At 68.4% G+C, this 56289-nt stretch carries 61 protein-coding genes (1 of these 61 cut by a window edge); 55 read left to right on the top strand and 6 right to left on the bottom strand.

Annotated features, from left to right (window positions below):
• Positions 1–33: 33 nt before the first annotated feature.
• From rpsG to AAD528_RS14195, 53 genes are all read left to right on the top strand, one after another.
• Entirely contained in the window at positions 34–504 is a 471-nt protein-coding gene (gene rpsG / locus AAD528_RS13935) for a 30S ribosomal protein S7 (RefSeq protein WP_345752688.1), read from the top strand.
• 104 nt (positions 505–608) lie between these two features.
• Positions 609–2723, top strand: coding sequence for an elongation factor G (gene fusA, locus AAD528_RS13940; RefSeq protein WP_345752689.1), 2115 nt, complete (start codon positions 609–611; stop codon positions 2721–2723).
• Positions 2724–2879: 156 nt separating this feature from the next.
• The gene (tuf, locus tag AAD528_RS13945) at positions 2880–4070 is read left to right on the top strand and encodes an elongation factor Tu (RefSeq protein ID WP_345752690.1); all 1191 of its coding nucleotides are present in this window, start codon (positions 2880–2882) and stop codon (positions 4068–4070) included.
• Between the two features lie 89 nt (positions 4071–4159).
• Entirely contained in the window at positions 4160–4783 is a 624-nt protein-coding gene (locus AAD528_RS13950; protein ID WP_345752691.1) for a VanZ family protein, read from the top strand.
• 192 nt (positions 4784–4975) lie between these two features.
• The gene (locus tag AAD528_RS13955) at positions 4976–6001 is read left to right on the top strand and encodes an acyltransferase family protein (RefSeq protein ID WP_345752692.1); all 1026 of its coding nucleotides are present in this window, start codon (positions 4976–4978) and stop codon (positions 5999–6001) included.
• Positions 5998–7116, top strand: coding sequence for a hypothetical protein (locus AAD528_RS13960; RefSeq protein ID WP_345752693.1), 1119 nt, complete (start codon positions 5998–6000; stop codon positions 7114–7116). Before AAD528_RS13955 ends, AAD528_RS13960 begins: the two co-directional genes overlap by 4 nt.
• Positions 7086–8009, top strand: a complete 924-nt coding sequence (locus tag AAD528_RS13965) for a glycosyltransferase family 2 protein (protein ID WP_345752694.1) — start codon at positions 7086–7088, stop codon at positions 8007–8009. The genes AAD528_RS13960 and AAD528_RS13965 overlap by 31 nt, the downstream gene beginning before the upstream one ends.
• Positions 8010–8058: 49 nt before the next feature.
• The gene (locus tag AAD528_RS13970) at positions 8059–9159 is read left to right on the top strand and encodes a glycosyltransferase family 4 protein (RefSeq protein ID WP_345752695.1); all 1101 of its coding nucleotides are present in this window, start codon (positions 8059–8061) and stop codon (positions 9157–9159) included.
• 385 nt (positions 9160–9544) lie between these two features.
• Positions 9545–10657 carry a glycosyltransferase gene (locus AAD528_RS13975; protein ID WP_345752696.1) on the top strand — a complete coding sequence of 371 codons (1113 nt, stop codon included), beginning with the start codon at positions 9545–9547 and terminating at the stop codon, positions 10655–10657.
• An 89-nt stretch (positions 10658–10746) separates the two neighbouring features.
• On the top strand, positions 10747–12936 hold the full coding sequence (locus AAD528_RS13980) for a hypothetical protein (RefSeq protein ID WP_345752697.1): 2190 nt from the start codon (positions 10747–10749) through the stop codon (positions 12934–12936).
• Positions 12937–13002: 66 nt separating this feature from the next.
• Positions 13003–14838, top strand: a complete 1836-nt coding sequence (locus AAD528_RS13985; RefSeq protein ID WP_345752698.1) for a DUF4012 domain-containing protein — start codon at positions 13003–13005, stop codon at positions 14836–14838.
• A gap of 107 nt (positions 14839–14945) precedes the next feature.
• Positions 14946–16508 (top strand): sugar transferase, encoded by a 1563-nt coding sequence (locus AAD528_RS13990; protein ID WP_345752699.1) that lies wholly within the window; start codon positions 14946–14948, stop codon positions 16506–16508.
• 119 nt (positions 16509–16627) lie between these two features.
• On the top strand, positions 16628–16843 hold the full coding sequence (locus tag AAD528_RS13995; RefSeq protein ID WP_345752700.1) for an Rv0909 family putative TA system antitoxin: 216 nt from the start codon (positions 16628–16630) through the stop codon (positions 16841–16843).
• A gap of 145 nt (positions 16844–16988) precedes the next feature.
• Positions 16989–19136, top strand: a complete 2148-nt coding sequence (locus AAD528_RS14000; protein ID WP_345752701.1) for an acyltransferase family protein — start codon at positions 16989–16991, stop codon at positions 19134–19136.
• 210 nt (positions 19137–19346) lie between these two features.
• Positions 19347–20138, top strand: a complete 792-nt coding sequence (locus AAD528_RS14005) for an aggregation-promoting factor C-terminal-like domain-containing protein (protein WP_345752702.1) — start codon at positions 19347–19349, stop codon at positions 20136–20138.
• 366 nt (positions 20139–20504) lie between these two features.
• Complete coding sequence (gene rpsJ, locus AAD528_RS14010) at positions 20505–20813, top strand: 30S ribosomal protein S10 (protein ID WP_106816553.1); 309 nt, start codon at positions 20505–20507, stop codon at positions 20811–20813.
• Between the two features lie 14 nt (positions 20814–20827).
• Positions 20828–21487, top strand: coding sequence for a 50S ribosomal protein L3 (gene rplC / locus AAD528_RS14015; RefSeq protein WP_345752703.1), 660 nt, complete (start codon positions 20828–20830; stop codon positions 21485–21487).
• Between the two features lie 5 nt (positions 21488–21492).
• Positions 21493–22152, top strand: a complete 660-nt coding sequence (gene rplD / locus AAD528_RS14020) for a 50S ribosomal protein L4 (protein WP_345752704.1) — start codon at positions 21493–21495, stop codon at positions 22150–22152.
• Entirely contained in the window at positions 22149–22448 is a 300-nt protein-coding gene (rplW, locus tag AAD528_RS14025) for a 50S ribosomal protein L23 (protein ID WP_203136339.1), read from the top strand. Before rplD ends, rplW begins: the two co-directional genes overlap by 4 nt.
• A gap of 22 nt (positions 22449–22470) precedes the next feature.
• On the top strand, positions 22471–23310 hold the full coding sequence (rplB, locus tag AAD528_RS14030) for a 50S ribosomal protein L2 (RefSeq protein WP_345752705.1): 840 nt from the start codon (positions 22471–22473) through the stop codon (positions 23308–23310).
• A gap of 11 nt (positions 23311–23321) precedes the next feature.
• A complete protein-coding gene (rpsS, locus tag AAD528_RS14035; RefSeq protein ID WP_055992152.1) occupies positions 23322–23603 on the top strand; it encodes a 30S ribosomal protein S19 in 282 nt (93 codons plus the stop codon).
• A gap of 22 nt (positions 23604–23625) precedes the next feature.
• Positions 23626–24021, top strand: a complete 396-nt coding sequence (rplV, locus tag AAD528_RS14040; protein ID WP_345752706.1) for a 50S ribosomal protein L22 — start codon at positions 23626–23628, stop codon at positions 24019–24021.
• Positions 24021–24779: a 30S ribosomal protein S3 gene (gene rpsC, locus AAD528_RS14045; RefSeq protein WP_345752707.1), complete on the top strand. Its 759-nt coding sequence runs from the start codon at positions 24021–24023 to the stop codon at positions 24777–24779. The genes rplV and rpsC overlap by 1 nt, the downstream gene beginning before the upstream one ends.
• Positions 24779–25198, top strand: a complete 420-nt coding sequence (gene rplP, locus AAD528_RS14050) for a 50S ribosomal protein L16 (protein WP_055992161.1) — start codon at positions 24779–24781, stop codon at positions 25196–25198. Before rpsC ends, rplP begins: the two co-directional genes overlap by 1 nt.
• Complete coding sequence (rpmC, locus tag AAD528_RS14055) at positions 25198–25503, top strand: 50S ribosomal protein L29 (RefSeq protein ID WP_345752708.1); 306 nt, start codon at positions 25198–25200, stop codon at positions 25501–25503. Before rplP ends, rpmC begins: the two co-directional genes overlap by 1 nt.
• Positions 25503–25811 carry a 30S ribosomal protein S17 gene (gene rpsQ / locus AAD528_RS14060; RefSeq protein ID WP_135114775.1) on the top strand — a complete coding sequence of 103 codons (309 nt, stop codon included), beginning with the start codon at positions 25503–25505 and terminating at the stop codon, positions 25809–25811. Before rpmC ends, rpsQ begins: the two co-directional genes overlap by 1 nt.
• On the top strand, positions 25808–26176 hold the full coding sequence (rplN, locus tag AAD528_RS14065) for a 50S ribosomal protein L14 (RefSeq protein ID WP_345752709.1): 369 nt from the start codon (positions 25808–25810) through the stop codon (positions 26174–26176). The genes rpsQ and rplN overlap by 4 nt, the downstream gene beginning before the upstream one ends.
• A 3-nt stretch (positions 26177–26179) precedes the next feature.
• Positions 26180–26539, top strand: a complete 360-nt coding sequence (gene rplX / locus AAD528_RS14070; RefSeq protein WP_135114773.1) for a 50S ribosomal protein L24 — start codon at positions 26180–26182, stop codon at positions 26537–26539.
• 2 nt (positions 26540–26541) lie between these two features.
• Positions 26542–27129, top strand: coding sequence for a 50S ribosomal protein L5 (rplE, locus tag AAD528_RS14075; protein WP_345752710.1), 588 nt, complete (start codon positions 26542–26544; stop codon positions 27127–27129).
• A gap of 172 nt (positions 27130–27301) precedes the next feature.
• Complete coding sequence (gene rpsH, locus AAD528_RS14080; RefSeq protein WP_345752711.1) at positions 27302–27700, top strand: 30S ribosomal protein S8; 399 nt, start codon at positions 27302–27304, stop codon at positions 27698–27700.
• Between the two features lie 6 nt (positions 27701–27706).
• Positions 27707–28243 (top strand): 50S ribosomal protein L6, encoded by a 537-nt coding sequence (gene rplF / locus AAD528_RS14085; protein WP_345752712.1) that lies wholly within the window; start codon positions 27707–27709, stop codon positions 28241–28243.
• A 2-nt stretch (positions 28244–28245) separates the two neighbouring features.
• Entirely contained in the window at positions 28246–28605 is a 360-nt protein-coding gene (gene rplR / locus AAD528_RS14090) for a 50S ribosomal protein L18 (protein WP_345752713.1), read from the top strand.
• Entirely contained in the window at positions 28602–29294 is a 693-nt protein-coding gene (gene rpsE, locus AAD528_RS14095) for a 30S ribosomal protein S5 (protein WP_375339630.1), read from the top strand. The genes rplR and rpsE overlap by 4 nt, the downstream gene beginning before the upstream one ends.
• Positions 29294–29479 (top strand): 50S ribosomal protein L30, encoded by a 186-nt coding sequence (gene rpmD, locus AAD528_RS14100; protein ID WP_342337646.1) that lies wholly within the window; start codon positions 29294–29296, stop codon positions 29477–29479. Before rpsE ends, rpmD begins: the two co-directional genes overlap by 1 nt.
• A complete protein-coding gene (gene rplO / locus AAD528_RS14105) occupies positions 29479–29979 on the top strand; it encodes a 50S ribosomal protein L15 (protein WP_345752715.1) in 501 nt (166 codons plus the stop codon). The genes rpmD and rplO overlap by 1 nt, the downstream gene beginning before the upstream one ends.
• A gap of 102 nt (positions 29980–30081) precedes the next feature.
• The gene (gene secY / locus AAD528_RS14110) at positions 30082–31401 is read left to right on the top strand and encodes a preprotein translocase subunit SecY (protein ID WP_345752716.1); all 1320 of its coding nucleotides are present in this window, start codon (positions 30082–30084) and stop codon (positions 31399–31401) included.
• Positions 31398–31997: an adenylate kinase gene (locus tag AAD528_RS14115; protein WP_345752717.1), complete on the top strand. Its 600-nt coding sequence runs from the start codon at positions 31398–31400 to the stop codon at positions 31995–31997. The genes secY and AAD528_RS14115 overlap by 4 nt, the downstream gene beginning before the upstream one ends.
• A gap of 4 nt (positions 31998–32001) precedes the next feature.
• Complete coding sequence (gene map, locus AAD528_RS14120; RefSeq protein WP_345752718.1) at positions 32002–32853, top strand: type I methionyl aminopeptidase; 852 nt, start codon at positions 32002–32004, stop codon at positions 32851–32853.
• Between the two features lie 55 nt (positions 32854–32908).
• Entirely contained in the window at positions 32909–33595 is a 687-nt protein-coding gene (locus AAD528_RS14125; RefSeq protein WP_345752719.1) for a DsbA family protein, read from the top strand.
• A 166-nt stretch (positions 33596–33761) separates the two neighbouring features.
• Positions 33762–33983: a translation initiation factor IF-1 gene (gene infA, locus AAD528_RS14130; protein ID WP_055992200.1), complete on the top strand. Its 222-nt coding sequence runs from the start codon at positions 33762–33764 to the stop codon at positions 33981–33983.
• 76 nt (positions 33984–34059) lie between these two features.
• The gene (gene rpmJ, locus AAD528_RS14135; protein WP_005050492.1) at positions 34060–34176 is read left to right on the top strand and encodes a 50S ribosomal protein L36; all 117 of its coding nucleotides are present in this window, start codon (positions 34060–34062) and stop codon (positions 34174–34176) included.
• 115 nt (positions 34177–34291) lie between these two features.
• Complete coding sequence (gene rpsM, locus AAD528_RS14140; protein WP_345752720.1) at positions 34292–34666, top strand: 30S ribosomal protein S13; 375 nt, start codon at positions 34292–34294, stop codon at positions 34664–34666.
• A 22-nt stretch (positions 34667–34688) separates the two neighbouring features.
• Positions 34689–35087: a 30S ribosomal protein S11 gene (gene rpsK, locus AAD528_RS14145; protein WP_135114761.1), complete on the top strand. Its 399-nt coding sequence runs from the start codon at positions 34689–34691 to the stop codon at positions 35085–35087.
• Between the two features lie 148 nt (positions 35088–35235).
• Entirely contained in the window at positions 35236–36225 is a 990-nt protein-coding gene (locus tag AAD528_RS14150; RefSeq protein ID WP_345752721.1) for a DNA-directed RNA polymerase subunit alpha, read from the top strand.
• 36 nt (positions 36226–36261) lie between these two features.
• On the top strand, positions 36262–36810 hold the full coding sequence (rplQ, locus tag AAD528_RS14155; protein WP_345752722.1) for a 50S ribosomal protein L17: 549 nt from the start codon (positions 36262–36264) through the stop codon (positions 36808–36810).
• A gap of 160 nt (positions 36811–36970) precedes the next feature.
• Entirely contained in the window at positions 36971–37441 is a 471-nt protein-coding gene (locus AAD528_RS14160; RefSeq protein WP_345752723.1) for an S-ribosylhomocysteine lyase, read from the top strand.
• Entirely contained in the window at positions 37438–38130 is a 693-nt protein-coding gene (mtnN, locus tag AAD528_RS14165; protein WP_345752724.1) for a 5'-methylthioadenosine/S-adenosylhomocysteine nucleosidase, read from the top strand. The genes AAD528_RS14160 and mtnN overlap by 4 nt, the downstream gene beginning before the upstream one ends.
• 36 nt (positions 38131–38166) lie before the next feature.
• Positions 38167–39021 carry a tRNA pseudouridine(38-40) synthase TruA gene (gene truA, locus AAD528_RS14170; RefSeq protein WP_345752725.1) on the top strand — a complete coding sequence of 285 codons (855 nt, stop codon included), beginning with the start codon at positions 38167–38169 and terminating at the stop codon, positions 39019–39021.
• Positions 39022–39049: 28 nt separating this feature from the next.
• Positions 39050–41095 carry an acyltransferase family protein gene (locus AAD528_RS14175; protein WP_345752726.1) on the top strand — a complete coding sequence of 682 codons (2046 nt, stop codon included), beginning with the start codon at positions 39050–39052 and terminating at the stop codon, positions 41093–41095.
• Between the two features lie 53 nt (positions 41096–41148).
• Positions 41149–41898 (top strand): endonuclease/exonuclease/phosphatase family protein, encoded by a 750-nt coding sequence (locus tag AAD528_RS14180; RefSeq protein WP_345752727.1) that lies wholly within the window; start codon positions 41149–41151, stop codon positions 41896–41898.
• Positions 41899–41938: 40 nt separating this feature from the next.
• Positions 41939–43042, top strand: coding sequence for a polysaccharide pyruvyl transferase family protein (locus AAD528_RS14185; RefSeq protein ID WP_345752728.1), 1104 nt, complete (start codon positions 41939–41941; stop codon positions 43040–43042).
• Positions 43042–43932 carry a hypothetical protein gene (locus AAD528_RS14190; protein WP_345752729.1) on the top strand — a complete coding sequence of 297 codons (891 nt, stop codon included), beginning with the start codon at positions 43042–43044 and terminating at the stop codon, positions 43930–43932. Before AAD528_RS14185 ends, AAD528_RS14190 begins: the two co-directional genes overlap by 1 nt.
• Before the next feature lie 46 nt (positions 43933–43978).
• Positions 43979–45424 (top strand): lipopolysaccharide biosynthesis protein, encoded by a 1446-nt coding sequence (locus tag AAD528_RS14195; RefSeq protein WP_345752730.1) that lies wholly within the window; start codon positions 43979–43981, stop codon positions 45422–45424.
• Between the two features lie 51 nt (positions 45425–45475).
• Here AAD528_RS14195 and AAD528_RS14200 read toward each other — a convergent pair whose 3' ends face one another.
• On the bottom strand, positions 45476–46255 hold the full coding sequence (locus tag AAD528_RS14200; protein WP_345752731.1) for a polysaccharide pyruvyl transferase family protein: 780 nt from the start codon (positions 46253–46255) through the stop codon (positions 45476–45478).
• Between the two features lie 136 nt (positions 46256–46391).
• Between AAD528_RS14200 and AAD528_RS14205 the strand changes: the two genes are divergently transcribed.
• Positions 46392–47411, top strand: coding sequence for a glycosyltransferase (locus AAD528_RS14205; protein WP_345752732.1), 1020 nt, complete (start codon positions 46392–46394; stop codon positions 47409–47411).
• Positions 47408–49519 carry an acyltransferase family protein gene (locus AAD528_RS14210; RefSeq protein WP_345752733.1) on the top strand — a complete coding sequence of 704 codons (2112 nt, stop codon included), beginning with the start codon at positions 47408–47410 and terminating at the stop codon, positions 49517–49519. The genes AAD528_RS14205 and AAD528_RS14210 overlap by 4 nt, the downstream gene beginning before the upstream one ends.
• Positions 49520–49544: 25 nt before the next feature.
• On the opposite strand, the gene AAD528_RS14215 is transcribed toward AAD528_RS14210, so the two are convergent.
• The 5 genes from AAD528_RS14215 to AAD528_RS14235 all read right to left on the bottom strand — a co-directional run.
• Positions 49545–50852: an HNH endonuclease signature motif containing protein gene (locus tag AAD528_RS14215; protein ID WP_345752734.1), complete on the bottom strand. Its 1308-nt coding sequence runs from the start codon at positions 50850–50852 to the stop codon at positions 49545–49547.
• Positions 50853–51007: 155 nt separating this feature from the next.
• On the bottom strand, positions 51008–51562 hold the full coding sequence (locus tag AAD528_RS14220) for a hypothetical protein (RefSeq protein WP_345752735.1): 555 nt from the start codon (positions 51560–51562) through the stop codon (positions 51008–51010).
• A 68-nt stretch (positions 51563–51630) separates the two neighbouring features.
• Entirely contained in the window at positions 51631–53436 is a 1806-nt protein-coding gene (locus tag AAD528_RS14225; RefSeq protein ID WP_345752736.1) for a DUF4012 domain-containing protein, read from the bottom strand.
• A gap of 165 nt (positions 53437–53601) precedes the next feature.
• Positions 53602–54897 carry an O-antigen ligase family protein gene (locus AAD528_RS14230; RefSeq protein ID WP_345752737.1) on the bottom strand — a complete coding sequence of 432 codons (1296 nt, stop codon included), beginning with the start codon at positions 54895–54897 and terminating at the stop codon, positions 53602–53604.
• Positions 54898–55132: 235 nt separating this feature from the next.
• Positions 55133–56289 carry the 3' portion of a hypothetical protein gene (locus AAD528_RS14235; protein ID WP_345752738.1) on the bottom strand. It continues 73 nt past the right edge of the window, so only the last 1157 of its 1230 coding nucleotides appear in the window; the start codon falls outside the window, past its right edge — the gene reads right to left on this strand; it ends in the stop codon at positions 55133–55135.

Raw genomic sequence — 56289 nt, forward strand, 5'->3', positions numbered from 1 at the left:
CAGCCGCTACGGCGCGAAGAAGGGCTGAGTCAGATGCCTCGTAAGGGACCCGCCCCGAAGCGCCCCGTCGTCAACGACCCGGTCTACGGCGCTCCGATCGTCACGCAGCTCGTGAACAAGATCCTCGTCGACGGCAAGAAGTCGATCGCCGAGCACATCGTCTACACCGCGCTCTCGGGCGTGGAGGCGAAGAACGGCCAGGACGCGGTCGCGACGCTCAAGAAGGCGCTCGACAACGTCCGTCCGACCCTCGAGGTCCGCAGCCGCCGCGTCGGCGGCTCGACCTACCAGGTGCCGGTCGAGGTCAAGCCGCACCGCGCGAACACGCTCGCGCTGCGCTGGCTCGTCAGCTACGCCAAGGGCCGTCGTGAGAAGACGATGACCGAGCGTCTGATGAACGAGATCCTCGACGCCTCGAACGGCCTCGGCGCCGCCGTCAAGCGTCGCGAGGACACGCACAAGATGGCCGAGTCGAACAAGGCCTTCGCGCACTACCGCTGGTAAACAGCACCCGCATCCCCGGATGCGACCTGCCGGGCCCGGAGACGGGACCCGTCACCGGGCCCGGCACCCACGCTCTACTCCACACCACACGTTAGGAACCGCAAGTGGCACAGGAAGTGCTCACCGACCTCAAGAAGGTCCGCAACATCGGCATCATGGCGCACATCGATGCCGGTAAGACCACGACGACCGAGCGCATCCTGTTCTACACGGGTGTGAACCACAAGATCGGCGAGACGCACGACGGTGGCGCGACGACCGACTGGATGGAGCAGGAGCAGGAGCGTGGCATCACGATCACGTCCGCTGCTGTGACGTGCTTCTGGGACAAGAACCAGATCAACATCATCGACACCCCCGGCCACGTGGACTTCACGGTCGAGGTCGAGCGGTCGCTGCGCGTCCTCGACGGCGCCGTCGCGGTCTTCGACGGCAAGGAGGGCGTCGAGCCCCAGTCCGAGACGGTGTGGCGTCAGGCCGACAAGTACGACGTGCCCCGCATCTGCTTCGTCAACAAGATGGACAAGCTCGGCGCAGACTTCTACTTCACGGTCGACACGATCGTCAACCGCCTGAAGGCCAAGCCGCTCGTGATCCAGCTGCCGATCGGTGCGGAGAACGACTTCGTGGGCGTCATCGACCTCGTCGAGATGCGCGCGCTGGTGTGGCCCGGCGACGCCAAGGGCGACGTGACCATGGGCGCCAAGTACGAGATCACCGAGATCCCGGCCGACCTGGCCGACAAGGCCGCGGAGTACCGCGAGAAGCTCCTCGAGACGGTCGCCGAGACCGACGACGCGCTGCTCGAGAAGTACTTCGGCGGCGAGGAGCTCACGGTCGCCGAGATCAAGGCCGGCATCCGCAAGCTCACGATCGCCAGCGAGATCTACCCGGTCCTGTGCGGCTCGGCGTTCAAGAACCGCGGCGTGCAGCCGATGCTGGACGCGGTCGTCGACTACCTGCCGGCGCCGATCGACGTGCCCGCCATCGAGGCGCACGACCCGAAGAACGAAGAGACGATCATCGAGCGTCACGCCGACCGCGACGAGCCCTTCACGGCGCTCGCGTTCAAGGTCGTCACGCACCCCTTCTTCGGTCGTCTGACCTACATCCGCGTGTACTCGGGCCACCTGGACTCGGGCTCCGCGGTCGTCAACTCGACCAAGGGCAAGAAGGAGCGCATCGGGAAGATCTTCCAGATGCACGCCAACAAGGAGAACCCGGTCGACTCGGTCACCGCGGGTCACATCTACGCGGTCATCGGCCTCAAGGACACGACCACGGGCGACACCCTCTCGGACTCCGACCACCAGGTCGTGCTCGAGTCGATGACGTTCCCGGAGCCGGTCATCGAGGTCGCGATCGAGCCCAAGACGAAGGCCGACCAGGAGAAGCTGGGTCTCGCGATCCAGAAGCTCGCGGAGGAGGACCCGACGTTCCGCGTCGAGAACAACGCCGAGACCGGTCAGACCGTCGTCAAGGGCATGGGCGAGCTGCACCTCGACATCCTCGTGGACCGCATGAAGCGCGAGTTCAAGGTCGAGGCCAACGTCGGCAAGCCGCAGGTCGCGTACCGCGAGACGATCCGCAAGACCGTCGAGCGTCACGACTACACGCACAAGAAGCAGACCGGTGGCTCGGGCCAGTTCGCGAAGATCCAGTTCGCGCTCGAGCCCCTCGAGCTCACGGCCGACAAGACCTACGAGTTCGTCAACGAGGTCTCGGGCGGTCGCATCCCGCGCGAGTACATCGAGCCGACGAACCAGGGCTTCCAGGACGCCATGAACACGGGTGTCCTCGCGGGCTACCCGATGGTCGGCGTCAAGGCGGTCCTGAAGGACGGCGCGTCGCACGACGTCGACTCCTCGGAGATGGCGTTCAAGATCGCCGGCTCGATGGGCTTCAAGGAGGCCGTCCGCAAGGCGAACCCCGTGCTGCTCGAGCCGCTCATGGCCGTCGAGGTCCGCACGCCCGAGGAGTACATGGGCGACGTCATCGGCGACCTGAACTCCCGTCGTGGCCAGATGCAGTCCATGGAGGACGCGCAGGGCGTGAAGGTCATCAAGGCCCTCGTCCCGCTGTCGGCCATGTTCGGCTACATCGGCGACCTGCGCTCGAAGACCTCGGGCCGCGCGGTCTACTCGATGGAGTTCGACAGCTACTCCGAGGTTCCGAAGGCCGTGGCCGACGAGATCATCCAGAAGGGCAAGGGCGAGTAATCGTCCGACCCTGACGGTCCCGGGCGGGGACGTCTCGTCCCCGCCCGCTCAAAAACTTCACACAGACTCTCTATTAGACTGAGAACCATCCCCGGACAGACCCGGTCGCAATCCAGCGCCCGGCGATGATCCATGAATCGTCCTGAGGAGGACCCAGTGGCTAAGGCCAAGTTCGAGCGCACCAAGCCGCACGTGAACATCGGAACGATCGGTCACGTCGACCACGGTAAGACGACGCTCACCGCGGCGATCTCGAAGGTGCTCGCCGACAAGTACCCGTCGGCTACCAACGTGCAGCGCGACTTCGCGTCGATCGACTCGGCTCCCGAGGAGCGTCAGCGCGGCATCACGATCAACATCTCGCACGTCGAGTACGAGACGCCGAAGCGCCACTACGCTCACGTCGACGCCCCGGGTCACGCCGACTACATCAAGAACATGATCACCGGTGCCGCCCAGATGGACGGCGCGATCCTGGTGGTCGCGGCGACCGACGGCCCGATGGCCCAGACGCGTGAGCACGTGCTGCTCGCCAAGCAGGTCGGCGTGCCCTACCTGCTCGTCGCGCTGAACAAGGCCGACATGGTCGACGACGAGGAGATCCTGGAGCTCGTCGAGCTCGAGGTCTCCGAGCTGCTCGCGTCGCAGGGCTTCGCCGAGGACGCTCCGGTCGTGCGCGTCTCGGGCCTGAAGGCTCTCGAGGGTGACGAGAAGTGGACGCAGTCCATCCTCGACCTCATGGAGGCCGTCGACGAGAACATCCCCGACCCGGTGCGTGACAAGGACAAGCCGTTCCTCATGCCCATCGAGGACGTCTTCACCATCACGGGTCGTGGCACGGTCGTCACGGGCCGCGCCGAGCGTGGCACGCTGGCCATCAACTCCGAGGTCGAGATCGTCGGCATCCGCAACACCCAGAAGACCACGGTCACGGGTATCGAGATGTTCCACAAGCAGCTCGACGAGGCGTGGGCCGGCGAGAACTGCGGTCTCCTGCTCCGTGGCCTCAAGCGCGAGGACGTCGAGCGCGGCCAGGTCGTCGTGAAGCCGGGTTCGGTCACGCCGCACACCGACTTCGAGGGCACCGCGTACATCCTGTCGAAGGACGAGGGTGGCCGTCACAACCCCTTCTACACGAACTACCGCCCGCAGTTCTACTTCCGCACCACGGACGTCACCGGCGTCATCACGCTGCCCGAGGGCACCGAGATGGTCATGCCCGGCGACACCACGGACATGACGGTGGCGCTGATCCAGCCCATCGCCATGGAAGAGGGCCTCGGCTTCGCGATCCGTGAGGGTGGCCGCACCGTCGGCGCCGGCACGGTGACCAAGATCGTCAAGTAAGTTCTTCCCAGAACTCACTACGTCAGTGGGTCGGATCCTCGGATCCGGCCCACTTTCGTTTTTCCGCAGGACCGACGGATGGAGCGCGCATGACCGACATCGCCCTGGGGCCGCGGCCGCCGCGCAGCTACGCGCGGCTGTGGGTGTCCACCGTCCTGCTCGTCATCTATGTCAGCTTCGTCTCCCTGATCACGCTGTGGCCGGACCCGTCGGATCTGGAGTTCGGAAGCCTCGCCGATCGCGTGCTCCCGATCCTGTACCGGTTCGGGGTTCCGCGTCGATTCGGATTCGATGAACTGGAGTTCACCGCCAACGTCGGCATGTTCGTCCCCCTGGGCTTCCTCGTCGGGCTCGCGCTCTCGCGACGTCTGTGGTGGCTCGCGCTGCTGATCCTGCCGGCCTACTCCGGGTTCATCGAGTACACCCAGGGCGCGGCCCTCGAATCCCGCGTGTCGAGCATGACGGACGTGCTCGCCAACACCTCGGGCGGCTACCTCGGGGTGCTGCTGGCGATGATCATGCGCGCGCTGATCTACGCGCGGGATCGGCGCGTCATCGAACGCGCGATCTGGGAGCGGGACGAGGAACGGATCCGCGAGCGTGAGGCATCTCAGGCGAGCAGGAAACCGGCCCGAGATCAGGGTGCGTCCGCCGTGTTCGGCGATGTCTGGCAGGACACGGGTGCCGCCCCGACGCAGCGGCTGCCTTTCTGACGCGGACCCTGTCGAGCCACGCTCGACGAGCGCACGGGCGGCTGTTGATAGCCTGAGGACGCCCCCGAGCTCAGGGCGGTACAGGATGCGGCGGGTTCGCTTCGCGACGCGACGCGCCGCCGGCCCGCCGTCCGCCAAGCGCGCTCATGATGCGCGGCTCCGCGGGACAATGACTGAGATGAACAGAACGCCATGACACGCATCAGCTCCCCCGCCCGCGCGGCCGCGACCTCGCGTCGCGACGTGCCGGTCGACACCCTGCGTGGCATCGCGTGCATCCTGCTGGTCACGATGCACGTGATCGGGTTCGACGACCACTCCGGCATCGCGGTGCCCGACGACTCGGCGTTCCGCTGGTACGCCGAGTCGTTCATCTACCTCCGCATGCCGCTGTTCACGTTCCTCGCGGGCTTCGTCTACGCGTGGCGTCCGGTCGGCCCGGGCACGTACCGGCTGTTCATGGGCAAGAAGATCCGCCGCCTGCTGATCCCGTATGTGATCTTCGTGGCGCTGATCGGCATCATGCAGACCGCGCTCCCGGGCGCGAACAACCCCACCGACCTCGCGCCCTGGCAGTGGTTCGTGTACTCGCTGAGCCCCTACTGGTTCCTGATCTCGACCTTCTGGATCTTCGCGGTCGTCGCACTGCTCGACTCCTACAGGCTGCTCGAGCGCTGGTACGTGCTCGCCGCCGTCGGGATCGCGCTGATCGTCATCAACCTCGCGATCAACCCCGGCGAGAAGACCGTGCTGCAGTGGGGCAACTCGCTCACGCTGGCCCCGTTCTTCATCGTCGGCATCATGGCGCATCGCTTCCAGTGGGCCCGGATGCCGCGGTGGGCGGCGATCGTCGTCAGCGCGGCCGTGGTCGTCCTGTTCGCCTACACGCAGCTGGGCTTCGCCGGCGTCGTCCCCGTCGTGAACTCCCGTCACGACCTGCTCGGGGTCCTTCTCGGAGCGCTGTTCCCGGTCGCATGTCTTTCCTGGCGGCTCGGCTGGAGCCCCCTGGCGCGCCTCGGCGCGTATTCGTCCGGCATCTTCCTGCTGCACCCGTTCGCCGTGGCGGGCACGCGCGAGATCTTCGAGCGGCTGCACGTGACCGACGACGTCGTCTTGTTCGTCATCTGCAGCGTCATCGGCATCCTGCTGGCCGCATGGGGCACTCGCATCCTGAAGCGCTACCGGCCGGGCCGGTTCGTGCTGGGGGAGAAGGTATGACGCCGCGGGCTCGGTGGGCGGATCCGCGTGCCTGGTTCCGTCGCCCCGATGCGCTCCTGTGGATCGCGGTCGTCGTCGGCCTGCTCGGCGGCATCGTGGTCGTCGTCCTGCGGAACTTCTCCTCGGAACAGCTGAGCCCCGATGCCCTGAAGATCTGGCGCATCTCGTCGGGCCAGCGGCCCGACTTCGTGGACCAGTCCTTCACGCCCGTGGCGACGATCTACCGCATGCTCGGCATGGGGGACGCTCCCCTGCTCGCCGGTTTGTTCAGCTTCGCGCTCGCCGCCGCCGTCGTGACGTTCACGATCTTCCGCCTGCGCCCGCACCGGATCGGCTGGCCGGTCGCGCTCTACGTGCTCGCCGCGTACCTCGGATCCGCCTACTACCTCGGCCAGTACTCGAAGGACATCTTCGTGCTGCCGGTGGCGTTCATCCTGCTGATGAGCCGTCGCATCTGGTGGGAGATCCCGATCATCGGCGCGATGATCGCGTACTCGTACTGGTTCCGCGACTACTGGTTCCTGATCACGGTCGGCTACGTGGCGTACCGCGCGGTGACCTGGGTGCAGGTGCGCGTGCGCTATCTGCTGATCATCGGAAGCCTGGCTGCGGTGGCCATCGGGCTCGGCAACTTCCTCGTGCTCGGCAACGACCCGAACTACTTCCGCGAGAAGGTCGTGAGCGTGCTCGAGGCGAATACGCAGCTGCTGACCATCGTGCCGCTTCCGCAGCCGGTCGGCGGCCTGATCGATCTGTTCGTGAACTACTGGCTGATCCTCGTGCCGCTCGCGCTGCCCTTCACGGCCGGCCTCGTCTACGTCGCCGTCTCGGCCGTGCTGATCTTCCTCCGACTCCTGCCGCTGTCGGTGGCGCGATCGGCGCGGCGCTGGCCGTCGGTGCGCACGCTCGACGGCGTGATCGCGCGCCGCGCGCTCTCGCTGCTGTGCGCGTTCGCCGCGGTGCAGGCGGTCTTCGAGCCCGACTACGGATCCGTGCTCCGTCACCTCATGCCGCTGCTGCCGGTCGGTCTGGCGCTGCTGCTCTCGCTCCGCCATGCGCTGCCGCGGACGGGACAGGCGGAGCCGTGGAGCTGGACCGGGCGGGCGCGCGCATGACGTCCCGTCGTCACCTGATCGCGATCGCGACCTATCGTCGCCCGGACGACCTGCGTCGACTGCTGGACAGCCTCGCCGAGAGCGTGGACGACACCGCCGACATCGTGGTGGTGGACAACGACGCCGCCGGATCCGCGCGCCAGGTCGTCGAGGGCCACCCGCTGGCACCCGTGTACGAGATCGAGCCGGAGCCCGGGATCGCGAGCGCCCGGAACCGAGGCCTGACGCACTTCAGGACCGACCACGCCGGCGTCGTCTTCGTCGACGACGACGAGTGGGTCGAGCCCGACTGGTACGCGACGATCACGCGATACGCGCGCGAGTCGGGCGCCGGCGTCGTCCAGGGGCCCGTGGTCACGGTGCTGCCCGAAGACGCCCCCGCCTGGGTCCGCCGCGGTGGGTTCTATCAGCGCCGTCTCGACCAGACCGGCGCCGAGCTTCCGAGCGCCGCGACCAACAACACCCTGCTGACCCGGGAGGCGTGGGAGCGAGCCGGGTCGCCGACGTTCGATCCCGAGTTCTCCAGCACGGGCGGATCCGACTGGGACCTGTTCTGGGGCGTCCGCAAGGCGGGTGCACGCATCCTGTTCTGCGGCGAGGCCGTCGTCTCGGAGGACGTGCCCGCCTCGCGACTGTCCTGGCCGTGGCTGCGGCAGCGCTTCGTCCGGAACGGGATCGTGGAGGCGCGCGTGCAGCGCAAGCACGGCGATCCGATCATCCCGTTCGCTGCCAAGGCGCTGGCGACCCTGGCGATCGGCGTGGCCCAGGTTGCGCTCGACTCGGCGCTTGGCCGCGGTCGTCGGTCGCGCTCGGTGCGGCGTGTGCTGATCCCGGTGGGCAAGCTGGCGGGCCTGTTCGGGTACCGCGTGCACGAATACCGCCGTGAGGGCTGACGCTCGCCGCTCCCGGATCCGAGCGAGCGCGTCGCCTAGCATGGACGCGATGTATGCCGCACAGGCCGGCGCCCCGGAAGGCGTCACGATGCTCTGGATGGAATCGACGCGCGTCGGGTCGGCGGCCCGCACCCACATGGACGGCAGCCGGGCCCGCCTGGACGCCGCCGGCATCCCGGTGCGTGCTCAGATCTTCTCGGAGACCTCCGGCGGCGGCATCGTCGGCAAGGTGCGCCGCCTGCTGTCGCTCGTGCTGCGCGCACGCCGGGCCGCCCACGCCGGCGTCCTCGTGACGCGCTGGCACCCGTTCCTCGCGTTCGTCACGCCGCGGTGGTTCCGCAAGGGCGGCCGCGTGATGCTGCTCGTGCAGGGCAACGACGCGTCGGCGTACGAGACGAACCCGTGGCTGCGGAGGATCCCGGGCATCCGCCGGCTGATGACGAAGAGCCTGGAGGGCGCGTCGAGCATCCTGTGCGTGAACGGCGGTCTCGTCGAGTGGGTGGAGGCCGAGCGGGCGAGTGCCGCGCCGGTGCCGATCGCGGTCATGCCCAGCGGTGTGTCCGATGTCTTCTTCGACGCCTCCCCGATCGATCTCGGGGAGCCGTATGTGCTCTTCTTCGGCGGACTGGCACCTTGGCAGGGGATCGACTACATGCTCGAGGCGCGGCGGTCCGCGGCGTGGCCCGAGGGCCTGAAGCTCCTCGTGATCGGCGACGGCGAGAAGGCGCAGGCCGTGCGGGACGCGGAAGGCCCCGGCGTCAGCTGGCTCGGTCCGAAGCCGCCGGCGGAGCTCGCGCGCTACGTCGCCGGCGCCCTCGTGACGCTGTGCCCGAAGAGCGCCACCGACTCGATGGCCAAGACCACGACGCCGTTCAAGGTGCTCGAGTCGGTCGCGGCGGGCGTGCCGGTCATCGCCACCGACATCCCGGCCCAGGTCGACATGCTGAGCGAGGGATACGGCCTTCTCGTGGACGTGAACGAGCCCCAGGACCTCGCGCGGGCGGTCGCGCGCATCGCGGCGGAGCCCGCCGTGCGCGCCGAGCTCGCCGCGACGGCGCGGGCGTACGCGCCGAAGTGCCGCTGGACGTATGCGGCGCCACAGCTGGCGGGCGCCATCCGCGCGCTTCAGGAGGACATCGAGCGGCGCTGACCGCGGACCATCCGGTTCCATCCGGATTGGCGATGGCGGGCCCGTCGGACGAGTCGGAGAGTGGAGTGAGGCGTGCTGTTTCGGCTCGGGTCGATGCGGCGCAGTACTCACTCGGAACCGCGCTGCTCGGGCCGGCCAAGCGCGTGACGCTGAACGTGAAGGGTGGTCTGCGCCTCCGTCTGGAGACTGGCGTCAGCACCGGCACACAGCACGCAGATGGTGCCGCCGCGTTCGGCAACGCCCGCTTGCTCTGCTCCGGCAAGCCCTGAGCGCACGATTGACGCGTAGCGGACCCGGGGACATCCCCGGGTCCGCCTCGCTTTTTCGCGAGCCGTCGCGCCGCGTCCTGCGAGGCCGCCCGCCGTCGCCACGTTATGGTCGGAGGGTGACTGGGGGGAACGTCGACGCCGCGCCGATGCGCATCCTTCACGTGACCGAGGCCATGGCCAGCGGCATCCTCAGCTTCATCGACAGCATCTCCCGCCGGCAGATCGAGGAGGGCGCCGAGGTCTCGGTGCTCCACACCGTGCGCACGGACACCCCGCCGGCCGACGCGATCGTCGCGCGCCTCGACGAGCGGGTCGCGGTGCTCCCCCCGATCGATCGGGGATCGACCGCCACGAACGTGCTCGGCCTGATCGGCGAGGTGCGGCGCCTGGCGCGCTCGGGACGCTTCGATGTGATCCATCTGCACTCGTCGCTCGCCGGCGGCGCACGTGCAGCGCTCGGAGCCCATGGCGAGTCCGTGTTCTATTCGCCGCATGGCTTCGCATTCCTGCGCGAGAACACGCCGCGGCTCGTGCGGCTCGCCACGCTGTGGGTCGAGCGGCTCCTCGCGCGGCGCAGCACCCTCGTCGTGACGTCGGCCGGCGAGATCGACATCGCCCGGGAGCAGCTGAAGGCGCCGCGCGTCGACTACCTGCAGTCGGGCGTGCCGGCCGCGTCGATCACGCCGCGCGTGCACGTGGACGGCGAGCGGCCGCGCGTGACCATGGTCGGCCGCATCGCCTATCAGAAGGCGCCGTGGCGCTTCGCTGCGATCGCCCGCGAGCTCGCCGATCTGGGTGAGTTCCTGTGGGTCGGCGGGGGAGAGGACGAGGATCGCGAGTCCTGGATCGGCGACGCCCCCGTGGTCCTGCGGCAGTGGGTCACGCCCGAGGAGCTCGAGGAGATCTTCACCGGCACCGATGTGCTGCTGTTCCCGTCGCTGTGGGAGGGCATGTCGCTCTCGCTGATCCACGCGCAGGGGCGCGGAATCCCCGCGGTGACCACCGACATCGTCGGCAACCGCGACACGGTCGAGCACGGCGTGACCGGCTTCGTCTGCGCGACCGACGCCGAGCTGCTCGAGGCGACCCGCACGCTCCTGCTCGACGCCGAGCTGCGCCAGCGCATGGGCGACGCGGCGCAGGAACGCATTCGACGGCACTTCACCGACGACCGGATCGGCATCGACTCGCTGGCGATCTACCGCACGCGCGGGGGGGCCCGGCGCTGACCCGCCACCCGTCATTCTCGGCGGATTCGACGGTTCGACCCGAGCCGGATGCGACGATGGCCTCACGCACGTAACGACACGGGGGGCACATGTCCGACGCGCAGCAGTGGTGGAAGCGGCCGTTCAGCCGCGATTGGTGGACGCGCCGGCGCGCCATCGTCGCGATCACGACGGTGGCCGCGCTCGTGGTCGTGGGGGGCACCGCGGCCGCGGTCGTCGCGAACCTGGGCGCGCGGCCCACCCCGCAGGCCACGCGCACTCAGACGCCGAGTCCCACTCCGACCCCCACACCCACACCGACGCCTCAGCCCGGGGCCGGCGAGCTGCCGCGCACCGCGACAGCCCGGGCCGATGTCGCCGGGTGGAACCTCGCGGGGTCCACAGAGGTCGGGGCGGTGCTGCCGCAGGTCGGCGGCGCCTCGGACGGCGCTGTTTCCCTCTCGTTCGACGCTCCGGCGGTCCAGGAGCAGGTCGTCGCGGCCTACACCCCGATCGCGCTGACGCCGGGCGAGGAGTACGACGTCTCGTTCGACGTGCGACTGCTCGACGAGGAGGTGGCCGAGACGCCCGTCGAGATCGCGATCGGCGACACGAAGCTCGAGATGCCGGATCTCGGCAGCGAGTGGTGGACGATCGAGGACACCTTCACCTCGGGCGCCGATCAGACCGCGGCGGACCTGAAGGTGAGCCTGAACGGGCCCGTGCGCGGCTTCGCCATCGACCGGATCGTCATCGCCGGTCCCGACGGGAAGAACGTCGTCCCCAACGCGTCGTTCGAGGACGTCTCGAGCGACTTCGGCATCCGCAACGACGCGCTGATCCTGAACGAGAAGACCGCCACTCTGGCCGCCGCGATGGCGCCGGGCGACGCGACCTGGGTCGCGACGCGCGCCGACGGGTCGGAAGCGGCGCGCGGCGCCGCGAAGCTCGGCGACCGCGTCTCGCCCGTGCCGCTCGAGAACCTGCCGCAGGGCTACTACGACATCGCCGTGACCGACTCCGCCGGGCAGACCGTGTCGACACCCGTGGGCATCGTCCGCATGCCCGAGGCATACCTCGCTCCCGATGACCGGATCGGCGCGCACACGCATCCGACGAAGGCCTTCAACGTCGACGTCGCGGCCGCCGCGAGCTCGCTCGGCATGGGCGCCATCCGCTTCAACATCACGTGGAAGAACGTCGAGAAGCAACGCGGCGTCTACGCGTTCCACGAGCGCTATACGACGACCGCGGCGCAGGCCGGCGCGCGCGGGCTCGGCGTGCTCGGCATCGCCGGATGGACCAACCCGCTGTACGACGGCAACCGCGTGCCCAGCAGTCCCGACGGACTGGACGGCTACGGCCGATACGCCGCGGCGATCGCACAGAACTTCGACCTGATGGGCCTCGAGGTCTTCAACGAGTTCAACATCCCGACGTTCAACAAGGGCTGCCGCAGCGGCGGCTGCTACCTGCCGCTGCTGCAGTCGGCGCACCAGCACGTCGACGCCGTCGCGCCGGACCTGCCGGTGATCGGCGGCGTCACGGGGAACTACGAGGGCGGCTTCTTCGACGAGCTGTGGGCGCGAGGCGGGCTGAACAGCGCCGATGCCATGAGCTTCCACCCCTACCAGGTGTACGGCAGCCCCGATGGTCTGGCTGGCGTCGCGAAGCAGGCGCGCGACAGCATGCGGGCGAACGGCGGCGAGAAGCCGATCTGGGTGACCGAGCTCGGCTGGACCACCAAGACGGGCGACGTCTCGCTCACCGAGCAGGGCAATCGCCTGGTGCGTGCGCAGTCGACCGCGCTCGCCTCCGGCATCTCCCACTACTTCTGGTACGACCTCGTCAACGACACCACGAACCAGGCCGACCACGAGGGGAACTTCGGCCTGTTCTGGCAGCCGCGCGGAGGAGTGGCGGCCCTGCCGCCGAAGCCGGCCGCGTTCGTCCAGGCGCTGTGGCTCGCGACCCTCGACAACCGCGAATTCGCGGGCGTGGACAGAATCGACGGCGTCCGCTCGGTGTCTTTCGGAGAGCCGGGTGACACGTCGAAGGTGGCATACCCGACCGCCGGACCGCTGAAGGCCGAGTTCCCCGCCTGGGACACCGTCACGGTCACCGACCTCGCGGGCGCCGTGACCGAGGTCGAACCGCGCGCCGGCAGGATCTCGATCGACCTGGACCGGATCGTGCTGCTGGGCGGCGGCATCGGCGAGGCTCCGGCGGGCGAGCAGACGGAGCCGGGTGAGAGCAGCCCGGAGCAGTCGCCGGAGCCTCAGGAGTCCCCGCGAGGCTGAGCCGCGCCAGGGCTCTCTCAGCGGTTCCGAGGGGGAACGCCGGGTATCTCTCCTAGAGTTGGAGCGATGTCCCACACGCCTGACGACCGCACCGCGCCCCGTACGAGGCGCGATCTCTCCGCGTCCCGCCGCCCCGAAACCTCCCCGACGGCGATCTTCGACGTGCCCGCCGACGAGCCGGACGAGTCCCGCCCGCCGCGGCGCTCGCGCAAGCGCGCCGTCATCGTGACGATCGTCCTGGTCGTCGTGGTGCTGCTGCTCGCCGCCGTGTGGCTGGCCTTCCGCGCGATCACGGTGAAGAACGAGCTCGAATCGGCGCAGGCCGCAGTCGCACAGCTGCAGAAGGGGGACGACGTCCCCGCGGCGCTCGAGTCCCTGGGCCGGCACGGCGAGGCCGCTGCCTCCGCGTCGGGCGATCCGGTGTGGCGGGTCGCCGAGTTCATCCCGTTCGCGGGGCCCAACCTGCAGGGCGTGCGCCTGGCCGCCGAGTCGCTCGACGTCCTGGCGAACGACCTCGCTGTGCCGGCGTACGGCGCCCTGAACGCGGAGAGCGGCGAGCCGGTGTTCGCACGCCTGCTTCCGGCCGTGCAGGATTCCACCCCGGAGATCCAGCGTCTCGCGGAGGCGGTCGAGGGCGTGCGGGAGTCGGACGCGCTGATCCCGCAGGTGCGCGAGGGCGTCGACATGGTCGCCCCGGTGATGTCGGGGGCGGCCGAGACGCTGCCGTTGCTGCCGGAGCTGCTGGGGGCCAACGGCCCCCGCAACTACCTGATGGTCTCGCAGAACAACGCCGAGTCCGTCGGCCTCGGCGGATCCGCGGGCTCCCAGACGCTCCTCCACGTCGACAACGGCCGGATCGAGATCGCCGGCCAGGCAGACAGTCAGAAGTACAGCAACAACAACGCCGTCGACGTCGAGGTGCCCCAGAGCGCCATCGACCTCTACAGCGACTATCTCGTCCGGTACGTCAACACGTCCGCGAGCCGTCCGGACTTCCCGACGATGGCGCAGATCCTGTCCGCGTGGTGGCAGCGCGACATCGCCCCCGACCAGATCGACGGCGTGGTCGCGATCGATCCGATCGTGCTGGGCTACATGATCGGCGCGACGGGTCCCGTGGATCTTGCGACCGGGGACACCCTCGACTCCAAGAACGCCGCCGACATGCTGCTCAACGGCATCTACATGAGGTACGGCAACTACCGCGACGCCCCGACCGTGGACGCGTTCTTCGCCAGCGCGGCGGTGACGATCTTCGAGAAGGTCGCCGCGGGCGACTTCGACGCCATGAAGATGGCTTCGGCGATCAGCCGCGGTATCGAGGGCGGCAACGTGATGTTCTGGAGCGCGCACAAGGAGCTGCAGGACAAGATCGCCCCCGAGCGGGTCTCGGGCATCCTGCCCACGGACAACGAGGAGCAGACGGCCGTCGGCGTGTACTTCCGCGACGAGTCCGGCTCGAAGATCGACTACTACATGAAGTCGGCGGTAGCGGTGAACGAGACGTGCGCCGACGGGCGACGATCGTTCACGACCAAGACGGCCCTGACGCTCGACATCGATCAGGCCGCGGCGGATGCACTGCCGCAGTACATCAAGAGCATGCGGCTGCGATCGGCCGAGCAGTTCTACACCGCCGTCTACGTGTACGGCCCCCCGGGCACCGAGGTCGAGAGCGTCAGCGTCGACGGCCGGGATGTGACCGAGGTGCGCCATGACATCGACGACCTGGGGCGCCCCGTCGCCTGGTTCATGGCCGTCCTCAAGCCGGGGGAGTCGGGTGCCGTCACCACGACGTTCACCGGGGATGACGGCGACTACGGCCCGCTCGAGATCCGCTCGACGCCGATGATCAACAAGACCGCGTACGACATCACGACCGAGGGATGCGCCGCGCGCTGAGCCCCGCGTCCGGGGTTGTCGCATTCCGCGGGCAGAACATGGGACGCGAGCGTCTTCCGGGAGTAGACTGCCCGAGTCCCCCACCCGGCGGCTCCAGGAGCGATCCATTGACGACTGAGCTGACGCATGACTCGCATGCGCACGCTACGCCGCATGACGATGCTTCGAGCTCGCCCTCCGGTCGGATCGCCGGACCCCTAGCGGCGCTGACCCCGTCGGAACGGCCGGCTTCCTCCGGGCGAGCGGCCGACTGGCGCAACCGTTACGCCCGCGGGCTGCGCATCACGGACGCCGCGACGCTGATCGTCGTCGTCTTCGGCACGCAGTATCTATGGCTCGGATGGCATGCCACGCTCCCGGGGCAGGTCGGCTTCCTGCCGTCCTCCTACACGCTGCTGTCGACGATCATCCTGATCCTCTGGATGCTCGCGCTCGCGCTCAACGACACCCGCAACGACCGGGTGATCGGCGTCGGATCGATCGAGTACAAGCGGATCTTCGACGCCAGCTTCCAGCTCTTCGGCGCGATCGCGATCCTGGCGTTCCTGTTGCAGGTGAGCATCGCGCGCGGGTTCCTCCTCGTCTCCTTCCCGATCGGCATCCTGGCGCTGTTCCTGGAACGGTGGCTCTGGCGTCGCTGGCTCGGCAAGAAGCGCAAGAACGGCGAGTACGCGGCGCGCGTGGTGCTCGTCGGCTCCGAGCGCTCGGTGATCCACGTCGCGCGCGAGCTGCGGCGCTCGCCCGGCGCCGGCTACCACGTCGTCGGAGCGTGCGTGCCGGCCGGCCGGATGTCGACCACGGTGCGCGGCACCGACATCCCGGTGGTGGGCAACGTCAACTCGGTCGAGCGCGCGATGGCCGTCGCCGGGGCCGACACCGTCGTCGTCGCGAGCACCGACGAGCTGGGGCCCGCGAAGATCAAGGAGATCTCCTGGGCGCTCGAGGCGGGCCGCCAGCACCTCGTGCTCGCGCCGAGCATCGCCGACATCGCCGGCCCCCGCATCCACACGCGCCCCGTGTCCGGTCTGCCGCTGATCCACGTGGAGACGCCGCGGTTCTCCGCCGGTCAGCGCTTCGTCAAGCGCATGCTCGACCTGTTCGCGAGCGTGGCTCTCGTCGTCGTCTTCAGCCCGCTGCTGCTCGGCCTGGCGGTCATCGTCAAGGCCTCCTCGCCCGGGCCGATCCTGTTCCGTCAGACGCGCGTGGGACTGCACGGCGGCGAGTTCAAGATGCTCAAGTTCCGCTCCATGGTGCAGGACGCCGAGGCGCGCCTGGCCGCCCTGCAACAGGAGCGCGACCACGGCAACGAGATCATGTTCAAGATGCGCGACGACCCCCGCGTCACGCCCGTCGGCAAGATCATGCGCCGGTTCAGCCTCGACGAGCTGCCGCAGCTGCTCAACGTCATCGGAGGCAGCATGTCGCTTGTCGGCCCCCGGCCGCCGCTGCCGCGCGAGGTCGACCAGTACGCTGACCACGTCCACCGCCGCTTCCTCGTGAAGCCCGGCATCACGGGTCTGTGGCAGGTCTCGGGTCGCTCGGCCCTCTCGTGGGACGACACCGTGCGCCTCGACCTGTCGTACGTGGAGAACTGGTCGCTGCTGGGCGACCTGGTCATCCTGCTGAAGACGTTCCGCGCCGCGCTCATGCCCGGCGACACCGTCGCCTGAGGCGTCTCGCGCGGATGGCGCTCTCCCGCTCACCGGGGTTACGGACGCGCGGCGCGCCTGTCACAATGGCCGCGGAGCGTCCCGATCCGCGGACGCCCGAACCCATCCGGAGGGGAACCATGGGCATCGAAGATCTCGCGAACCAGGGCAAGGATCTGTTCGACCAGAACAAGGACAAGCTGCAGGACGCGCTGCAGAGCGCGCAGGCCGAGGGCGTCAGCGACGCGGTCCTCGACAAGGTCGCCGACTTCGCCAAGAGCGTGCTTCCGGACGGCATGGACGCGCAGGTGGACCAGATCCGCGAGAACGCCGACGGCGCCGTCGGCAACGAGTAGGGCTCTGTCGATCGAGACCCCCACCCCTCGTGGGCGGGGGTCTCGTCGCGTCCGGACACCCGGTCGGTCGGACGGTGCGGCCGGATGAGGCCGCCCTGCCGATAGCATGCGGGTGCCACTGCCCGGAATCCGACCGGAAAGCTCCATGACCCAGACAGTCTCCGCCACCCGCGCGCCCGAACCGGCGGCGCTGCCCGCGATCCCGCGACGCAAGCGCCTCGACATCCAGGGCCTGCGCGCGCTCGCGGTGCTCGCGGTGCTCGCCAATCACCTCTGGGAGCAGCGACTGCCCGGGGGCTATGTCGGCGTGGACATCTTCTTCGTCATCTCGGGCTTCCTCATCACCGGACTGCTGCTGCGCGAGTACGAGCGCAGCGGCACGATCTCGTTCCGGCGCTTCTACCTGCGGCGCGCCAAGCGTCTCGTGCCCGCGGCGCTGCTGGTCATCCTGGCCACGGTCGCGGTCTCGTTCGCCGTGATCACGGCCGACCTCGCGCGCGGGATCGCGTGGGACGGGGTATGGGCGCTGTTCTTCGGCGAGAACTGGCACCTGATCGCGAAGAGCACGGACTACTTCGCGCAGAGCGACGGCGCGACGCCGCTGCAGCATTACTGGTCGCTGTCGGTGGAGGAGCAGTTCTACCTGGTCTGGCCGTGGCTTCTGCTGGGGCTGCTGGCGCTGTTCGTGCGCGGCGCGCGATCGAGCCCGCGGCGCATCCGCCTCGTCGCCGGCACAGCGATCTCGGTCGTCATCGCGCTGTCGTTCGGGTGGGCGCTGGTGCAGTCGACGGCCGAGCCCGGTACGGCGTACTTCTCCACCCTCACGCGCGGCTGGGAGCTCGGCCTCGGCGCGCTCGTCGCCGTGATCTCGCCGGTGTTCGCGAGGCTCCCGGGGTGGTCGCGCACGGTGCTCGCCTACGCGGGTCTCGCCGCGATGCTGGCGGCGATTCTCCTGTTCGATGCCGCGACCGTATGGCCCGCGCCGAACGCCCTGCTGCCCACGCTCGGCGCGGCGGCGGTCATCGTCTCCGGGATCGGCGCCGAGGCGCGGGGAAACGTCCTCCTGACCAATCGTGCGGCCGTCTATATCGGGGACATCTCCTACAGCCTCTATCTCTGGCACCTGCCGCTCATCTTCTTCGCGACCGTCCGGTTCCCCGATGCGGGCCGCGTCGCCGATGTCGCCGTCATCGTCGCGTCGTTCGCGCTGGCGATCGCGACCTTCCACGCGATCGAGGGGCCGATCCATCACTCGCCGATCGCCGAGCGCCCCCGCCGGTCCTGGGCCGAGTGGTGGGGAGCGCGGCGCAAGGGCGTGGTCCGGGGAGGTGTCGCGTTCGCGGCGACGGCCGCGTGCCTCGTCGCGCTGTTCGTCGCGGTGCCGGCCAAGAGCGCGCTCGCCATGGTGCCCGCGGCGGCGCTGCGCGCGCCCGATGCCGATCCTGATGTCGTCGCGGCACTGCGGCTGACCAGCTGGCCGGAGACCATCACCCCGTCGCTCGACTCCAGCAACGACGAGCGGTATGCGAAGGCGTGGGTCGAGGAGGACTGCCTGATCGAGGGCATGGCCCCGCAGGACCGCGTGGACGAGGTCGCGGAGCGCTGCGTCTTCGGCGACCCGAGCGGCGCGCGCACCGTGGTCGTGCTGGGCGACTCGGTGGCGATCAGCTGGGAGCCCGCGCTCGAGGCGGCGCTGGATCGGCAGGGCTGGCGGATCATCGTCTTCGCCGCCGGGATGTGCCCCATCGCCGATGTGGAGGTCGAACGGGAGGGGACGGGGACGCCGTTCCCCGGCTGCGCCGAGTTCCGGCACCGCGCGATCGAGAAGATCGAGGAGATCCGGCCCGATCTCGTCGTGGCCACGGAGACCTCGTCCACGATGTATCGCCTCAGCTCCGGTGCGACGGGCGATGCGCGGAAGGCGGAGTTCGCGGAGGGCGTCGCGCGCACCGCCGCTGCCCTGCAGGCCGCCGCAGGCGACGTTGTGGTGGTCGAGACGCTGCCCAAGACGCGGAAGATCAGCGGCTGCTACAGCCCCTTCAGCGGTCCCGCGGCGTGCACCCGGAAGGTCGAGCCGGCCACCCTCACCCACCGCAACTGGATGAGCGCCGCGACGAACGCGGCAGACGTGCCGTACGTGGATCCGGTCGGCCTGTTCTGCGTCGCCGACGTCTGCCCTCCGGTGGTCTCCGGGTACCTGACACGACCGGACGGCGTGCACATGTCCGATGCCTACGCGCGCCACATCGGAGCGAGGTTCTGGGACCTCGTCACCCAGGCGACGGCCAGGTAACGAACAGGTAACGCGCACGGGGCTCCCATGCCCTGGGCGGGTTCTGTCCAGGCGCGCGGGTGACGGTGGAGGGTCTGTGTTCGTCGCGGGCGCCGACCCGAAGGCGTCATGCGGACATGCGGCCGCCACCCGAAGCGGCCGCGAAGGTGCGAGCACGGGCGTACCCGAATCGAAACAACAGGTATGTCGCAGAACCACAATTCCGCCCCCTTGCCCACCCCGTTCCCCCGCGCGAATCACGTCGTCCAGCTCCGCCGCGAGCGCACCGTCCGCCTCAACCGCCGCCTGATCGGCATCGCGGTCGGCCTCGGCATCGCCGCGTCCGGTGGCGTCGCGGTCGCGGCGGCCGTGCCGCAGCACGAGCGCACCGTCGCCGTCGCGAAGGACGACCCGGCCACCGCGGCGCTCGCCCAGAGCGCGCTCCAGCGTGCCGAGACCGCGCTCGACGAGGCGCACGACGACGTCGACACGGCGCCGCTTGAGAAGCGCGTCGACGAGCTGAGCGACTACGAGCGGATGCCCGCCGTGGTCGTGCGCGGCGAGGCCGAGGAGACCGACGAGGTCCGCGAGGAGATCGTCGCCGAGACCGCCGCCCTCGAGGAGGCCGACGCCGAGGCCCAGCGCGAGGCCGAGGAGGCCGCCCGCAAGGCCGAGGAGGAGCGCAAGGCCGCCGAGGCCCTGGCCGCGGCCAACAGCCCGAGCGGCGCTCAGGCCACGGCGCAGGCCATGGCCGCCGAGCGCTTCGGCTGGGGCGCCGACCAGTTCGGCTGTCTCGTGTCGCTGTGGAACAAGGAGTCCGGCTGGAACTACCAGGCCTCCAACCCCTCGAGCGGCGCCTACGGCATCCCGCAGTCGCTGCCCGGCAGCAAGATGGCCACGGTCGGCTCCGACTGGGAGACCAACGCCACCACGCAGATCTCCTGGGGCCTCGACTACATCTCGCGCTCGTACGGCACGCCCTGCGCCGCGTGGGGCCACTCGCAGGCCACCAACTGGTACTGAGCACCACCCCTGAGATCGGATCCGCTCGGGACCCTGAGAAGGTGCCGAGCGGATCGCCGTCTCCCGCGGGATTCCGCGGATCCCGGCGCGACACGCCCGGGTTGCCATGGGGTGGCCGGGGGTGGCAGAATAGACAAGTTCCACATTTCCGCGCGCGCTCCCATGGAGGACTGCGCGGGATCACTGCCAGGGCAGTGCACAGACCGAGTCTGGGCCGCGGGCAGGAGAACGAAATCACACACCACTGCGCAGGGTCCTTCTCTGCGCGCGTGGACTGACATGTGAACACTGGCCCGAAGGGTTTCCGGAGGGTACGTGCGTCCAATGCCCCTGAGGTACGACGCGTGAAGAGAGATGAGCAGACAAATGGCGGGACAGAAGATCCGCATTCGCCTGAAGTCGTATGACCACGAGGTCATCGACTCGTCGGCGCGCAAGATCGTCGACACGGTCACCCGCGCGGGTGCCACGGTCGTCGGCCCGGTGCCGCTGCCGACGGAGAAGAACGTGATCGCCGTGATCCGTTCGCCCCACAAGTACAAGGACAGCCGCGAGCACTTCGAGATGCGCACGCACAAGCGCCTCATCGACATCGTGGACCCGACGCCGAAGGCCGTCGACTCGCTCATGCGACTCGACCTCCCGGCGGACGTCAACATCGAGATCAAGCTCTAAGGGCGGGTATCGACATGGCTGACATCAACAACAAGATTTCGAAGGGCCTGCTGGGCACCAAGCTCGGCATGACCCAGGTCTGGAACGAGAACGGCAAGCTCATCCCCGTCACGGTGATCGAGCTCGCGCCGAACGTGGTCACCCAGGTCCGCACGGCTGAGAAGGACGGCTACGCAGCCATCCAGATCGCCGCCGGCGCGATCGACCCGCGCAAGGTCAACAAGCCGCTCTCGGGCCACTTCGAGGCCGCGGGCGTCACGCCCCGTCGTCACCTCGCGGAGATCCGCACCGCTGACGCCGCCGAGTACGCGCTCGGTCAGGAGCTCACGGTCGACGGCACCTTCGAGGCCGGCCAGCTCGTCGACGTCGTCGGCACGAGCAAGGGCAAGGGCACCGCGGGTGTCATGAAGCGCCACAACTTCAAGGGCGTCTCGGCTTCGCACGGTGCGCACCGCAACCACCGCAAGCCCGGTTCGATCGGCGCATCGTCGACCCCGAGCCGCGTCTTCAAGGGCATGCGCATGGCCGGCCGTATGGGCGCCGAGCGCGTGACCGTCCTCAACCTCACGGTTCACGCCGTCGACGCCGAGAAGGGTCTGCTGCTCGTCAAGGGCGCCGTCCCCGGCGCGCGCGGCCGCACCGTGTACGTCCGCAACGCAGTGAAGGGGGCCTGAGTTAGATGGCTGACTCGACTCTCGTTCTGGACGTCCAGGGCATCGACGGCAAGAAGGCCGGCTCGGTCGAGCTGCCCGCCTCGGTGTTCGACGTCAAGACGAACATCCCGCTGATCCACCAGGTCGTCGTCGCGCAGCTCGCGGCGGCTCGCCAGGGCACCCACTCGACCAAGCGTCGCGGTGAGGTCTCGGGCGCCGGCCGCAAGCCCTTCAAGCAGAAGGGCACGGGTAACGCCCGTCAGGGCTCGATCCGCGCGCCGCACATGACCGGCGGTGGCATCGTCCACGGCCCGAAGCCGCGCGACTACTCGCAGCGCACCCCCAAGAAGATGATCGCCGCCGCCCTCGCGGGCGCGCTCAGCGACCGCTTCCGCGGTGACCGCCTGCACGTCGTCGAGTCCTTCGGCGTGGCCGAGGCCTCGACCAAGGCCGCGGCCGCCTTCCTCGCGAAGGTCGCCCCGACCAAGAACGTGCTCGTCGTGCTCGACCGCGAGGACGACTTCGGCTACCTGAGCGTCCGCAACCTCGGTTACGTGCACGTCCTCATGGCCGACCAGCTGAACGCCTACGACGTGCTCGTCTCGGACGACATCGTCTTCACCAAGGCCGCCATCGACGCGTTCATCGCGGCGAAGGCCGGCACCACTGAGGAGGTCTCCGCATGACCGCCGTCCAGAAGGACCCGCGCGACGTCATCCTGAAGCCGGTCGTCTCGGAGAAGAGCTACGGACTGATCGACGAGGGCAAGTACACGTTCATCGTGGACCCCCGCTCGAACAAGACCGAGATCAAGCTCGCGATCGAGAAGATCTTCGGCGTCCAGGTGGCTTCGGTCAACACGATCAACCGCGTCGGCAAGGCCCGCCGCACCCGCTTCGGCATCGGCAAGCGCAAGGACACCAAGCGCGCCATCGTCACGCTCAAGTCGGGCACCATCGACATCTTCACGGCAGTCGGCTGACGGTCGGGGAGGAAGAGAGAACATGGCTATTCGCAACTACAAGCCCACGACCCCCGGTCGCCGCGGCTCGTCGGTGTCGGACTTCGCTGAGATCACCCGATCGACGCCCGAGAAGTCGCTGCTGCGCCCGCTGAGCAAGACCGGTGGCCGCAACAACCAGGGCCGCATCACCACGCGTCACATCGGTGGTGGCCACAAGCGCCAGTACCGCGTGATCGACTTCCGTCGCAACGACAAGGACGGCGTCGACGCCAAGGTCGCGCACATCGAGTACGACCCGAACCGCACGGCGCGCATCGCGCTGCTGCACTACGTGGACGGCACGAAGCGCTACATCCTCGCGCCGAACAAGCTGTCGCAGGGCGACGTCGTCGAGTCGGGTCCGAACGCGGACATCAAGCCCGGCAACAACCTGCCCCTGCGCAACATCCCGACGGGTACGGTCATCCACGCCATCGAGCTCCGCCCCGGCGGCGGCGCGAAGATGGCTCGTTCGGCGGGCGCCTCGGTGCGTCTCGTCGCGAAGGACGGCCCCTACGCCCAGCTGCGCCTGCCCTCGGGCGAGGTCCGCAACGTCGATGCGCGCTGCCGCGCGACGATCGGCGAGGTCGGCAACGCCGAGCAGTCGAACATCAACTGGGGCAAGGCCGGCCGCAACCGCTGGAAGGGCATCCGCCCGACCGTCCGCGGTGTCGCCATGAACCCGGTCGACCACCCGCACGGTGGTGGTGAGGGCAAGACGTCCGGTGGTCGCCACCCCGTCTCGCCGTGGGGTCAGGCTGAAGGCCGCACCCGTCACGCCAACAAGGAAAGCGACAAGCTCATCGTGCGTCGCCGTAACGCCGGCAAGAAGCGCAAGTAGGAGTAAAGAAGATGCCCCGCAGTCTGAAGAAGGGCCCCTTCGTCGACGAGCACCTGCTTCGCAAGGTCGTCTCGCAGAACGAAGCCGGCACCAAGAACGTCATCAAGACGTGGTCGCGCCGCTCGATGATCATCCCCGCCATGCTGGGACACACCATCGCGGTGCACGACGGTCGCAAGCACATCCCCGTGTTCGTCACGGAGACGCTTGTCGGCCACAAGCTGGGCGAGTTCGCGCCCACCCGCACCTTCCGCGGCCATGAGAAGGACGACAAGAAGGGCCGTCGCCGCTAAGGCGACTGAGGAGGAGAGAGAAATGGTGGAGTCCATCGCACGTGTGCGACACATCCGCGTGACCCCTCAGAAGGCTCGTCGCGTCATCGCGCTCATCAAGGGCAAGCAGGCCGAGGAGGCCCTCGCCATCCTGAAGTTCGCGCCGCAGTCGGCTTCCGAGCCGATCTTCAAGCTTGTGGAGTCGGCCATGGCCAACGCCCAGGTGAAGGCCGACAAGGACGGCGAGTACCTGAACTCGCAGGACCTGTTCGTCAAGAACGCCTACGTGGACGAGGGCACGACGCTGAAGCGTTTCCAGCCCCGTGCGCAGGGCCGCGCGTTCCAGATCAAGAAGCGCACGAGCCACATCACGGTCGTGCTCTCGACGCCGGAGGTCGCTGAGACCGCCGTCGCCGACAACAAGAAGGCGAGCAACTAATGGGTCAGAAGGTCAACCCGTACGGCTTCCGCCTCGGCATCACCACCGATCACGTCTCGCGCTGGTTCGCGGACTCGACGAAGCCGGGTCAGCGTTACGCCGACTACGTGGCCGAGGACATCCGCATCCGCAAGCTGCTGCAGTCGAACCTCGACCGCGCCGGCGTCAGCCGCATCGAGATCGAGCGCACGCGTGACCGCGTCCGCGTCGACATCCACACGGCCCGCCCGGGCATCGTGATCGGTCGTCGTGGCGCGGAGGCCGAGCGCATCCGCGGCGAGCTCGAGAAGCTCACCGGCAAGCAGATCCAGCTGAACATCCTCGAGGTCAAGAACCCCGAGGCCGACGCTCAGCTCGTCGCCCAGGGCGTCGCCGAGCAGCTCAGCGCCCGCGTGGCCTTCCGCCGCGCGATGCGCAAGGGTCTGCAGGGCGCCCAGCGCGCCGGCGCCAAGGGCGTCCGGATCCAGGTCTCGGGTCGTCTCGGCGGCGCCGAGATGAGCCGGTCGGAGTTCTACCGCGAGGGTCGTGTGCCGCTGCACACGCTGCGCGCGAACATCGACTACGGCTTCTACGAGGCCAAGACCACCTTCGGCCGCATCGGCGTGAAGGTCTGGATCTACAAGGGCGACCTCACGAACAAGGAACTCGCGCGCGAGCAGGCCAACATGAAGCCCGCCCGCGACCGCGACCGTGGCGGCCGTCGTGGCCCGCGTCGTGACGACGCTGCCGCGCCTGCCGTGGAAGGAGCTTCGGCGTAATGCTCATCCCCCGCAAGGTCAAGTACCGCAAGCAGCACCACCCCAAGCGGGATGGCGCCGCGACCGGCGGCACCAAGGTCTCCTTCGGTGAGTTCGGCATCCAGGCCCTGACGCCCGCGTACGTGACGAACCGTCAGATCGAGTCCGCTCGTATCGCCATGACGCGTCACATCAAGCGCGGCGGCAAGGTGTGGATCAACATCTACCCCGACCGTCCGCTCACGAAGAAGCCCGCCGAGACCCGCATGGGTTCGGGTAAGGGCTCGCCGGAGTGGTGGGTCGCCAACGTCAAGCCGGGTCGCGTCCTCTTCGAGGTCGCCGGTGTCAACGAGCAGCTCGCTCGCGAGGCCCTGACCCGTGCCATTCACAAGCTGCCTCTGAAGGCACGCATCATCAAGCGCGAGGAGGGCGACGCGTAATGGCGATCGGCACCAAGGAGCTCGCCACGAGCGAGCTCGACACGTTCGAGGACCAGCGCCTCGTCGAGGAGCTGCGCAAGGCCAAGGAAGAGCTGTTCAACCTGCGCTTCCAGTCGGCCACCGGCCAGCTCGAGAGCCACGGCCGCATCCGCGCCGTCAAGCGCGACATCGCGCGGCTCTACACCGTGATCCGCGAGCGCGAGCTGGGCATCCGTGCCACGCCCGCTCCGGTCGAGGCGAAGGCCAAGAAGAGCAAGGCGAAGAAGTCGGACGAGACTCCGGCCGCCGAGGGAGAGGCTGAGTGATGGCCACCGAGAAGAAGGCTGTGGAGCACGCCGAGCACGACGTGCGCGACGCCGACGCCCGTGGTTACCGCAAGTCGGTCCGCGGCTACGTCGTGAGCGACAAGATGGACAAGACGATCGTCGTCGAGGTCGAGGACCGCGTTAAGCACCCCCTCTACGGCAAGGTCATCCGTCGCACGAGCAAGCTCAAGGCGCACGACGAGAACAACACCGCCGGCATCGGCGACCTCGTCCTCATCAACGAGACCCGTCCGCTCAGCGCCACCAAGCGCTGGCGTCTGGTTGAGATCCTGGAGAAGGCCAAGTGATCCAGACTGAGACCCGCCTCAAGGTCGCCGACAACACCGGCGCGAAGGAGCTGCTCACGATCCGCGTCCTCGGTGGTTCGAACCGCCGTTACGCCGGCGTGGGGGACACCATCGTCGCGACGGTCAAGGACGCGATCCCGGGCGGCAACGTCAAGAAGGGCGACGTCGTCAAGGCGGTCGTCGTCCGCACCGTGAAGGAGACGCGCCGCGCTGACGGCTCGTACATCAAGTTCGATGAGAACGCCGCCGTGATCCTGAAGAACGACGGGGAGCCCCGCGGCACCCGCATCTTCGGACCCGTCGGCCGCGAGCTTCGTGACCGCAAGTTCATGAAGATCGTCTCGCTCGCCCCGGAGGTGCTGTAACCCATGGCGAAGATCAAGAAGGGTGACCTGGTCCAGGTCATCACCGGTGCCAAGCAGGACCGCGGCGGAGACCGCGGCAAGCAGGGCAAGGTCCTCGAGGTCATCGACGGCGGCCAGCGTGTCGTCGTCGAGGGCGTCAACTACATCACGAAGCACAACCGGATCGGCCAGACGCAGCGCGGCACGAAGACCGGTGGCATCGAGACGTACGAGGCCCCCATCCACATTTCCAACGTCGCGCTCGTCGACCCCGACTCGAAGAAGCCGACCCGCGTCGGCTTCCGCGTGGAGGAGCAGGTCAAGGACGGCGTCAAGAAGACTGTTCGCGTTCGTGTCGCGAAGAAGTCGGGTAAGGACATCTGACAGTGAGCACCATTGACGCGCAGGCTGGCAAAATCCAGCCGCGCCTGAAGCAGGTCTACCGCGACCAGATCCGCCAGAAGCTGCAGGACGAGTTCGGCTACGACAACGTCATGCAGATTCCCGGCCTGGTCAAGGTCGTCGTCAACACCGGTGTCGGCGAGGCGGCTCGCGACTCCAAGGTCATCGAGGGTGCGGTCGCCGACCTCACCGCGATCACCGGTCAGAAGCCGGTCGTCACCAAGGCCCGGAAGTCGATCGCGCAGTTCAAGCTGCGTGAGGGCCAGGCCATCGGCGCGCACGTCACCCTCCGCGGCGACCGCGCGTGGGAGTTCGTGGACCGCCTGGTCTCGCTCGCTCTGCCCCGCATCCGCGACTTCCGCGGCCTGTCGGGCAAGCAGTTCGACGGCAACGGCAACTACACCTTCGGTCTGCAGGAGCAGTCGGTCTTCCACGAGATCGACCAGGACAAGATCGACCGCGTGCGTGGCTTCGACATCACCGTCGTGACCACCGCCAAGACGGATGACGAGGGTCGCGCTCTGCTGCGTCACCTCGGCTTCCCCTTCCGCACCGAGGACCAGCAGGCCTGAGAGGGCTCACAGGTCGATCTGCGGTAGGATCGAGCGTTTGTGTCCGCCGCCGGGCGGGGATATCCTCCCCGGCCGGCGGCGCCACGAAGGCCCACAACTGAATACGGATCGTTCAGGAAGGTCGTCTGTCGTGTAACGGCAGCCGAAACCTCATGAAAAAAGGACACCTCATATGACCATGACAGACCCGGTCGCAGACATGCTGACCCGTCTGCGCAACGCGAACTCGGCGCACCACGACTCCGTGTCGCTGCCGTCGAGCAAGCTCAAGACGCACATCGCGGAGATCCTCATGCGCGAGGGCTACATCGCGGCGTGGGAGGAGACCGACGCGCGCGTCGGCAAGACCCTCACGATGACGCTCAAGTACGGCCCGAACCGCGAGCGGTCGATCGCCGGCATCAAGCGCGTGTCGAAGCCCGGCCTCCGCGTGTACGCGAAGTCGACCGAGCTCCCCCGCGTGCTCGGCGGTCTCGGCGTCGCCATCCTGTCCACCTCCTCCGGTCTTCTCACCGACCGCCAGGCTGAGCAGAAGGGCGTGGGCGGAGAAGTTCTCGCCTACGTGTGGTGATCTCTCATGTCGCGTATCGGACGTCTTCCCATTGACATCCCCGCCGGCGTCACCGTGACGGTCGACGGGCAGCAGGTTGCCGTGAAGGGCCCCAAGGGCGAGCTGACGCTGGTCGTCGCCAAGCCCCTCGAGGTCAAGGTCGAGGAGAACCAGGTTCTCGTCACCCGCCCCGACGACGAGCGCGAGTCGCGCTCGCTGCACGGGCTCACGCGCACCCTGATCAACAACAACATCATCGGCGTGACCCAGGGCTACACCAAGGGCCTCGAGGTCGTCGGCACCGGTTACCGCGTCGCGCAGAAGGGCTCGTCCGTCGAGTTCGCCCTGGGCTTCTCGCACCCCGTCACCGTCGAGCCGCCGGCCGGCATCACGCTCACCGTCGAGGGCAACAACAAGCTCACGGTGAGCGGCATCGACAAGCAGGCCGTCGGTGAGACCGCCGCCAACATCCGCAAGATCCGCAAGCCTGAGCCGTACAAGGGCAAGGGTGTCCGCTACGCGGGCGAGGTCGTGCGTCGCAAGGCCGGAAAGGCTGGTAAGTAATCATGGCTGTGAAGTCGAAGTCCGCCGCGCGTACGCGCCGCCACGCTCGCCTTCGCAAGAAGGTCGTCGGCACCGAGGTCCGTCCTCGTCTCGTCGTGACCCGTTCGGCCCGCCACGTCTTCGTGCAGCTGGTCGACGACAGCAAGGGCCACACCGTGGCCTCTGCCTCGACGCTCGAAGCCGACCTGCGCGGCTTCGAGGGTGACAAGACCGAGAAGGCCCGCAAGGTCGGCGAGCTCCTCGCCGAGCGCGCCAAGGCCGCCGGTTTCACCGACGTCGTGTTCGACCGCGGTGGCAACCGCTACGCGGGTCGCGTCGCGGCGATCGCCGACGGCGCCCGCGAAGGGGGGCTGAACCTGTGAGTGACAACAAGGAGACCGAAGTGACCACCGAGGCCCCCGAGGCCGGCGCCGAGCAGGCGCAGACCGAGCAGCGCACCGAGCGCGGCGACCGCCGCGGCGGTCGCAACGACCGTGGCCAGGGCCGTGGCGGTCGCGACCGCAACGACCGCGGTGCGGACAACCAGTTCCTCGAGCGCGTCGTCACGATCAACCGCGTGTCGAAGGTCGTGAAGGGCGGTCGTCGCTTCAGCTTCACCGCTCTCGTGGTCGTCGGCGACGGCAACGGCGTGGTCGGTGTCGGCTACGGCAAGGCCCGCGAGGTGCCCCTGGCGATCTCGAAGGGCGTCGAGGACGCGAAGCGCAACTTCTTCCGCGTGCCGCGCTCCGGCGCCACCATCCCGCACCCCGTGCAGGGTGAGGCCGCTGCCGGTGTGGTCATGCTGCGTCCGGCCTCGGCCGGTACCGGTGTCATCGCCGGTGGTCCGGTCCGCGCCGTGCTCGAGTGCGCCGGCATCCACGACGTGCTGTCGAAGTCGCTCGGCTCGTCGAACACGATCAACATCGTGCACGCGACGGTCGAGGCCCTGAAGCAGCTCGAGGAGCCCCGTGCGGTCGCCGCGCGTCGTGGCCTCGAGTTCGACCAGGTCGCCCCGGCACGTCTCGTCCGTGCGGAGGCCGAGGCCGCCGCTGCTGCGAAGGCAGGTGTCTGATGGCCGCTCGTCTGAAGGTGACGCAGGTCAAGTCCAAGGTGAGCGAGAAGCAGAACCAGCGTGACACGCTGCGTTCGCTCGGGCTGAAGCGGATCGGCGACTCGGTCGTCCGTCCCGACGACGCCCAGACGCGCGGCTACGTGCGTGCCGTCGCTCACCTCGTGAATGTTGAGGAGATCGACTGATGGCTGAGAAGAAGGCCACGGCCGAGAAGGCCGACAAGAAGGCCACGACCGAGGCGAAGCGCCCCGGCGTGCTGAAGGTGCACCACCTCCGTCCCGTCCCCGGCGCCAACACCGCCAAGACCCGCGTGGGTCGCGGTGAGGGCTCGAAGGGCAAGACGGCCGGTCGCGGTACGAAGGGCACCAAGGCCCGCTACAGCGTCCGCCCCGGCTTCGAGGGTGGCCAGATGCCGCTGCACATGCGCACGCCGAAGCTGCGCGGCTTCAAGAACCCGTTCCGCGTCGAGTACCAGGTCGTGAACCTGGACAAGCTCGCGGAGCTCTACCCGCAGGGTGGCGACGTGACCGTCGCCGACCTGGTGTCCAAGGGCGCCGTCCGCAAGAACGAGAAGGTCAAGGTCCTCGGCAACGGCGAGATCGCCGTGGCCCTGACCGTCTCGGTGGACAAGGTCTCCGGCTCGGCTGAGCAGAAGATCGTCGCCGCCGGCGGCAGCATCAAGTAATCCGCGCCAAGGGCCCGGGAGCATCCGCTCCCGGGCCCTTGCGTTAGCCTTGAGGTCGATCCCGCCATCGGCGGATCAGCTCATCACCCGGGAGGCACGTCCTTGTTCAGCGCCATCGCGCGGATCTTCCGCACGCCGGATCTTCGGCGGAAGATCGGATTCACCCTCGCGATCATCGCGATCTACCGTTTCGGCGCCCACGTGCCGGCTCCGTTCGTGAACTTCCCGAACGTCCAGAGCTGCATCGACCAGACCTCGGGCACCGACGGCCTCCTCTCGCTCGTCAACCTGTTCTCCGGCGGCGCGCTCCTGCAGCTGTCGATCTTCGCGCTCGGCGTCATGCCGTACATCACGGCGACGATCATCACGCAGCTGCTGCGCGTGGTCATCCCGCACTTCGAGACCCTCTACAAGGAGGGCCAGGCGGGTCAGGCCAAGCTCACGCAGTACACGCGCTACCTGACGATCGCGCTCGCGCTGCTGCAGTCGACCACTCTCGTCACCGTCGCCCGCACCGGTCAGCTGTTCGGCGCGCCCAGCGTGCCCGACTGCAACCAGCTGCTCGTGAACGACGCCTGGTGGGCGCAGCTGCTCATGATCATCACGATGACCGCCGGCACCGGCCTCATCATGTGGTTCGCCGAGCTCGTCACCGAGCGCGGCATCGGCAACGGCATGTCGCTGCTGATCTTCACGTCCATCGCCGCGTCCTTCCCCGGCGCGATGGTGGCGATCATGCAGGCCAAGGGCTTCGAGATCTTCCTGCTCGTCATCGCGGTCGGCATCGTCGTCGTCGCGCTCGTGGTGTACGTCGAGCAGTCGCAGCGCCGGATCCCGGTGCAGTACGCCAAGCGCATGGTCGGCCGTCGCACCTACGGCGGCACCAACACGTACATCCCGATCAAGGTGAACACCGCCGGCGTCGTGCCCGTGATCTTCGCCTCGTCGCTGCTGTACATCCCGGCGCTGATCGCGCAGTTCAACACCCCGACCGACACGGCCCCGCCCGCGTGGGTGACGTGGATCTCCACGTACCTGACCACGGGCGACCACCCGCTGTACATGGCCGTGTACTTCCTGCTGATCATCGGCTTCACGTACTTCTACGTCGCGATCACGTTCAACCCGGTCGAGGTCGCCGACAACATGAAGAAGTACGGCGGTTTCATCCCCGGCATCCGCGCCGGGCGCCCGACGGCCGAGTACCTCGACTACGTCCTCACCCGCATCACGCTCCCCGGTTCGATCTACCTCGGTCTCATCGCCCTGATCCCGCTGATCGCCCTGGCGACCGTGGGCGCCAACCAGAACTTCCCGTTCGGCGGCGCCTCGATCCTGATCATCGTGGGTGTGGGCCTCGAGACCGTGAAGCAGATCGACGCGCAGCTGCAGCAGCGCCACTACGAAGGGCTCCTCCGATGACCTCCACTCGTCTGCTGATCGTCGGCCCCCAGGGTTCGGGCAAGGGCACGCAGGGCGCGCGCATCGCCGAGGCGTTCGGCATCCCCGTGGTCTCCACCGGCGACATCTTCCGCGCCAACATCAAGGAGGGCACCGACCTCGGCCTGCAGGTCAAGGCGATCACCGACGCCGGCGACCTGGTGCCCGACGAGGTGACCTTCGCGATCGTGAAGGACCGGCTGGAGCAGACGGACGCGGCCGAGGGCTTCCTGCTGGACGGCTTCCCGCGCAACGTCGCCCAGGTGGCCCTGCTCGACGAGTTCCTCACCGGCCGCGACGAGGCGCTCGACGCCGTCATCGAGCTGAACGTGCCGCGCGAGGAGAGCCTGAAGCGGATCGCCCTGCGTGCGCAGGAGCAGGGCCGCGCGGACGACACCGAGGCCGCCATCGCGCACCGCCTCGACATCTACGAGCGCGAGACCGCTCCGATCCTCGCCGTGTACCGCACGCGCGAGGTCGTCGACACGATCGACGGCACAGGAGAGCTCGACGAGATCACCGACCGCATCGTCGCCGCGCTCGAGGCCCGCGGCCTGGTGCGCGTCGCAGCCGCGTGATCCGGTGATCTTCCGCAAGTCCATCTACAAGACCCCCGCGCAGCTGCGCGAGATGGTCGAGCCCGGGCTGATCACCGCGGCGGCCCTCGACGCCGTGCGCCCGCTGATCCGCGCCGGCGCGACCACGCTGCAGCTCGACGCCGAGGCGAGCCGCGTGATCGCCGAGCGCGGCGCGCACTCGAACTTCCAGCTGGTGCGCGGCTACCGCCACACGATCTGCGCGTCCGTGAACGATGCCGTGGTGCACGGCATCCCGACCGACGTGCCGCTGCAGCCGGGCGACATCGTCTCGATCGACGCCGGCGCCGAGACCGAGGACGGCTGGAACGGCGACTCCGCGATCACGGTCGTCGTGCCGGATCCCGAGCGTCCGGATGTCGTGGCGCAGCGCGAGGAGCTCTCGCGCGTGACCGAGGGATCCATGTGGGCCGGCATCGCCGCGCTCGCGTCGGCGAAGCGACTGGGCGAGGTCGGCGCCGCGATCCAGGGGTACATCGAGGCGAACCCGCTGTCCTTCAGCGGCGAGCCCGCGGGCATCCTGCGCGAGTACGTCGGCCACGGCATCGGCCGCAGGATGCACGAGGCGCCGTCGATCTTCAACTACCGCACGTCCGACCCGGGCGCCGAGGTGAAGCCGGGCCTGGCCGTGTGCATCGAGCCGATGATGACGTCCGGATCGGACGAGACGTTCATCGAGGACGACGACTGGACCGTCACGACGGTGGACGGCTCGATGGGCTCCCACTGGGAGCACAGCGTCGCGGTGCACGATGACGGCATCTGGGTGCTGACCGCGCCCGACGGCGGCGCCGCCGGCCTCGCGCCGTTCGGCGTCGTGCCGGTGCCGATCGCCTGATCCCTCCGGTTGCCGAGCGAGCGAAGCGACCACCCCGAACCCCACGGAGCGCATCATGATGGCTGGCAGCAACGGCAGGACGAACTGGGTCGCGATCTGGATCTCCGCCGCGGTCGTCGTGGTGCTGGTCGTGATCGGCGTGCTCGTGGTCTGGATGAACAACCAGGCCACGAGCGGGGGAGACGCTCCCCAGGCGGGCAACATCGACGCCGAGACCGGCGCCATCTCGATCGGCGACGGCGATGACGTGCTCAGCGAGTACCTCGACTTCATGTGCCCGGTCTGCAACCAGTTCCACCAGGTGTACGGCGACACGATCCGCGGGCTGATCGACGACGGATCCATCACGTTCGACATCCACCCGATCGCGATCCTCGACGCCAAGTCCCAGGGCACCGAGTACTCCACGCGCGCGGCGAACGCGATGTACTGCGTCGCGGAGGAGTCGGAGGACGCCGTGCTGCCGTTCTACGACCTGCTGTTCGAGAATCAGCCGCAGGAGACGACGCCGGGGCTCACGGACGAGCAGCTGATCGAGTTCGCCGGCCAGGCCGGCGCCGAGGGCGCGGCCGACTGCATCACCGACGGCACGCACTCGCGGTTCGTCAGCATGATCACGGAGAAGACCCCGGTCCCGGAGGGCGCGGGGGGCATCGGCACGCCCACCGTGCTGCTCAACGGCGAGTTCCTGCAGCTCACGGGCGACCCCGAGGCCGACCTCGTCGGCCGCCTCGCGGGTTGAGCGGCGGGGCGCTGGCGCGACACGCCGAAGTTGCCGACACGCCCGGCATCGCCTAACATAGATCTTTGGTGCCTTGCGCCTGATTTCGGCGTGTCGCCGGATCGGCATCCGGCACCGAAACCCCACTCACCGCAGACCGACCGGCCTGCACAAGCAAAGCGAGTCTATGGCGAAGAAAGACGGTGTCATCGAGATCGAGGGTGTGATCACCGAGGCGCTCCCCAACGCGATGTTCCGCGTGGAGCTCACCAACGGTCACAAGGTCCTCGCAACGATCTCCGGAAAGATGCGGCAGAACTACATCCGCATCATCCCCGAGGACCGCGTGGTCGTGGAGCTCAGCCCCTACGACCTCACGCGCGGCCGCATCGTCTACCGCTACCGCTGACCCGCTCTGCTCGGCTCCGGTCGAGAAGTAACGGCTGCGCCCCGCGGCGCAGTACGAAGACAGCGAAAGAAGAATCATGAAGGTCAACCCCAGCGTCAAGCCGATCTGCGACCACTGCAAGGTGATCCGCCGTCACGGCCGCGTCATGGTCATCTGCAAGAGCAACCCGCGCCACAAGCAGCGCCAGGGCTGAACAACTCAACATCGAATAACGGCAGGATCAGAACCCGCTCCGGCGGGGGACACCTCGGGGTGAGGCCCGGGCACCGATCCTGTCCCACACCTCAACAACACTCAGGAGAGTTCGCATGGCACGTCTTGCCGGCGTCGACATCCCGCGCGACAAGCGCGTGGTGATCGCCCTCACGTACATCTACGGCGTTGGACGCACTCGCTCGAGCGAGATCCTCGCCGCCACCGGCATCAGCCCCGAGATCCGGGTCAAGGACCTGAGCGACGACCAGCTCGTCTCGCTCCGCGACCACATCGAGGGCACCTACAAGGTCGAGGGTGATCTCCGTCGCGAGGTCGCCGCCGACATCCGTCGCAAGGTCGAGATCGGCTCGTACGAGGGCCTCCGCCACCGTCGCGGCCTCCCGGTCCGCGGTCAGCGCACCAAGACCAACGCGCGCACGCGCAAGGGTCCCAAGCGCACCGTCGCCGGTAAGAAGAAGGCGCGCTAAGCGCGGGGTTTAGGAGAAGAACATGGCTGCACCCAAGACCGCCGCGCGCAAGCCGCGCCGCAAGGAGAAGAAGAACATCGCTGTGGGCCAGGCCCACATCAAGTCGACGTTCAACAACACGATCGTGTCGATCACCGACCCGACCGGCGCCGTCATCAGCTGGACCTCGGCCGGTGGCGTGGGCTTCAAGGGCTCGCGCAAGTCGACGCCGTACGCCGCCGGCATGGCCGCGGAGTCGGCCGCCCGCCAGGCGCAGGAGCACGGCGTCAAGAAGGTCGACGTCTTCGTGAAGGGCCCGGGTTCGGGTCGCGAGACCGCGATCCGCTCGCTGCAGGCCGCTGGCCTCGAGGTCGGTTCGATCCAGGACGTGACGCCGCAGGCGCACAACGGCTGCCGCCCGCCGAAGCGCCGCCGCGTCTGACGTGACCCCCGCCGGGGCGCACGGCCTCGAGCCCTGCGCCCCGGCGTCTCGTCGTCCCACGGCCGCGCGAGCGCGTCCGTCGAACACAACTCAAGACCTATCCACCGCACGTGTCATATAGCGGGCACGTGATCGAAAGGAACAACCAGTGCTCATTGCACAGCGTCCCACCCTCACCGAGGAGAAGATCTCGGAGTTCCGCAGCCGGTTCGTCGTCGAGCCCCTCGAGCCCGGCTTCGGCTACACCATCGGGAACGCGCTGCGTCGCAGCCTGCTCTCGTCGATCCCCGGCGCGGCGGTGACCAGCATCCGCATCGACGGCGTGCTGCACGAGTTCAGCACCATCCCCGGTGTGAAGGAGGATGTCACCGAGATCATCCTCAACATCAAGCAGCTCGTCGTGTCGAGCGAGCGCGACGAGCCCATCACGGCGTACCTGCGCAAGACGGGCGCCGGCGAGGTCACCGCGGCCGACATCTCGGCCCCGGCCGGTGTCGAGGTGCACAACCCCGAGCTGGTCATCGCGACGCTGAACGACACCGCGAAGTTCGAGCTCGAGCTCACGATCGAGCGTGGCCGCGGCTACGTCTCGGCCGTGCAGAACCGCAACGAGTACGCCGAGGCCGGCCAGATCCCGGTCGACTCGATCTACTCGCCGGTCCTGAAGGTCAGCTACCGCGTCGAGGCGACTCGTGCCGGTGAGCGCACCGACTTCGACAAGCTCGTCCTGGACGTCGAGACCAAGCCGTCGATCAACCCACGCGACGCCGTAGCGTCGGCCGGTCGCACGCTGGTCGAGCTGTTCGGCCTGGCCCGCGAGCTGAACGTCGAGGCCGAGGGCATCGAGATCGGCCCCGCGCCGGTCGAGACCGTGCTCTCGAACGAGCTGTCGATGCCGATCGAGGACCTCGACCTGTCGGTCCGCTCGTACAACTGCCTCAAGCGCGAGGGAATCAACACGGTCAGCGAGCTCGTCGCCCTCTCGGAGACGCAGCTCATGAACATCCGCAACTTCGGACAGAAGTCGGTGGACGAGGTGCGCGACAAGCTCACCTCGCTCGGCCTGTCGCTGAAGGACTCGGTGCCCGGCTTCGACGGCACCGGCTTCTACGGCGGCTACGACGACGAGTCGCTCTGATCCTTCCGACCTTCTGCCTTATTGGAGTAATGAGAAATGCCTAAGCCCACGAAGGGACCCCGCCTCGGAGGCGGCCCCGCCCACGAGCGCCTGATCCTCGCGAACCTCGCCGCGGCGCTGTTCACGCACAAGTCGATCAAGACGACCGAGACCAAGGCCAAGCGCCTGCGTCCGCTCGCCGAGCGCCTGATCACGAAGGCGAAGCGCGGCGACCTGCACGCGCGTCGCAGCGTGCTCTCGGTCATCGGCGACAAGGAGGTCGTGCACGTCCTCTTCGCCGAGATCGCACCGCTCGTCGCGGACCGTGAGGGCGGCTACACCCGCATCACGAAGGTCGGCAACCGCAAGGGCGACAACGCCCCCATGGCCGTCATCGAGCTCGTCCTCGAGCCCGTGACGCCGAAGGCGAAGAAGTCGGCCCCGGCCGCCGCCGCGGCACCGGTCGAGGAGACCCCCGCCGAGGAGGCTCCCGTCGAGGAGGCCGCCGAGGTCGAGGAGACCGAGGTCGTCGAGGAGGCTCCCGCCGAGGAGACCGCCGCTGACGAGGCTCCCGCCGAGGAGGCCCCGGAGGCCGAGGAGAAGTAATTCCCCTCGCACTCAATGGAAGGCCCCGCCGTACGGCGGGGCCTTCCGTCGTCTCCGCTCGTCGCGCGCTTGCGCCGATTCGACTCGCTTCGCTCGCCCGACGGGCAGGCGAGCGGAGGCGCCAACCCGCAGCTCCCGCACTCGCGCCTAGGCTGGAACCGTGACCGATCAGCCCCGCATGAACGTCGAGTCGTTCAACCTCGACCACCGCGCCGTGGCCGCGCCCTACCTGCGCATCGCGGACCGCAAGGTGCTGCCGCACGGCGACGTGATCGTGAAGTACGACGTGCGCTTCGCGCAGCCCAACGTGGCGCACCTCGAGATGCCCGCGATCCACTCGCTCGAGCACCTGTTCGCCGAGAAGAGCCGCAACCACTCCGACCGGGTGATCGACTTCTCGCCGATGGGCTGCCAGACCGGGTTCTACCTGATCCTGCAGGGCGATCACGAGTTCGCCGAGGTCGAGACGCTCGTCGCCGACACGCTGCAGGACATCGTCGAGGCGACCGAGGTTCCCGCGGCGAACGAGGTGCAGTGCGGCTGGGGCGCCAACCACACTCTCACCGGGGCGCAGGACGCCGCACGCGCGTTCCTGGACCGGCGCCCGCAGTGGGGTCGGGTGTTCGCGTGACCTCACGCTCCGCGGTCGTCCTCGTCGCGATGGAGGAGGAGGCCGCGCCCTTCCTCGCGCGCGCGGACGAGGTGAGCGAGCCGGTCCGGATCGGCCGCGCCGTGCATCGCGGCATCGTCGTGGACGGCCGCACCCACGTGCTCGTGCAGACCGGGATCGGCATGGTCAACGGCGCGAACGCCGCCGCGGGCGCGCTGGCCCGCTACGGCGACGACGTGCACCTGATCAGCGCCGGATCGGCCGGGGGGCTCGCGAAGGGCGTCGAGGTCGGCGACGTGATCGTCAGCGACTCCCTGGTCAACGTCGGCGCGGACGCGCGGACCTTCGGCTACGCGCTGGGTCAGGTGCCCGGCATGCCCGTCGCCTACGACGGCGACCCGGAGCTGCGTCGCGCCCTGCTCGCGGCCCGCGTGGGCCTGACGGTGCGCGAGGGATCCGTCGGGTCGGGCGAGGCGTTCGTGACGGCCGAGCTCGCCGCGCGGCTGCGCGAGGACTTCCCGCACCTGCTGGCGGTCGACATGGAGTCGGCCGCGATCGCGCAGGTCGCACACAACCACGGCACGCGGTTCGTGTCGGTGCGCGCGGTCTCCGACCTGTGCGCCCCCGACGGCACGGAGTTCCTCACGCACGTCGACGACGCCGCCGAGCGCTCGGCCCGCCTCGTCGTCGACGCCCTCGCGGCGCTCTGACCCGGACCGTCCCTCCCGCCGAACTAGGCTGGATCCGTGCCCCGGATCCGACTCGACATCGCCTACGACGGCACGCATTTCCGCGGCTGGGCGCGCCAGCCCGGGCTGCGCACCATCCAGGGGACGATCGAGGGGGCGCTCGAGCGGATCATCGGATCCCCCGTCCCGCTGACGGTCGCCGGGCGCACGGATGCCGGCGTGCACGCGACCGGGCAGGTCGCCCACGCCGACCTCGACGACGAGCAGTGGGCGCGCGCGACGCAGCGTCGGCGCGACGTGCCGAACCCGGGCGATCCGGTCGTCCCGCTGGCCCGGCGGATCACGGGCGTGCTCGGGCAGTACGCCGACGTCGCGGTGACGCGCACGTCGACCGCGCCGGAGGGCTTCGACGCGCGCTTCTCGGCCACGTGGCGGCGCTATGCCTACCGGATCGCCGACAGCGTCACGGGCTACGACCCGCTCGAGCGCCTGCGCACCACGACCGTGCGCGCCGACCTCGAGGTCGACGCGATGCACGAGGCGGCGCAGCGGCTGATCGGCCTGCACGACTTCGCGGCGTACTGCAAGCCGCGGCCGGAGGCGACGACCATCCGCACGCTGCTGGAGTACGACTGGCACCGCGACGAGCACGGCATCCTGATCGCGAACGTCCGCGCCGACGCCTTCTGCCACTCGATGGTGCGGGCGCTCGTGGGCGCGTGCGTCGCCGCGGGGGAGGGCAGGCTCGCCCCCGAGCACCTGGTGGCGATCCGGGATGCGCGCATCCGCACGAGCGAGTTCAAGGTGCTCGCCGCGCGCGGGCTGACTCTCACCGAGGTCGGATACCCTGCCGACGAGCTGCAGGCCGCCCGAGCGGAGCAGACGCGCAAGCGGCGCGGCGTCGATGACTGATCACGCGCGCGTGACGACAAGGAGCTGGATGATCGCCGACGCCCTCAGGCCGAGCCGATGGTTCGCGACGCCGCAGGCCGGCGTGCGACCGGAGATCCAGGCACTGCGCGCGATCGCCGTGATGCTCGTCGTGCTCTACCATCTGTGGCCCGGGCGGCTGCCCGGTGGCTACGCCGGCGTCGATGTGTTCTTCGTCATCTCGGGCTATCTCATCACCGCGCACCTGCTGCGCGAAGTCGAGCGCACGGGCAGCGTCGCGCTGCCGGCGTTCTGGGCGCGACGGGCCCGTCGCCTGCTGCCTGCGGCGCTGCTGGTGGTGGTCGTCTCCGCCGTCGGCACGCTGCTGTTCGCTCCGCCGACGTTCTGGTCGGACTTCTTCAAGCAGATGGGCGGCGCGGTCTTCTATGTGGAGAACTGGCTGCTCGCCGCCGACGCCGTCGACTACCTCGCGGCCGAGAACAACGCGTCGCCCGTGCAGCACTACTGGTCGCTCTCGGCGGAGGAGCAGTTCTATCTCGTCTGGCCGCTGCTGATCCTGCTGGCGATCTGGATCGCGCGCCGTCACGCGCGGCCCCACCGGGCGATCCTGATGACGCTCGGCGTGGTCACCACGGCGTCTCTTGCGCTGTCGATCGTGCTCACCGCCGTGCTGCCGAGCGCGGCGTACTTCATCACTCCTACGCGCGCATGGGAATTCGGCATGGGCGGGCTGCTCGTGTTCGCGCCGGCGGCCGCGTCGGCAGGCGTCCGGATGACGATCGCCTGGGCGGGTGCGATCGGCATCGTCGCGACGGGCCTGCTCTACAGCAGCGAGACGCCCTTCCCCGGATGGCAGGCGCTGCTGCCCGTGCTCGCTACCGCCGCGGTCATCTGGGCCGGCACCACCACGACGCGCGGCTCCTTCGCGCACCTGGCCCGGTTCCGTCCTGTGCAGTACGTCGGCGACGTGTCGTACTCCGTGTATCTGTGGCACTGGCCGCCGATCGTGCTGCTGCCCTACGTGCTGGGCCGCGACCTCGGGTTCTGGGAGCTGTGCGGCGTGCTCGTGCTGTCGATCGTGCTGGCGGACCTGACCAAGCGGTTCGTCGAGGACCCGGCACGCAAGGCGCCGGCGTTGGCTTCTCGCGCGCCGCGGGTCACGCTGCTGGCGGCGGCGGCGGCGATGGCCGTGGCGGTGATCGTGCCGGCGGGTGGCTGGCTCACGGCGAGCGCCGACAGCCAGGCCGCGGCCGCCGAGGTCCAGAAGTTCGACCCGACGGCGCAGTGCGTCGGGGCGGATGCCCTGCTCGACCCGTCGTGCGCGGACGTCGAGCCGGTCCCGGCCGATGAGCTGGTGCCCGCCGTGTCAGCCCTGAAGGATGACACGGCCGACGCGTATGCCTGCTATACGCAGGATCCGACAGTCGGCGATCTCAAGACGTGCGCGTACGGATCGAAGGCGAAGGACGCAACTCGGGTAGCGCTGGTGGGCGACTCGCACGCGGCGACGCTGATTCCCGCACTGAAGCCGCATCTCTTGGAGCGCAACTGGCGGCTCAACACCTATGTGGGAAGAGGATGCACCTGGACGACCTCGGATGCAGATCAGGGATGCGCCCAATATCGCGACAAGCTCGCCGCGGCCTTGACTCGCTACGACATCGTGCTCACCACGACCGTGCGGGCCACGGGAGCGGAGACGGCGGACGCCGCGGCGAGGCGCGCGGCAGCCTGGAGCGCCGCGATCGATGCCGGAGTCGAGGTCGTGGCCATCGCCGACAACCCCACCGTGCTCGACGACATGGTGGACTGCGTCGCGCAGCACCCAGACGAGGCCGCAGCAGGCACAGAGTGCGTCATGCCGCCGAAGCGCGCCGCGGAGCCCGCCGACCCGATCCGGGCCGCCGCTGACCTCGAGCCCCGTGCCGGCCTCGTCGATATGACCGACGCCTACTGCCGCGCGGACGGGTGCCCGATGGTGGCCGGCGGTGTCGTGGTGTATCGCGATGCTCATCACCTCACCGTCACCTATGCGCGCTCTGCCGCGCCGGTCATGCTGGAGCGTATCGACGAGGCCCTCAGCGAGGCCGGATGACGACTGTCAACCCCAACGGCGGGTCCGGGAGCGCCGCGTAGGGTGAGGGGAATATGAGAGTCATCTCGTACAACCTCCGCAAGCACGCCGCCGCTCACGAGCTGGAGGAGCTCGTCGAGGCGAGGGGCGCGAACGTGCTGTGCCTCCAGGAGGCCGACACGGCCGCCATGCCGCAGCACATCTCAGGCCTCACGCTGGCCCGCGCCACGTCGCAGAACCGCCTGGGACTGGCGCTGTACTACCGCGAGAACATGTTCCAGCTGCAGGACGTCGTCACGCTCGAGCTCAAGAAGTCGCTGCACGACATCGTGCTCAAGCCCGCGCACGAGCGAGTGCTCGCCGCACGCCTGCGCGACATCGATGCCGGCCGCGACGTCATCATCGCGTCGTTCCACGCCGCGCCGCTGACCGCGTTGAACTCGCTGCGCCGGCACCAGATCCGCACGGCGCTGGCCGAGTTGCAGAAGATGGGCGAGGGAGTGCCGATTCTGATGGTCGGCGACTACAACTACCCGGTGTTCAAGGAGCGCCTGAGCGAGCGCGTGCGCCGTGCGGGCTACGACCTCACCCTCAGCGATTCACGCACCTATACGCGGTACCGCTTCTTCAAGGGACATTACGACTTCGCGACGTCCGTGGGTCTCGACATCGAGAAGGTCACGACGTTGCCGCAGGGTGCGTCGGATCATCTGCCGATCTTGATCACCGCGACATACAAGCAAGGGCACGAGGAATTCCGCTCGGCCAGCAACCCATCGCACGACGAGGAGTACGTCGCCGAGGATGGGCCGGCTACGGGCTGACGCGGTCGGGAACGCGCAAGAAGCGGTCAACTAAGCTGGGGTGTCCGCCTCCGCGCGGGCGACCGACGAAAGGATGCCGACCGCTGTGTTGAACGGGAGCGACGCCGAGCGTCTCGCTGAGGTCCGCGAGCGGACGAGATCCGCTCTCCGTGCTGTCATCGGCGAGGCGCGAGATGTCGCGATCCTCGACGCGCCGAATCAGCGTAATGTGGGCGATTCGCTCATATGGGAGGGAGAGCTCGCCTACCTGGAGCAGCTCGGTCTGCGCATCCGGTACGTGAGTGATCTCAACGGATTCGACGCGGCGGACCTGCGGCGTCGGCTTCCCCGCGACGGTATCGTGCTGCTGCACGGCGGGGGCAACTTCGGGGACCTCTGGATCGGCCATCAGGAACACCGCGAGAAGGTCGCTGCCGAGCTCACGGACTATCGCATGGTGCAGTTGTCGCAGTCGATCTTCTTCGCGGATGCGGAGCGCGCGGCGACCGCCAACCGGATCATCGGGCAGCACCCCGACTTCCACCTGCTGATTCGAGACAACCTCTCGATGGAGCGGGCGGCGAAGCTTCTCCCCGCCATCTCACGCACTTACTGCCCGGATATGGCGCTTGGTTACGATGCCAGGTTCTCCGAGGGAGTGCGCCGCAGCCCGAGCGAGGTGCTCGTGATCGCGCGCGCCGACCGCGAGTCGGCGTCCGGGTTGAGCAGGGTGGCGGGCGACTGGATCGCGCCGTACCCGCTGCACGTGACCGACTGGGGTCTGCACCGCGCCGATCCGCTGGGATGGCGCCTCGCTCGCGCGGTCCTGAAGGTGCAACGTCGTCTCGTCGCGGCGCGCCGGAGGCTGCCCGTCAAGACGCCGACGCTGCCGCAAGCACTTGTCCAGCGCGCGATCCTCGTCGTCAACAGGTCGAACGTCGAATCCGCGGTCGTGCTGTATGCATCGGCCCGCGCCGTGGTCGTCGACCGGTTGCACGCGCACGTGCTCGCGTTGCTGCTCGGGATCGGACACGTGATGCTCGACAACAATTACCGCAAGCTCGGTGCGGTATTCGACGACTACACCGGGGTCTTCTCGACAGCCAGCTACGTCACCGACCTCGATGAGGCCAGGTCGCGCGTGTATTCGATCGTGGAGGGCTGATGCTGGCGTTCATCACGAGCCTCCGCCATCCGGACAATGCGGCGGACTACCCCAGGATCGAGAGCCTTCTCGCGGAGACGCTCGCCTCTATCAGCCAGCAGTCGAGCGACGACTACGTCGTGATCGTCGTGGGCAACCGGGAGCCGTCGTTCATCCTGCCGCCGCGCACGCACTTCGTACCGGTCGATTTCGCGCCGCCAGCCGCGACGAACGGCCTACACGCTGACCGGGACGGGTTCGTGCGAGACAAGGGCACGAAGATCGGGATCGGACTGCTTGCTGCCCGTGCACACCATCCGTCGCACGTCATGATCTTCGACGCGGATGACTTCGTGCACCGCGACCTTGTTCAGTTCGTCCGCCGCGAGGTCGGCGCTCCCGGCTGGGTGATCGACAAAGGTTGGATCTACTCCCGCGCGCGCAACGGCTACCGCCGGCAGGACGGGTTCAATCGTACGTGCGGGACGTCATACATCATTCCGTTTGATGCATACAGAGTGCCCGAGGGGCTCTCCGTGACAGCGACGCAGCAAGAGATCGTCGATGGCTTCGGGGAGGTGCTGCCGAACATCATGGGGGCGCACCGCAACGCCGTGCAATGGCATAGAGATCGCGGGCGTGTGCTCACACCACTGCCTTTCCGCGGGGCGGTGTACCACGTCGATACCGGGGAGAACCACTCGGGCAAGGCGCTGCCGGGCATTGTGCGGCCCTGGGATCGGCGGCTTGCGGAAATGTTTGCGATCCAACCGCGACGGGGCGCGGTCGCGACGCTGTGGGCGAGCGTCGGGCCGATAGCGCTCGCACAATCGACGTCCAGCTTCGTTCGGCGCGTCGTCAAGGGCGTCGGTGCCCGTGCCCGGCGTCTGCTGCCGTCCGCGCGGAGCTGACCGGATGTCCACAGATGCGGGAGGTCCCGACGACCTTCGCCGGAATGTGACCCGTTCGATCGGCTGGGTGTTCGCGGAGCGATGGGGCTCACGGCTGCTGCAGCTGCTCGTGTTCGCCGTGCTCGCGCGGCTGGTCGCCCCCGAGGACTTCGGCCTGATCTCGCTGGCGACCTCGATCATCGCCGTGTTGCGTGTGATGGTCGACTCGGGATTCTCCAAGTCGCTCATTCAGCTCAAGGAATTGAAGCCGAAGGACGCCTCCACGGCATTCTGGACCTCGACGTCCCTTGCTGTGGTGGTTTACGCGGCGTTGTACCTGCTCGCGCCCGTGTTCGCCCTGTGGCTCGACACTCCTGCCCTGACCGACGTGCTGCGCGTGCTGGGACTGTCACTGCCCCTCACCGCGCTCTCACAGACGCCGGCGGCCATCCTCGAGCGCACCTTCGACTTCAAGATTCTGTCGGTGCGCCAGTTGATCGCAGCGACCGCCGGGGCGCTGGCGGCGATTCCGGTCGCATTGCTGGGCTACGGCGTATGGGCGCTGGTCACGCAGACGATGGGCGTGGCGCTGGTCTCGGTGGTCGTCTTGTGGGCGACGACGACCTGGCGCCCGAAGTTCGAGTTCTCGTTCGAGTCGCTGCGGCGCATCTGGCCGATCGGCCTGAGCATCATGGGCACCGAATTGCTCGATGCGATCCAGGGCAACCTGGACAAGCTGGTGATCGGCGCGTTCTTCAACGCCGAGATCCTCGGCTACTACTACCTGGCGCAGCGGCTCGGCACAATTCTGATGGAGCTGGTGACGACGGTCATCTCGCGGGTGTCCCTGACGACGTTCGCACGAGTGCAGGATGACCTGCCGCGATTGAACCGGATCTTCCGGCAGATGACTTTCGCGGCCGGTGTCATCGGCGTGCCGGTCTTCGCCCTGACCGCGGTTCTCGCGCCCCAGATCATCCCGCTCGTCTTCGGTCGCGGCTGGGAGCCGTCGATTCCGATTCTGTGGGGCCTCGCCGCCGGTTGGGCTCTCGCGGCAGTCATGTACTTCGATCGCACCGTGCTGCTGGCGCGAGGCAAGGCGAAGTCGGCGTTCTGGCTGTCCGCGCTGCAGAACGTCGTCGGAGTGATCCTGGTGTTCGCCCTGCTGCCGCTCGGAATCGTGGGGGTCGTGATCTCGCGGTGGGCGCGGGTCTTCGTGTGGCCGGTGCGGCTGTGGGTAATGCGGCGCGCGGTTCAGCTCGATGTCGGGCGCTATCTGTTGCAGATCGGGCGGGCGATCGTCGCGATCGTGCCCGCGGCGGGCGTCATCGGTCTGCTGCAGCTGACGGACTGGGCGCGCGGCCCATGGGCACCGCTCACGTTCGCGCTCCCGTTGGGAGTCATAGCCTTGGCTTCGTATGCGTTGCTCGTCTGGTGGATCGCCGGGGATGAGAACCGCGCGGTGCTGCGCCCGCTCGTGGCTGGCGTGATACGTCGCGTGCGCCGACGCTGACACGGCAACACGAAGTCGACAGCAGCTGCTCAGCGCGGCCCCGGAGCCGGTTCAGCGCCACAGGTCGAACGGGAACGCCGCGAGCAGCGCGTCGGCGTCCCACAGCGGGGCAAGCTCGCCGCCCAGCTCGATGGCCTCGTCGATGGTCGCGGCGATCCGCACTCCGTCGCGCCCCGTGCCGCGGTAGTAGTCGAAGTACTTGTGCATCGGCTCGGTCATAGGCGGCAGCAGCCGCGCGGGGATGCCGAATGACTCGGCGATCACGATGCCGTGCAGCGACGTCGCCACGACGAAGTCGCAACGCGCGATCCGGCCGATGACGTCGTGCACCGGGCCCTGCGGGTTGATGGCGCGGGGGTCGTCGGCGTAATGCTTCCAGTCGTGCAGGTTCGGCACCAGGCCGACCTCCTGACGCGGGCCGTCGACGTAGTGCTCGCGGGGCCAGAAGCGCGCCCACAGCAGGCCCGGGTCGCCGTAGACCTCGGGCACGTCGAACCCGGCTTCCGTGAGCACGCGTCGCGTCACGGGGCCGCGCACGGCGCGGACGTCAAGCGTGAGCCCGTCGGGCACGGTGCGCTTCTTGCCGTTGATGCCCGAGCCCCACACCACGTCCCCCGGCTGGGCGAAGTGCAGGATCGACCCGACGGTCAGCAGGCGGTGGTCGGCGCCCGTCGCGGCGTCGATGCCGGCGTCGGACAGGATGCGCTTGACCAGCATCGGTCCGAGCAGGTCGCCGAAGTTGTCGACCGGACGCTTGAAGGGCAGCCGACGCCCGATCGGACCCGAGAAGACGGGCTTCTCGGGGTTCCAGTGGACGACCTCCACAGCCATGTCGGGCTCCTTCCGTTCGCCTCCATCCCACCACACGCGCGCGCGGCGGCTCGCCGCACCCGGGCGCGCGCAGGGCACCGCCGTAGGCTGGGGGCTGGATGTTGCACTCGGGACATCCGGAGGGGGACGCACACGGATGAGCCGACACGGCGCGCCGATCACGGTCATGCAGCTGCTCGTCGACCCCGCGGTCGGGCCGAAGTCGTTCAACCCGTACACGACGCTGCTGGTCCGGGCTCTCGACCCGTCGCGGGTGCGCACGCGCTACTTCCGCTGGAAGGGCATGCTCACCGACGATTTCGACGTGCTGCACGTGCACTGGCCCGAGCACTTCACGCGGCACGCGCGCCCCGCTGTGCGCACCCTGAAGGCGATCCTGCTGTTCGTCTTCCTGCTCAGGATCCGCGTGCAGCGCAAGGCGATCGTCCGCACCGCGCACAACCTCAGGCCGCACGAGCAGGGCACGTGGGCTGAGCGCCGCGTGCTGGCCTACCTCGACCGGCACACGACGCTGTGGTTCGTGCTGAACGACGCCACGCCCGTGCCCGAGTCGCGCAAGGTGCTGATCCAGCATGGCCACTATCGCGACTGGTACCCGATGCCCCAGCCCGGGCAGCAGGTCGCCGGGCGGCTGCTGACCTTCGGGCTGATCCGCGCGTACAAGGGCGTCGACGATCTGGTGAGCGCGTTCCGCGACCTAGACGGCGCGGAGTGGAGCCTGCATGTGTGCGGGCGGCCCGATTCGGCCGAGACGGTGACGCGGCTCGAGGACCTGCGCGGCGAGGACGACAGGATCGCGCTCGATCTGCGATACGTGCCGGACGACGTGCTCGCGCAGGAGATCGCGGAGGCGGAGGTCGTGATCCTGCCGTATCGCGAGATCCACAACTCGGGCGTCGCACTGCTCGCGCTGTCGCTCAATCGTCCGGTCATCCTGCGCGACGCCGCGGCCACGCGCCTGCTCGCGGAGGAGTTCGGCGACGAGTGGGTGCACCGCTTCACGGGCGAGCTCACAGCCGAGACGCTGCGCGACAGCATCGCGGCGCTGCGCGCGGCCCCGCGATCGACCGAGGTCGACATGCGCTCGCGCGACTGGGGCGTGCTCGCCGGTGAGATGACCGCGGCGTACGGGCGCGCTGCGGAGCTCGCCCGATGAGCGCACCCGCACTGCATCGCGAGGGCTTCCGGTACGACATCCAGGGTCTGCGCGCCGTGGCGGTGGTGCTCGTCGTGCTCGACCACGCGTTCCACGTTCCCGCCGGCGGGTTCGTCGGCGTGGACGTGTTCTACGTGATCTCGGGCTTCCTCATCACCGGCCTTCTGCTGCGCGAACTCGACCAGACGGGGTCTGTCTCGCTGCGCGCCTTCTACGCCCGCCGCGCTCGCCGGATCGTCCCCGCGGCGGCGCTGGTGCTCGCCGTGACCACCGTCGGCGCGTGGATCGTGTGGTTCGCGCCGCGCGCGCTGCAGGTCACGCTCGACGCGCTGAGCGCCCTGTTCTTCGTCTCTAACTGGCACTTCGCCGAGCTCGGCACCGACTACCTGCAGGCCGAGGGCCCCGTCTCGCCCGTGCAGCACTACTGGTCCCTGTCGATCGAGGAACAGTTCTACGCGGTCTGGCCGCTCCTGCTGTTCGCGCTGTTCGTGATCCTGAAGGCGCGGCGTCGGCTGCTCGTCGTCGTGATCGTCCTCGCGATCGCCCTGGGGCTCGCGATCGCGGCGTACCGCACGGTGAGGGATCCGAGCGCGGCGTACTTCGAGACGTGGGGGCGTGTGTGGGAACTGCTGCTCGGCGCGCTGATCGCCTGCGTCGGAAGCGGGCCCGAGCGGCTCGGACGGGTCGCCTTCGGGCCGTGGGCACGGCGCGGGGTGTCGATCCTCGGTCTCGTGCTGATCATCGGCTCAGCGGTCGTCCTCACCCCCGAGTCGAGCGTGCCGTTCCCGGGCGTCATCCCCGCCGTGGTGGGCTCGGCGTTCGTCATCTGGGCGGGCGCGCCCACCGCGCGGCGTGGGCTGCTGGGAAACCCGGTGTCACAGTGGCTCGGCGACGTGTCGTACAGCCTGTACCTGTGGCACTTCCCCGTGCTGATCTTCGGGGTGGCGCTGTTCGGCGACTCCGTCTGGGTCGCGGTCGCCGCGATCCCGGTGATGCTGGCGCTCTCGGAGCTGTCGCGTCGCTTCGTCGAGCAGCCGGTGATGCGCGGCGGGTTCCTGCGACGGGCCGCGAAGGCGTGGAACCCACGGCGCTTCGTCGTGCGCGACGTGCTGTTCGGGCTCGCGGTGCTGGTCGCGATCGGCGCGCTGTCTGTCGCTCAGCTGAAGGGACCGGCGTGGGTCCGGTCCGGGGCGGATCTGGCCGATCGGATCGGGAACCAGCGCATCGAGACGCGGGAGACCGTGTCGGATCCCGTTCAGCGGGCAGCCGATGTGCAGAGTGCTCTCGACGCGGGCACCTGGCCCGCGGGGCCGGCGTCGGACCTGGAGGTGCTGTCGCTCGCGCAGCAGGGGGACGCGATGCTGCGCGATGCGCCCGGTTGTCGCAACAACGTGTTCGACGCGGCTCCACCGCTCGTGTGCGAACCGGCGGCCGCAGGCGACCGCGAGGCGATGGTCGTGGGCGACTCGATCGCGCTGTCGTGGGTGCCGACCGTGGAAGCGGCGGGCGATGAGGTCGGCTGGGTGACCTCCGCAGTCGGCTACGCCAATTGCCCACTGTTCGATGTCAGCGCCACCAACAACACGGATGAGCCTGGCTTCCGCGGGGCGTGCGCACATAGCCGAGACCGGATGATGGACGTCATCGAAGAGCGGTCGCCGGACATCCTCTTCCTGTCGGCGTCGGAGATCTCGCTCGAGTTCACCGAACTGCCGCTCGCCGAGGCGAAGGCGAAGTGGCAGGCAGGCGTGGAGCGCACGCTGAGCCAGCTGGCCGCGCTGCCGGATGCGCCGCAGGTCGTGGTGCTGGGCGATCCGCCGCGCGCGGGCAACATGCTGGAGTGCCCGGTGCGGGTCGGCGGCCCGGCGGCGTGCGCGGCTCCGGTGTCGGACACGTATCTCGCGAAGGCCGAGGCGGATCGCGCCGCGGTGGCGGCGTCATCCGGGGTGGTCTACGTCGACACGCTCGACTGGTTCTGCGCCGACGGGCGGTGCCCGGCATTCGCGGGCGAGCACGTCATCCGGATGGACGTCTCGCACCTGACGGATGCAGAGGGGCGCGCGCTCGGGCCGCTGCTCAGCGACGCGCTGCGCGACGCGGGACTCTGACCCGCGTCCTCGGCGGACGGTCGCGCTAGAAGGGCGCGGGTTCTCGCCCGAGGTCGGGCATCGCCACCTCGTCTAACGCTTCGAAGCGCACGACGGGCGTCGGTCTGTTGCTGTACACGCGGCCCAGCGGTGAGATCCACTCGGTGAGGCCGTCAGGCCCCTGTCTCTTCTGCCAATGGCTGTTGTGCTTGAGCCGATGGTGGGTCGGGCAGAGGTGGCTGAGATTGTCGACGTGCGTCGCGCCGCCTTCGGAGTACGCCTGCGTGTGATCGATCTCGGATCGCCGGACGGCCTGCCGGCAGCCGGGGAAGCGGCAGTGCTCGTCGCGTGCCGCGAGGAAGCGCTTCTGCGCCGCGGTGGGAACGTAGCCGTCGACCGTGCGGAGGCATCCGGTGTCGGTGTCGGTGAACAGCCTCGCCCATAGGGTCGATCCGCCGGCGAGGCGCTTCGCGGTTTCGGGGTCGATGGGTCCGTATCCGGAGAGGAAGGCCGAGTCGTCGCCGAGGCCGGTGATGGTGTCGACGGGGATCGTGATCTGCACGGTTGCGGTGATCGCGTCGAGTGCCTCGCCGCCGAGCGCGTCGATCTGCTCGAGCGTGCTGTGGCCGGTGAGCACGAGGTCTGCGAGCGTGTCGGAGCGGACGTTGTCGAGGGAACGCTCATCGCTGTCGTCGGCGGTGCGCATGGTGAGCCGTGCCATTTGGGTCACCCGGTCGTGAGCGCCGTAGATCACGGCGGCGGAACCGATCCACCTGAGCATCGCCGCGCCGTCCTCGAGCGATTCGACGCTGACGCCTCGCGCGTGCATCGCCTCGGCGCTGCGCTCGACGAGGGCCAGCGGCTCGATCCTGTCGGCGACGGCGCGAGCGAGCGTGCGCAGCGCGCCCGGAGTGAGCGACTCGGCGCGGCGCAGCACGTGCGCCTCGTACTCGGCGCGGCAGTCGTCGTCGTCGTCCAGCCGCTCGCCCGCGGCGACGATGACGCGGACGTGCGCGTCGGAGATCCGCCCCTCCTGGAAGAGCGCGAACGTGGCCGGGAACTCGGACACCAGGGTCGTGGCGTCGGACATCCGCGCGCGGATCGCGCCGTCGGATACACGGGTGGCGCAGGCTACCTCGGCGGCCATGGAGCGCAGCGTGAACTCGTACTTCGAGTCGGAGTCGGTGCGGCGCGCCTGGGCCTGCGCGATCTCGGCCAGGCCATACAGCGCGAGCGAGCGGCGGGCCTGGGCCTGGGCGATGATCCGCTCGGCCTCGACGTACTCGTCCAGCAGCGCGGACGCGCGCGCGGCTTCGTCGACCGTGAGGGCCGGCGGGTTCGCGTTCGCTGTCATACCCCTAGTCTCGCAGGGACCACCGACATTAGTGGAGACAGATACGAATCTGTGGAGAAGTTATCGCGATCAGATTCGAAACTGTGGTCGAGGCATCCGGGCATGACGAAGGCCGACAGGATCGGATCCTGTCGGCCTTCGTGGGGTGCTGTGTGTCAGGCCTGCTGACGGCGACGACGCAGCGTCGTCGCGGCGATGACCGCACCACCGGTGAGCAGCAGCGCCCCGCCGCCAACCCACAGGCCGGTCATGTCCGAACCACCCGTGGCGGCCAGGCCGGTGCCGGGGCCACCCGCGGCGGCCGGCAGAGCCAGGACCGCGGTCGCGACGTTGCCGCTGGTGGCACCCGTGGCGGTGACCGTGTAGCTGCCCGTCGCGTTGGCGGGGAGCGTGATGTCGGGGGAGACCGTGCCGTCGGCGGCGGCCGGCAGCGACGCGGTCTGCGTCTCGACTGCGGTGCGGACGATCGAGCCGATGGTCGCCTGGAGGGCGAACTCACCGGTCAGCGAGATCGTGACAGGCTCGCCAGCCTGGAAGCCCCCGAGCGCGACGGTGACGGTGCCGCCGGCGGTGACGGTCAGCGTCTGCGTGGGCGCATCGGTGGGCGGGGTGTAGCGCGTGGCGGCGGAGGCAGCCGCGGGCGCTGCAACAGCGAGCGCACCGGCGAGCACGAGCGCCGCAGCGGACTTCTGAAGCGACTGCTTCTTCATGGATGTGATCCTTCTTGGTTGAGGAGGAAGCTTTGTGAGGCGAGATGCAGAGAGTGCCTCATCGATGATTATTGGGGTAAAACGCAGGAATTGTCCACTCGGGCAATCTCGTGGTACCGGTACGTGGGAGTTGTCACCGTGCGGATGTCCGCTGTTCGTTTCGCAGTAAGGCTGACATCGAGGGTCGCGGTGCTGCCGGGCGGGGTGTCGCTCCACCAGGAGATCACCTGCCGGCCCTCGTGCGTGCCGACGAACGTCGCCTCGCCGGTCGACGCCTGACTTCCCGCGTACTGGGCGCCCTCGGGCAGGTAGACGTAGGTGATCGTGCGCTGCACGCCGATCGGCGTCCCGCCGACGTTCTGACCCGGATTCTGCGGATCGCGCGCCAGCATGTAATCCGGCAGCGAAGCCAGTTCATCCGGAATACCGCTTTGCAATTCGACCCGCACGGATGCGGTGGCCGTGTTTCCGGATTGCGTCGCATTACACCATTGCGCCGTTGTGCCGAGACTCATGTAATAGCTGAGCTTCGATCCGGTGCTGTCATTCACGTACACGCCGATGGGCGTGGATTCAGCGTCGCTCGCAGGCAGGGTGCCCTGCAGCGTCGAGCCGTCGAGCACCGCCTGCTCTTCCTCGTGCGCGCTCCACAGCAGCAGGCGGTTCTCGGATCCTGCGCGGCCGAGTCCCTGCAGCAGGGCGCCGGGATCGGGCGAGCCGTTGGTGAGGGCGTCGAAGATCGCGACCGTCGCTTCGGAGAAGAAGACGTCCTGCGCGACGGGGTCGGTGATCGTCCGGTACGAGTCGTTGAGCAGCATCGGCACCGCGTTATCGGCGGTGAGCGTAGGGCCGGAGGGCAGCGTCACCGGTCCGGTCGCGTTGAGCAGATAGGAGAGCGCGACGGGATCGAGCGAGATGACGCCGTCCACGTCGCCTCCACCTGCCGCCTTCCAGAATTCGGCGGCGAGCGGGGCTCCGGCGCGGAAGTCGGCGATCTCGGTCGTGTTCTGCACCCAGCGTCCGGGGTGATCGCCGAACACCGCGAGGATCTCGGGATCGAGCGGCACGATCGGCTCGGCGCGGTTCTCGAACGCCGTGGAGGACGCCTGCGCGCCGAGCTGGATGCGGCCGCCGTCGGTGTGCAGCACGGCGAAGGTGCCGGCGATGCCCCCGAGCGAGCGCCACTCGGCGTTGTTCTGGAACATCAGGAGGTAGTCGCGGGGGCCGTCGGCGCCGAGCATGGCGGGCACGAGGACCGTCGCATTGCGCAGCGCTTCGAGCGCGCCGGCCAACTCGTCGAGCTGTGCGACACCCTGCTCGACGGGTCCGCGGAGCGCGCCAAGGAGCGGAGCGGTGTCGATCGCCGCGGCGCGGTCGGCCGCATCGCGAGCGCGCGTCGCGGCTTGAGCGGAGACGTCGCGCGCTTCGACGAGTGGTGCCAGGTCGATCGCGCCGCTCGAGGGAGCGAGCGATGAGGGATCGAGCCCACCGAGTTGTCCGAGCAGCGGCGTCACGCTGTCGTCCACGACATCGTCGAGGCTCAAGGCGAGGGTGGACGCGGCGCGCAGCTGAGGACCCACCCACGGCAGGATCTCGAACGCGCGCCAGACGGGATCGCTCGTGAGGAGGCGGGCCTCCTCGGTGTTGTCCGCCAACTCATCCACCGTTGATGATGCGATGGACGGCGCGTTGATGAGTTCGGGCTCGATCTGAGAAGCGAGGGTACGAGCCTTCTCAATGTGCCACTCCGCGATCGCCCCGCGGATGCCGACCCATATGACCGCGATCAACAACAAGCCGAGAACGGTGCAGAACGCGAAGGGCAAGAGACTATGAGTTCTCGGACCAGAGGCCGACGTCTGGCCGAGCGTCATTCGAACAGGATACCGCTTCCAACTCTGAGCAAGATTGCACGTTCTAGCGAATTAGCGCCTCTGCCTCGATGACTACTAGCCGTGGCAATCCGCGCGTTCTGTCCCTAGTCCACACGCTTCCGTCTCCGTTTCTGACGCGTGTTCAAGACCAAGTGGCTCTGAAGGTCACGGGCGTACAAGCGACATGCTCCGGAGAGGGCGGGTCGCGGTCGTGCGTGTCGCTTCGTCTCTGAGGTGTGTGGGCGTCGACGTGTTGTGGTCGCTTTCGCGCGCGGGCATTCGCGCGGCGAGGGCGAGGCCCATCGCGAAGCTGAAGAGCGCTGCGCCCGCGGGCCATGCGAGAACGTCGAACGTGAGGAACAGCACTACGACAGCGACGAGCGGGATACGAGAACCTGCTCCGATTCGGAACCCGTGGACAATCGCGATCACGAGCAAGGCGAGTGCGACGACACCGCCGGTCGCGAGAGTGCTGACGAGTTGGTTGTCGATCGCATAGAAGGAACCGCTCTGAAGGAGGCCTTGGCCGAACAGGCGGGCTGTGGAGCCGTGCCCGCTGCCCAGAAGCACTTCGCCCGGAGTCTGACCGAGCAGCTTCGGGATCGCTTCGAGCGCACCAGAACGGTGGCTGACCGAGTCGCCCGTCAGGAAGTTCTGGACGATGCTGCCGGTGAAGAACCCGCTCGCCGCGAGGTAGACCACGAGTGTTAGTGCCGAGAACATGCCCACCGCAATGCGCGTCCAGAGCTTCCCGCCGATGGAGAACAGAATAACTGCGACCGCGACGATGAGCGCCGACCTGCTGCCAGTGGCGACGAGGCCCGCGATGAGAACCGCGGCGATCGCGACACGACGAGCTCCACGGGGGCCGCTCTTCCCAAGAGTGAGGGTCAGTGCGAGGAGGAGGAGCAGTGCCAGCATCAGCGGCTGACCGAGCGTCCCCTCGCCCCGAACCAGGCCAGGCAGGATCTGGTGCGGGTAGCTGACCGAGTTCCCCCAGAGCCGGGGTGCGATGCGGAGCATCTCAAGCACCGCATACGCAGCCTCTGCTGTGCTGAGGCCGATTATGAACCGCGCGATGGTCGTCACCTCCCCAGGCGAGGCGCTCACCATGACGACGACGACCGCTAGGGCGGGCAATGCGACGGTGACCCAGGCGCCGATCTCGGCGACTGCTGGGTGTAGGAGGGTCGAGAGCAGAAGCACCCCGAAATAGGCGATCAGGAGCCACATGCCCCGGGGATGTGCGGGACGAAGCGCGAAGAGCGCTACAGAAGCTCCGATGATAACGAGCAGTGCGACATTCTTGATCGTCTGGTTCTCGACGTAGAACGTTGGCACCAGCAACACCAGGGAAATCACGGGTACGCCGACGAACGCCGCCAGCCTATCGCGGCGGTAGGTCCCAAGGATGACCGCACCGAGGCTGGCGATCGCGAGACCGACAAGCGCCACGAGCACAGGGAAAGCGTACCCGCACGCGACGAGCACCCTGAGCTACTCGTGACAGAGATCGGATGCTGCGAGCAGAGCCACGCAAGCCTGTTGACCAGCTGGGGACTCCCGCCGAGCGGCAAAGTGGAGGTGTAGATCGCGAATTGACGGTGAAGCTCGGTGTTCAGCTTCAACGCGAACGGGCGTCGTACCGCTTTGTGGCTACCCGATTCTCCGATCGCGGCCTACTCTTGCCGGAGGACTAGCCGCCGACGATGAGTGACCATGTCCACATCACTCCAAGCAGAACGATGACAGTGAGTGCGATGGAAGCGTTGCGCCGCTGTCGCATGCGCACTAGTAGCACCGCGCCGGTAATCGCATCGACCGCCGCATATGCGCAGATCAGGGTGATGAGTTGAAATGTCTCCACGGTTGCGGAGATCACGGTGAGAACCGTGATGAGGGGAACTACAAGAATCGTGATTCGCGACACGTTGGCTGGAAGGAATCGATAAGCGGCCCGCTGTCCGACGGCGTTAGAGGCTGAGCCTGCGAGCCAAAGACCCACGCACATGGCAAGCGAAATCAGATCTGGCCTGAGCCACCAAGCCGCAGCGATGAGCGCCGCAGCGGCGGCAACTGCGCCCGCGTATAGCCACGAAAGAAACCGCATGCTGGGCTCGAGAGACGTCGAGGCCTGGTGCACGATGCGCGGCATGATCGCGTTGACGAACGTCGCCACGAGCGAGGCGACGATCTTCGCGGCGACGCTAAGCAGCGTCAGCATGGCGGGAGGGAGAATAACGGCCATCGATTGGATGATGGCGAGTCCGCCATAGCTGACGCCGGCCTTCGTCAGGAACCACCCCTCGGCGCGAGAGCCAGGTGTTCGCGCGTGGGGGAGTTCGTCCAGGGTGCGGTCGCCGATACGGTGCTTCCACATCGTGGCAAGCAGAACACCGTTGCCGAGAACCAAGGCAACGATCATCGCCAGGATGAGATCGGCTTTCTGAAGGGGAAGGAGCAAGGCGACAACGGCAAGACTGTTCGCGGGAATGGCGATTCCAGAGATCCAGTTCGGATCTCCACCGGCTTCGGCGGCCACGGCTCGGAACCAGAGCTTTGACTGAACGAACGCGTTCGCGATCGAAGCCAGGACGAGCGGGATCATCGCCGTGTCCAGCCGCTCGTTCATCCATAGCCATGCGCAAGCGCCGACGACGAAGATGCAAGCGAGCAGCGGCACCGAGTGCCTGACGACGGTGGCCTGCCTTTTCGAGATCCTGTCCCGATTCAGTAGCATCGGGAAGACAACGCCGACAATGACGATCTGCGTCGGAAGCATTCCCATGTTGAACAGATAGAGGTATGCGTCGGTGTGCTGATTGGGGCCAATTCGCCAGAGTAAGAGCGCGA

The organism is Microbacterium rhizophilum, from assembly GCF_039605615.1.
In the GTDB taxonomy this organism is placed as follows: Bacteria; Actinomycetota; Actinomycetes; order Actinomycetales; family Microbacteriaceae; genus Microbacterium; species Microbacterium rhizophilus.

Coding starts and splice junctions, on each gene's coding strand:
- rpsG (WP_345752688.1), top strand. CDS start 34: ATGCCTCGTAAGGGACCCGCCCCGAAGCGCCCCGTCGTCAACGACCCG.
- AAD528_RS13950 (WP_345752691.1), top strand. CDS start 4,160: ATGACCGACATCGCCCTGGGGCCGCGGCCGCCGCGCAGCTACGCGCGG.
- AAD528_RS13955 (WP_345752692.1), top strand. CDS start 4,976: ATGACACGCATCAGCTCCCCCGCCCGCGCGGCCGCGACCTCGCGTCGC.
- AAD528_RS13960 (WP_345752693.1), top strand. CDS start 5,998: ATGACGCCGCGGGCTCGGTGGGCGGATCCGCGTGCCTGGTTCCGTCGC.
- AAD528_RS13970 (WP_345752695.1), top strand. CDS start 8,059: ATGTATGCCGCACAGGCCGGCGCCCCGGAAGGCGTCACGATGCTCTGG.
- AAD528_RS13980 (WP_345752697.1), top strand. CDS start 10,747: ATGTCCGACGCGCAGCAGTGGTGGAAGCGGCCGTTCAGCCGCGATTGG.
- AAD528_RS13985 (WP_345752698.1), top strand. CDS start 13,003: ATGTCCCACACGCCTGACGACCGCACCGCGCCCCGTACGAGGCGCGAT.
- AAD528_RS13995 (WP_345752700.1), top strand. CDS start 16,628: ATGGGCATCGAAGATCTCGCGAACCAGGGCAAGGATCTGTTCGACCAG.
- AAD528_RS14000 (WP_345752701.1), top strand. CDS start 16,989: ATGACCCAGACAGTCTCCGCCACCCGCGCGCCCGAACCGGCGGCGCTG.
- rpsJ (WP_106816553.1), top strand. CDS start 20,505: ATGGCGGGACAGAAGATCCGCATTCGCCTGAAGTCGTATGACCACGAG.
- rplC (WP_345752703.1), top strand. CDS start 20,828: ATGGCTGACATCAACAACAAGATTTCGAAGGGCCTGCTGGGCACCAAG.
- rplD (WP_345752704.1), top strand. CDS start 21,493: ATGGCTGACTCGACTCTCGTTCTGGACGTCCAGGGCATCGACGGCAAG.
- rplW (WP_203136339.1), top strand. CDS start 22,149: ATGACCGCCGTCCAGAAGGACCCGCGCGACGTCATCCTGAAGCCGGTC.
- rplB (WP_345752705.1), top strand. CDS start 22,471: ATGGCTATTCGCAACTACAAGCCCACGACCCCCGGTCGCCGCGGCTCG.
- rpsS (WP_055992152.1), top strand. CDS start 23,322: ATGCCCCGCAGTCTGAAGAAGGGCCCCTTCGTCGACGAGCACCTGCTT.
- rplV (WP_345752706.1), top strand. CDS start 23,626: ATGGTGGAGTCCATCGCACGTGTGCGACACATCCGCGTGACCCCTCAG.
- rpsC (WP_345752707.1), top strand. CDS start 24,021: ATGGGTCAGAAGGTCAACCCGTACGGCTTCCGCCTCGGCATCACCACC.
- rplP (WP_055992161.1), top strand. CDS start 24,779: ATGCTCATCCCCCGCAAGGTCAAGTACCGCAAGCAGCACCACCCCAAG.
- rpmC (WP_345752708.1), top strand. CDS start 25,198: ATGGCGATCGGCACCAAGGAGCTCGCCACGAGCGAGCTCGACACGTTC.
- rpsQ (WP_135114775.1), top strand. CDS start 25,503: ATGGCCACCGAGAAGAAGGCTGTGGAGCACGCCGAGCACGACGTGCGC.
- rplX (WP_135114773.1), top strand. CDS start 26,180: ATGGCGAAGATCAAGAAGGGTGACCTGGTCCAGGTCATCACCGGTGCC.
- rpsH (WP_345752711.1), top strand. CDS start 27,302: ATGACCATGACAGACCCGGTCGCAGACATGCTGACCCGTCTGCGCAAC.
- rplF (WP_345752712.1), top strand. CDS start 27,707: ATGTCGCGTATCGGACGTCTTCCCATTGACATCCCCGCCGGCGTCACC.
- rplR (WP_345752713.1), top strand. CDS start 28,246: ATGGCTGTGAAGTCGAAGTCCGCCGCGCGTACGCGCCGCCACGCTCGC.
- rpmD (WP_342337646.1), top strand. CDS start 29,294: ATGGCCGCTCGTCTGAAGGTGACGCAGGTCAAGTCCAAGGTGAGCGAG.
- rplO (WP_345752715.1), top strand. CDS start 29,479: ATGGCTGAGAAGAAGGCCACGGCCGAGAAGGCCGACAAGAAGGCCACG.
- AAD528_RS14115 (WP_345752717.1), top strand. CDS start 31,398: ATGACCTCCACTCGTCTGCTGATCGTCGGCCCCCAGGGTTCGGGCAAG.
- AAD528_RS14125 (WP_345752719.1), top strand. CDS start 32,909: ATGATGGCTGGCAGCAACGGCAGGACGAACTGGGTCGCGATCTGGATC.
- infA (WP_055992200.1), top strand. CDS start 33,762: ATGGCGAAGAAAGACGGTGTCATCGAGATCGAGGGTGTGATCACCGAG.
- rpmJ (WP_005050492.1), top strand. CDS start 34,060: ATGAAGGTCAACCCCAGCGTCAAGCCGATCTGCGACCACTGCAAGGTG.
- rpsM (WP_345752720.1), top strand. CDS start 34,292: ATGGCACGTCTTGCCGGCGTCGACATCCCGCGCGACAAGCGCGTGGTG.
- rpsK (WP_135114761.1), top strand. CDS start 34,689: ATGGCTGCACCCAAGACCGCCGCGCGCAAGCCGCGCCGCAAGGAGAAG.
- rplQ (WP_345752722.1), top strand. CDS start 36,262: ATGCCTAAGCCCACGAAGGGACCCCGCCTCGGAGGCGGCCCCGCCCAC.
- AAD528_RS14175 (WP_345752726.1), top strand. CDS start 39,050: ATGATCGCCGACGCCCTCAGGCCGAGCCGATGGTTCGCGACGCCGCAG.
- AAD528_RS14180 (WP_345752727.1), top strand. CDS start 41,149: ATGAGAGTCATCTCGTACAACCTCCGCAAGCACGCCGCCGCTCACGAG.
- AAD528_RS14190 (WP_345752729.1), top strand. CDS start 43,042: ATGCTGGCGTTCATCACGAGCCTCCGCCATCCGGACAATGCGGCGGAC.
- AAD528_RS14200 (WP_345752731.1), bottom strand. CDS start 46,255: ATGGCTGTGGAGGTCGTCCACTGGAACCCCGAGAAGCCCGTCTTCTCG.
- AAD528_RS14205 (WP_345752732.1), top strand. CDS start 46,392: ATGAGCCGACACGGCGCGCCGATCACGGTCATGCAGCTGCTCGTCGAC.
- AAD528_RS14210 (WP_345752733.1), top strand. CDS start 47,408: ATGAGCGCACCCGCACTGCATCGCGAGGGCTTCCGGTACGACATCCAG.
- AAD528_RS14215 (WP_345752734.1), bottom strand. CDS start 50,852: ATGACAGCGAACGCGAACCCGCCGGCCCTCACGGTCGACGAAGCCGCG.
- AAD528_RS14220 (WP_345752735.1), bottom strand. CDS start 51,562: ATGAAGAAGCAGTCGCTTCAGAAGTCCGCTGCGGCGCTCGTGCTCGCC.
- AAD528_RS14225 (WP_345752736.1), bottom strand. CDS start 53,436: ATGACGCTCGGCCAGACGTCGGCCTCTGGTCCGAGAACTCATAGTCTC.